Raw genomic sequence first — 56,280 nt, 5'->3', positions numbered from 1 at the left:
GTCTATCTTCCAGATATTGCAGGTAAAAGACTTAACCAGTCCACCTGATTGCATACATTCTCACTAATTCCGCGCAATACTTGGACACTTTTCGGACACCACTAGAACGCTTCCGTGTAGTCAGCGACCACACTAGGGCGAGCTAAATAAGACTGCTCCGTCACCTTCGTGGAGGCATGACCCAAATATCTCGACGCGGCCATGACCCCATGAGACTCCTCAATCCGAGTCGCTACCGTCTTCCGAAAATCATGCGCATGAATATCCAAATCACCACGCGCCTTCTTCAAGTCGCCAGACACGTTAGGGACAGTGCGATAGGTACCGTTCCTCGTTGGAAACACAATCTCTCCCATAAACGGCCGATACTCCTTCCCCCACTGAACCTTCAGCGCCTGGAGCGCACACTGCTTGACGGGAATCGTCCGCCGCGACTTTTCGGTCTTAGGGTGCGAATTACGTCCGCCCTTGTTGTCAACTGTGCCAGCAACCGTGACAGTGCCGTTCTCGAAATCAATATCCTGCCACCGAAGCGCCAACACTTCACCAATCCTCATGCCACTACCGCGCAGCACGTCCACGATCTCCACTAGGGACTCACCACGTTTCGTGCCGGAAGAATTGCCACCACACCACTTCTCTATCGCAGAACGGTATTGGCTAATTTCCTCATCGCTTAAAGCCCGTACTTCTTTTCTGGAAGTCTTCTTCAGCTTCGTATCCCGAACCGGATTCCGCGCTACCACACCCCAACGCACCGCCATGCCGCACGCGCTCCCCAACGCAGCCCGAGCGGTCTTAGCAGTCCCTGGCGTCAATGATTCGAGGAAGGTTTGCACCCTTTGGGTAGTCAGCTCGTTCAGACGAAGCTCCCCGATGTTGGGGTTGATGTGCATATCCACACATTTTCTGTAAGTGGTCTTTGAAGACTCCGTGACGTCATGCTGCGCCAGCCAAATGTCCATCAGTGTGGAAACTTTGGAAGCACTGCGCAACTCGTCACTATCGTTCCCCTGAAGCCTTTCGGAGCAGCGCTTTTCTAGGGCAGTTCGGGCAGCAGTAGCGCTTCTTCCCGTGGCCCGAACCCTAACCGTTTGACCATTCAAAAGTCTTAGACGAGTTGATACTTGGAACTTCTTCTCCCCAAGTTTTCTAGGCTCCGAAATCTCACCGTGCGTTCCTGGAGGGGTGGCCGGCCTACCGCGAGCCAATTCCGAATACCCATTCTCTCAGTACAGAACGAGCGAGCTCTATGTGTTTGCCGATAGAGTCGAAGTATTTCTTAAGTTCTGCTTGTGCAGCGGTTGGAACGTCGTTGTCAGTGGAGTCTAAAGCTACATCAGCCCTGTTGTACGAATCAACGAAACCTTTAAGGGCCAAATAGACCGCCTCCTCGTCTCTAGCCAGATCTTGCTTCAGGCTCAGATAGAAAGCATCGTCCTCAGAAATGGGCCTTGTAATCATTCGGGTCAGGTCTTGTTGAAAAATGTCGGCTATAGCCATCGCTTCGAGGGCTTTGGCGCTCTGCTCCCCAGACTCAATCCTCCGCAGTGTTGTTGAGTGCATTGTTACTCCCCAAGTGTCCTTGAGTAGGTCAATTAACGCTTGGCGCGAGATTGAACGAGCTTTCCTAAGTGCACTTAAATTCGAGCCGAAATAGTCTTCCTGAATTTCTTCGCCACCACTCACTAGCTGCACCTTTCCAAAATTGTTCCATATGTGTTGTTCAGTGCGTACATATTGTATACACTAGGTGTTGCACGCAGAGAACAGACTGTTCCGAATGGTGCAACACATTACACACTGGAAAGGATACCCATGTCCCCGGCAACAACCACACTTAGGGCAGCGGCCGATCTGCTCGGCATCTCTAAAAGCAGTGCGTACACCGCAGCCCGTAACGGGACTTTCCCGACAAAAGTTATCCAAATTGGTGGACGCTATGTCGTTCCGACGAACCCCCTTCTAGAGCTCTTGGAACTCGACGAATTGCCGAAGGAGGTGGCGTAGGTGCGGAAACAGTATCTTCCCCAGGACTCGCTGGCGTATCTCGCTGATAGTGTGCTCGCTTCGCTCGACGCCGCTAACGAGGAAATCCAGGACATCAACGGCACCTGCCCGGAGTTCGACGAGCTACCCGACAACCTGCAGAACGCGATCTACATCCTCGACGGAATCCGCGACACTGTCCGCAAGGAAGCCATGCACCATAACGTGCACCGCGCCACTCATTACAGCAATGGGCTCCCCGTTCGCCTGCACTACAAGGGCGAAGTCGTGACCGACCCGGAGGGCATGAGTTACCGCCCGGACAACATCACCACGATGCACCCGAACGGCACCCCAGACGCTGTAATTCCGCCCCAAGACAACGCCGCATAAGGAGAAGAAATTGACCACCCCTAATAAGAAAACCCCCGCTGGTGCTGGGAACACCAACGAGGGAGCAAGCGAGACTGGTGCAGACTCGACTACTCATAAGCATAGCAGCCGCGAGCTTCGCCGAACCATTGCCAAGGTTCAGGCCGCTATCTCCAACAACAATCGCATCCTTCGCCAAATCAACGAGGAATCACTCAACGCGAGCCCGGCGGAGTTCCAGGAGCTCGACGCGGGTTTCGGAAAAGTTCAGAGGACTAACACCGTGCTGACTAAGCAGCTCCGCTCCCTCGTTGAGGAACACCACCAGGTGGTGCAACAGGAGCGTGACGCCGCCAAGCAGCATGAGGAAGAAAAAGCCCGCCATAATGCCCGCAGGCGCGAAGAAATCACTCGCATCACGGGGCATTCTGATTGGTCCCCTATGGACCTGAAATACATGCTCGTCGAACGCTACCGCGAAGGCGGCGACTACATGACCGTCCTCGACGCCATGAAGGCCATTGACGACCTCGACCTCCAGCGCGCCGGCCTTAACTCTTGGGGAGAAGGTGACGAGTGATGCAAGAACGCTACTCCGTTAACTACTACAGCCCAGGAATCAACATCGTTCGCAATCGCGACGAGTATGTGGACGCAGGACTCCAAGATTACGCCCACGTTCACGTGGTGAAGGAAACCCGCTTAGACGGGCGTTACCGCTGGGAGGCAGACGGAAACAGTTTTGAGAACTTCTATTCCGTTATGTTCAGTCGCTCTGATTGGAAGGTCTGTTCTGTCATCACTGACCACCGAGCCGGCCGGTCTGACGGTGCTCTCGTCCCGGGCGATAGGGAGTTCCAAGACATTGCCGCCGAAGTGACCGAGTTCTTCACTCGTATGAGCACCACCACCATCGACGGATCGGAGGCCCGCAAATGACGGTTAATGCGGACGCTCTTCTTTCAGTAGCGGATCTCATTCTTGTTGCTGACGCTGAAGACCTACTCCAACACCTCGACCTTCCCAACACCCTCGCAGCATAAGGAGCACCAGCATGGCGCGCCGAACCAAGACGAAGTACATCCCCGAGATGAACATCACCAAGGAGACCTATAACGGCAAAGAAACCATCGAACAATACTGCACAATGCGCAGCGACCACGGATATTCCGACATGGAGATGAATCCGCTCTACCTCGAATCGAACCTCCAATCCCATCTCTTCGACATCCTGGCCGAGCACATCGACCAATACGACTTCAACATTCACCTAATCGCTGAAGTCATGGCGAACGCTGCAATCGAAGCGCTTCGGAATACGGACTTAAACAAGTTCCCGTATGACCCTCACTACTACTAACCCCTATTAGCCCTACTGGCAGGCACCAGCGTTCGAGCCGCTGGAGGGCACCAGCCCCACAACACGGGGAAAACAACAACCAAACAAGTAGAGCTGGCAGACATTTCATACCCACCCCGACCCGAAGGAAAACGATAAGTGCCAAGCGCTGTAAATTCCTACCAACGATTCCTCGAAGCCGCCGATGTGGCAGGACTTCACTACCGCGAACTTGAATCCGGTAAACGCGCCCAGGTGCAAACCCCAGGCCATAGTGACCAAGACCGAGGGACGAGCATCACCTATAACGGAGATCAGTTACTTGTTCATTGCCACAATGGCGACACTGGCACTGTCCTCGACACTCTTGGTCTCTCACTGTCCGACCTATACGACGAGCCAAGCGGCGCCCGCTATGACTACGGCGACGGCCGGCTCGTCCACCGATCGCCTGAAAAGTACTTCCGCCAAACTGGCAACACTAAGGGCACTAACCTTTACGGATTGCAGTCCCTATCCCTCCCCGGCCCCGTCTACGTAGTAGAAGGCGAAAAGGACGTTAACACGGCCAATAACGTGTGGGGCGCTGCTGCAGTATCCCAAGCCCAAGGAGCAAGCACCGGCCCCGATAAAGCCGACTGGGCGCCGCTTAAAGGCCGAGACGTAGTTATCGTCGCCGACGATGATAAACCGGGCGAGAAGCGCGCTGACAAGGTCTTTACATACCTCACCGGCCTCAACGCACGACCCGAATCGGTACGCATCGTAAAAGCCGCTGCAGGAAAAGACCTCTCCGACCATATCGCAGCCGGACTCAACGCCACCGACCTTAAATCAGTAGGTGACAAGGTTGGGCGCCGCCGCGTGAAATTGATTAAGGCAAGCAGCGTTAAGACCGAAAAAGTCGATTGGCTCATTAAAGAATGGATTCCAGCCGGAATGCTCACTCTCCTTGCAGGGCGTGAAGGTATCGGTAAGTCCACCATCGCGTGCGGTTGGGTAGCTGAGTTCAGTAACCAGGGCATGAAATGCGCCTACCTCAACTCCGAGGATTCCCGCTCGTTTACGGTTAGGCCCCGCCTGCAGGCTGCAGGGGCGAACCTCGACAACATCTTCTTTATCGACGTAGAAACCGAAACAGGCAACGAAGGGCATCTCCGCCTACCTCAAGACACTGAGATTCTGTTTCGTGAACTCGTAGACCAGGGCGTGAAGTTCGTAGTCCTCGACGCGGCTAAAAGCTCAATGGACCCGAAGCTCGACGGTTATAAGGACGATCATGTTCGCCAGTTTCTTGAACCACTGGCAGCAGCCGCCGATAAGTACAACATCACCATTGTTGGGCTGGCTCACTTCGGTAAGAAGGAAGGCAAAGACACCGGCCGGCTTCTCCTTGGCTCCATCGCATGGAGTCAGATAGCCCGAAGTGTGTTGTCTGCAGCCGTAGACGAGGACGGCCGCTTAATCGTGACCAACACGAAAGCCAACCTAGCTAGGGGCATCGTTTCTCGCGAAGCCCGCATTGTTCCGCGCCCCGTAGCTATCGACGATGGCACTCTCACAGAGTTAGGCGCCATTGAATGGGGACAATTCACAGACACGCCGGCTACGGAGCTTCTCGAAGCTCAAAGTGATGAGATGCAGGACGAGCGAAGTGAGATTGAAGCGATTGTCCTCGACTATCTCGAAGCATGTGGTGGAAGCGCCCCGGCTGGAGAAGTTCTGAAGGTGACGAGGGCTGCAGGACTCAACGATAACGCGGTCAAAAAGGCCCGGAAGAAGATCGGAGTGAAGACCGAAAGGCAAGGTTTCGGCAAAGGCGCCAAGTGGGTTTGGGCCATAGATGCCGCCATAGGTGCCATAGATTCCCACGCACGAGAACGGGAATCTATGGAATCTATGCGGGAATCTATGACGAGTTCAACCCCAACCTCCGAACTTGAATCCACGAAAACCGGTAGGGCCATTCGGGCCAACACTCCCCTAGGGGTAAATAACAGTGGCCCAACTGGCGATATGCAGGGAAAACACGATGGCCCAACTGGGCAGAAATCACAGTCGGGCCACGGGCCACACACTGGCCCAACTGGACAACTTTTCACCCTCAACACGTCCACCACACCACAACCCAACGACCTAGAGGACGCTGTCCTCAACGCCCTCGACACCACCCGGGGCCAAACCACCAAGCAAATTCAAAAGCACCTTACCAAGCAACAACTCGACCAGGCCGATGATTTCTACACCGTCATCGAACGCCTGCAAATGAAGGGGCTAATTCGAATTAACGAGCGCGGACTTTTCGTGCGCAAGGAGACTGCATGAGGGCTCGATTCAAAGCTCCTAGCCATCAATGGCGCTCCGGCGAGCTTACCGTCACTCCTGTACGGGCCCGTCAACGACATCGCAGTTTGCGCATCACCCTCACATCACGCGACGGAGAAACTATAGTCTTTGAGGTTCAGGACAGAGATATTTACCGACTTGCAAACAGTATCACTAGCCAGATTGAAGCTTGTAGAACCACGGGCGTCGTGGATTCATGATGGTACAGATAGCAGCCGCTTCAAGTGTTCTATTTCTTAGTTACGAAAACGTACGAATGGCCAGTGGAAGCGCGGATAGTTAGGCCAGAACCCCAACCTAAAATTCGAAGCTCAAAGAATCCCTACCCCGCAACTATGCCCTCAACACACGTTGGGGGCATATGTAGTTTTAACAGTCAGACATTCCCGCCCTGTGGGGCATTCCGCGCAGGAGAACCCGGGCGCGAAGCGTGCCACTCACGCACCTCACCCGCATCCCACAAAGGGGTACGGCCATCAAGGCGGGCCACTGGCCCAGGAGAGGGGTTCAGTGCGCTGCGGCTGCGGTAGCTGCGCCACGTCGTAGCAGTAATGCCACAGTGCTCAGCACACTGGTGAACCGTCCACAACTCCCGCCCGGTGTCCGCGTCAGTGATGTGCAGTCTCATTTCCTCCACACTTTCTTGAAGGTTGCGTAGCCGAGTACCGCTACCGCCAAGACAGTGAGGATCGTGCTGGATGTAGTGAAGCCGTTGATGATGTTGATGATGATGGATATGGCCAGTAAGGCCAGGGCGATGAGGTAGAGGGTTCGTGTGGTCATGTTGTTGTCCTTTCGTTTAGTGTTGGAGGGGTAGCCCCCAGGGTTCTGAGTAGTTACAGTATTCAGAACCCTAGGTGGCTACTTTGTGCGGCGCGCTGTATGGCCGCCTAAGCAATTAAGGGGTACTACCACCCCAGCGGGAAAATAAAACGCCTTAAACGGCGATATTGAACAGGCAAAACACCGCCCAACATACAAAGATAGGCCACCCGATATATACCGAGCGGCCCCCTTTTTACGCCTAGTTACGCGCCTTAGTCTTTGACCAGCGAGGCCTTCATGCGGGCGTAGTCCTCAGTAGCCTTGTTGGACCGGTAATTTAGCGCTTTCAGAAGCACAGAATTACTAAGAATCCAATCCTGAGCTTCCTTAGGGAGACTGTAAAAAGCCGCAGACCCAATACTTAAAACAATGGCATATGCCTGAAGCAGGTCATCGGAACTGCTCGTTGCAGCAGGTGCAACTGGCGCTGCGGACGCTACAGCCGGGGAACCGCCACCAATCGCTGCAGCAACAGCCACAGCAGCCACAGACTTCTTAAACCTAGACATGATTTTCCTTTCAGGGAAGAAAGTTTAACGACATTAAGCACACAGCTTGTAGCCGCTACTTAGTCAGTTAATCGCCAAAGAAAATCTGCCCGTTACCTATACCGATATTTTCATTTCACACCCCCAATACCGCCGTCACCTTAACCGGGAACAGCGCCGCGCTTTGATTGCAGAGTCACTCAAAGCAGATCCGCAGTTGTCGAACCGGGAACATGCTCGACGAACTGGGACGAGTGATAAGACAGCAGGGGATGTACGCAGTGGCTTGGAGGCAGGTGCGAATAATTACGCAGCTGAGCCTTCCCCTGTGGTTGGAGTGGATGGTAAGACCTACCCTTCGTCTCAGCCACGCCGGGAACCTGTGGAACAGCAACCCCAGTCTCGAACTCCCCACGGCAGATTAAAGCCCCACATTTAATGGGTGTCCACCAATCATTGGTTACTACATATTATTTTCCCTATAGGAGCGTTAGAAAAATGTTACTAACCAGCAGTGTCCATATACCGGGAGGATGGACCTTGCCCATGCGGGGGAGGCACCCCCCACCCCTAGGTGATGGTGGTCACATGTTGTTTAGAGAGTATTTTTATTTCTTTGTGTGAAGCATTGAATGAATCGCTATTGACTCTTTTATGTTTAGTTGTGCTGGCTGCTCTTTAGGTGGGGAAGTTTCCATATTTCCAGGTTCGGAAGTATGCGCTTTGCGAATCCATCTACTCGACTTCCCTTAATCCAGAATCCTGGACTAACTCCACTCAGCGCGCCTCAATGGTCGCCCTGCATAAGTCCGTAAACTTTATGCACCATCTGACATAATCTATATTATCGGACAACATATAATTCAAGGTTGTGCATACACCTTCACTACCTGCATAAATGCCTGTATAGAAGGCGTATTACATTGCTTATTATCGTTGTCCGGTTCTTACTGTCTCGTTCCCTTCAATGTTGCTAGACTGCACCGTATGGAAGAATACACACCAACGTGGCTAGAAGCTATGACCACTGACAGTGCACGCGCAATAGCGAAGTTGACAGGTTTGTCGCATACCACCATCACCCGGGCATCTAAGACTGCCACTCCCCCTCCTGGCGTAGTGGTGGCAGTTGCAAGAGCTTATGGCCACAACCCCGTTGTGGCGCTATCCAAGACGGGGCTGCTCACTCCCGATGAGGCACGGCCCTGCAGTCACGAGCATGAGCTGAGAGGATTTTCAAAGAAGGTGCTGCTGCAGGAGCTTTTGCGCCGCGAGGCTGCTCAGCCAAAGGATCTTTAAGTGGACATTTTTTGGACACTTTGAAGAAAGTATTTAAGTTCCGACGCGTTAAAAAGGCTCCCTGACCTTTATTTCTTTGAGCTGGAGACGAGACTTGAACTCGCAACCTACGCATTACAAGTGCGTTGCGCTACCAATTGCGCCACTCCAGCACCGCGGGAGATATCCCGCTCGTTGCATAGTACCCGAGCACCAACGCTAAAGGGAAAGCCGGTCCCCCATCTATGCATTGACAGGGTACAGGGGCTAAAGTTCAGGCAGAATCTATCCCACTTTCTCAGCGCTTTTTCGAGGGTTATTTCCGTGTCATTTTTGTCCGCTATGCGGGAGCGCCTGCGCGCTTCCTCGGGCCAAGTAGCCATCATCGACGCGGCTAAAGCCGCACCGCCGCCATCGCCACTCGCCCCGATCGATCTCCATGATGCCGCTCAAGTCACCGGCGTCATGGAGATCGCCGCCCGCATTGGTGAAATCCTCATCGGCGCCGGTACGGCTAACTCGGATGCCCGCGCCCAGGTACACCTGGCGGCATCTTCCTATGGCTTGCACTACTGCCACGTGGATATCTTGATGAATACCATCACCATCCACACCACCATCGGCACCGGCGAGCAGCGCCAAAACCTGCACGTCTTCCGTGTGGTGCCGAGCATTGGCGTGGATTTTTCCAAGCTCTCGGCCGTCGATAAGCTCATTCGCTCTATCCACTCCGGCCAGATGCCACCGGCCATGGCGGAGCAGCGCCTCGACGAGATTGACCGCATGCCCGCCCCTTATAAGCCGGCCACGGTCATGCTCGGCTGGGGCGCGATGGGTGGCCTGATTTCCATGATGCTCGGCGGCGATCTGCTCGTCGGCGTGGTGGCCTTTGTGGTTTCCGCCTTCATCATGGGTCTGAACGCTTGGTTGGCCAACTATCGCTTGCCGCCCTTCTATCAGAATGTGGTCGGTGGCTTCTTCGCTGTCTTCCCTGCCGCCATTTTGTACAACGTGGCGGCCTCGTTCGGCATTAATTTCTCGCCGGCACAGATCATCGCCTCCGGCATCATCGTGCTGGTAGCGGGTCTAACCTTGGTGCAATCGCTGGTCGACGGCATCACGCGCGCCCCCGTAACCTCCTCCGCCCGCTTCTTTGAGGCGCTGCTATCTACCGGCGCCATCATCGCTGGCGTGGGCGTGGGCATCCAGCTGGCTGATTCGCTGGGCTTTAACCTGCCGCCGCTGGCCACGCTGGCCCCGCCGGTCTACCACGAGATTCCGCTGCTGGTGGTGCTCGGTGGCACCGGCTCCGCCGCCTTTGCGCTAGCCTGCGGGGCTGCCTGGATCGAGATCACCATGTCGGGGCTTACCGCCGCGGCCGGCATGATCTTCTATTACTTCGTGGTGGTGCCGTTTGGCATCGGCCCGGTGATTGCCTCGGGCCTGTCCGCTGTGGTCGTCGGCCTGGCCGGCGGCTTGATGTCGCGCCGTTGGGGCATCCCGCCGCTTATCACCATGATCGTGGGCTATACGCCGATGCTCCCCGGCCTCATGCTCTACCGCGGCATGTACGCCTCGCTCAATGAGCAGATGATTACCGGCTTTACCAACATGGCAATGGCCCTGGCCATCTCCGGCGCCCTGGCCGCCGGCGTAGTACTGGGCGAGCGCGTGGCCCGCCGCCTGCGCCGCCCGCAGTACTTCCGCCCCTACTCCGCTTTCAAGCGCATCGGCCGCTTCTCCTTCCACAAGGCCACGCACTTGGCCCGCAAGGCCCCGCGAATCCCGCGTGTGCCGATGTCCCCATTTGCCCCGCGCGTCAATCGCCCGGAGTTACCACCCAAGCTCGGGCCGAAGCCGCCGCAGCAGCACCCGCGCCACGAGGCCCAAAACCACGGGCCGCATACCCGCTCCGCCGCGGACCTGTGGCCGGAGGATTCTCAGTGGCCGGCGCAGCCGCAGCAGCACGAGAAGACCACCTATACCGTGCCGGGCACCGAAACGTTTCGTGCCCAGAAACCGGAGCAGCCGGGCACCGAATCCGGACCCGAGCGGCCCTAAACGCCGCCGGTAGCGTACAATATTTGCTCTGATAGCTTTTCTTGCAAGCGCTTAAGTAGTTTCCACAACGTTCAGGAGGACACGTCGTGCCACCCAAGGTCCAAGACACCCACCCACAGGCTGACCAGAATCACGCCCTTGAGGAGGAGACCTCCCGCGCAGCCCGCCGCATCGTGGCCACCTACGCCCAGGACTTCCTCGACGGCGTGACCCTGATGTCCATGCTGGGCGTGGAGCCCAAGGGCTTGGTACACAAGAAGGTTCTGGCGGAGCAGGCCGATGCCGCCCCGAAGAAGTCGACCAAGAAATCCAGCAAGAAGTCCACGAAGAAGTCGACCAAAAAGTCCACCAAGAAATCGACAAAGAAGTCGACCAAGAAGGCCACGAAGAAAGCGACGAAGAAGGCCTCTAAGAAGGCAACAAAGAAGTCTGCTAAGAAGTCTTAAGTTATTCTTGCACCATGAGTGAGCATGGCAATGACTTCGTGGTGGTGGCCAACCGTCTGCCGGTTGATCTAGAAACCCGGCCCGATGGCAGCCATACGTGGAAACCCTCGCCAGGCGGGCTGGTCACCGCCTTGTCCCCGGTCCTTGAGTCCCATCAGGGCTGCTGGGTGGGGTGGCCCGGCGTGACTGACACCGCACCTGAGCCCTTCCGCACCGATGCCGGCGTGCTGCTGCATCCGGTCAAGCTCACCGAGTCCGATTTCGAGGGCTTTTATGAGGGCTTTTCCAATGCCACCCTGTGGCCGCTCTACCACGATCTCATCGTCACCCCTACCTACGACCGCGATTGGTGGCACGCCTATCGCGAGGTCAACCTGCGCTTTGCAGATGAGGTAGCCGAGGTCGCCGCCGAGGGTGCCACCGTGTGGGTCCAGGACTACCAGCTACAACTTTTGCCCGGCATCCTGCGCCAAAAGCGCCCCGATCTCACCATCGGGTTCTTCTTGCACATCCCCTTCCCTTCTGCCGATCTCTTCCGTCAGCTGCCCTGGCGAGAGGAACTCGTGCGCGGGCTGCTCGGCGCGGATCTCATTGGCTTCCACTTGGAGGCCAATGCCCGCAACTTCCTGGAACTCGCCCGCCGCCACGGCCTCGACGTAGAAGGCGAGGCCAGCACCCGCGAGGTCACCGCGCATATTCACCTGCCGCAGGGCCGCACCATCGGCGTGGGTGCTTTCCCTATTTCTATCGCCGCGAAGGATTTTGCCGCGTTCACTGCGGAGGATAAGGGGGACGTCGCCAAGCTGCGCGAAGAGCTGGGCTCGCCCCAGCGCATCATCCTGGGCGTGGATCGCCTCGATTACACCAAGGGCATCCTGCAGCGGCTGACTGCTTTTGAGGAGCTGCTGGAGTCCGGAGCACTCGACCCGGAAGAAGTAGCAATGGTGCAGCTGGCCACGCCGTCGCGCGAGCGACTTGATCATTACAAGGCCACCCGCTCCAAGGTGGAAGAGGCCGTCGGCCGCATCAACGGGCGCTTTGCGCGCGTGGGCCACCCAGTGGTGCACTATCAGCACCGGGGCGTAGCCAAAAGCTTGCTGCGCAGCTATTACCGGATGGCCGATGTCATGCTGGTCACCCCCTTCAAGGATGGCATGAATCTGGTGGCCAAGGAATACGTGGCCTGCCACGACGATGGTTCGGGCGCGCTAGTGCTCTCTGAGTTTGCCGGGGCTGCCGATGAGCTCAGCCAGGCCTACCTGTGCAACCCCTTCGATATCGAGTCCGTCAAGGCCGCCTTGCTCAATGCGCTCACCGCGCTTGACGATGCCCCCTCTGCCATGTCCCAGCGCATGCTCGCCATGCACCAGCAGGTCACTGAGCACGACGTACAGCTATGGTCCCAGTCCTTCCTGAGCTGCCTGCGCCATGCCGACGCCGAGGAGGCTGGCGCATGATTCCTCGCTGTGCCCGCCTCATTACTCCGCTCGCCGCTGCGTGCGCCGCCACGCTGCTAGTTGCCTGCGGCTCCGGCGAAGAAGAGCCCCAGGCCCCTGGTGATGAGCAGATCCTGGATAAACAGTGGCAGGTAGTCTCCATCAACACCACCCCGGATGCTGCCTCTACCATCCCGGAATCCATCCCGCAGGCACCCACGTTGAGCTTTGGTGAATCTACGCTGGTAGGCACCACCGGCTGCACCCAAATGGTGGGAAAGGTGACCTATTCCGCCGATGAGGAGCGCCAAAATATCCAGGATGGCAACCGCCTGCACTTTGATGAGGTGGATTATGACGAGACCGCCCAGGATTGCCATGGCGCGTCCGTGTGGGCCGATAACCTGCTGCGCAACTTGATATCCGCTGGCCGCGATTTCCACTACACCGTCAATAGCAATAACCAGCTGGTCTTAGAGCTGGTTACAGACGAGGTAGACTCGCCGTCTATCAAATTGGTTTCCCTCGGCAATTAAATACGTAGGCTGGAAGCCATGACGCTTTCCACCACCATCAAGGCCCTTGCCGCCGCCGAGCACCTCGCGGTGGTCTCGGATTTTGACGGCACGCTCTCCCCCTTTGCCACGGCCATCTATGACGTCGAGATGAACCAAGACTCCCTGCGCGCCTTGGATAAACTTGCTCATCTGCCGCATACCACCGCGGCCGTGCTGTCCGGCCGCCACCTCGCAGGCCTGCAGCGCGTGTGTCCACTGCGCGAGCCCGTGCTTTTTGGCGGCTCCCACGGTGCCGAATCCTCTTGGGAAGAAACGGATCTAACTCCCGCGATGCGCGAGCATCTGACCGCCAAGGAAACCGAGATCCGCGCAATTATGGAGCGCTTCCCAGGCGCGGATATCGAGGTCAAGCCGTTCCAGCGCGTACTGCACCTGCGGGCGCTCGAGGAATCCGATCCTGAGGCGGCCGCCCAGGCTTATGAAGCCGGTCTCGCACTCGATCCGGGCGGCTTCCCACGCACGGCCGGTAAGTCCGTCGTGGAGTTTTCTGCCACTCAGGCCACCAAGGGCACGTGGTTAGACGAGCTACGCGAGCGTACCGGCGCCACCGCCATGGTCTTTTTGGGCGATGATGTCACCGACGAGGACGGTTTCCGCGCCCTCCATCAGCCGCCGGACGTCGGTGTCAAGGTAGGCGAGGGCGATACGGCGGCCGTAGTGCAGCTTGCCGACGTCGACGCCGTCGCCCACTTCCTCACTGAGCTTGCCACCGCCCGCGCGGCCCATATAGGTCACTCCCGCGGCGACGACGCCTAGCCGGTAAACCCCGGCCTGCCCCGACTTAACGCGGTGGTGCCACGGTCCGCCCCGCCGCGAAATTCGTCCGCAGTACCCGCCGCGACACCGCCGGCACGGCCGCCGCCGCATTATCCGCGGCGGCGATGAGGTTAGAGAGCATGTGGCCGGCGGCGGCGCCTTTGGCCTTATTGGGCTGGATGATGGTCGTCAAGCCAAGGCGCTGCGCCGCATCGATGCCGTCGAAGCCGGTGACGGAAAGCTCACTGGGAATATCAATGCCCCGTTCGCGCGCATAGGTCATCACGCCCAGCGCCATGGAGTCGGTGGTACACAGGACTGCGGTGAGCTCAGGGTGGGCGTCGAGAAGCAACTGCGCGGCCGCCCGCGTGGTTTGCGCATCATTGATGTGCTGGGTGACCACGGGCACGGTTTCCGGCGCGATCCCCGCCTGCGCAAAGACGTCCATAGCGCCCATGACGCGCGCGTGCTGCACGTGCATATCGGCCTCTTGCAACTCCTCCCAGGAAATGGGGCCATCGTGGCGCTCGCGTTTGAGGCGAATGGCCAGCACGCCAATCTTGCGGTGGCCGGCCTCCACCAGCGCGCGGGCGGCCGGAGCAATCGCGGCTCGGTCATCGATCCCTACAAAAGGCAGGCCCGAATCCGTCGGTTGATCGCAGACCACCACCGGCAGGCCGCGCCCGCGCGCCGCCTCCAGGTAGGCATCCCCAGCCGCCACGGAATAAACCACAAAGCCATCCACGGCAGCCGAGCCGACCAGGCTGGTCGCTTCCGCTTCCCCCTCCGGGCCGGCCGGGATGAGGGTAAGCATGCTTTGCGCGCCGGCCGAGGCCTCCGCCATGCCGGCCAAGAAATCCACCGAGGCCATGTCTTCGAAGGCATAGGACAGGTGCTCAGTCAGCAGCACGCCCACCGCGCCCGCACGGCGGGTGCGCAGGCTACGAGCCGTGGGGTCCGGCCCGGGGTACCCTCGCGCTTTCGCCGCTGCCAGAATGCGCTCGCGCGTTGCGGCCGAGAGCTGGTCCGGCCGGCTATAGGCATTGGACACCGTCGTGCGCGAAACACCCAGTTCGGCGGCCAGCGAGGCCAGCGTCTTGCGGGTGGGGCTGCGTTTCACCATGGCCGTAAGCTTACCCCCCCGGCCGCGTTTTCAATACATATTCAATTGACAACAATTACCATCAACAGCACACTGGGAGCTATGCATAACTCACTTCGCGCAACCGCCACCCTCCTCGCGGCCGGCGGCCTCCTCCTCACCGCCACCGCTTGCTCCTCCTCTGACTCTCAAGACTCGGCCGCCGAGCCCGGCGCTCAGAAGAAAATCTCTATCGTCGCTTCCACTTCTATCTGGGCCGATGTTGCCCAAGCCGTGGCCGATACCGCCTCCGGCGTGGACATTGAGGTCAAACCCATCGTGGAGGGCAATGGCGTCGATCCCCACCACTTCGAGCCTTCCGCGGCCGATATCGCCAAGGCCGAAGACGCGGACCTGCTCGTAGTCAACGGCGGCGGCTACGATTCTTGGATTTACCAGGCCGTCTCCGAGCAAGACAACATCATCTCCGCCCTGCCGCTGACCGACCACGGCAAGCTGGCCGATGACCCCAATGTCATGACCATCGACGCCGCCAAGGCCACCGCCAAGAAGGACCCAAAGAAGGTCACCAATATCGAAGGCAACGAGCACATCTGGTACGACCCGGCTGCGCTCGACGAGGTCGCCGGTAATATCGCGGACCAGATCAATGAGCTCAATACCGATGCGCACGCCAGCACCGAGCGCGTGGACTCCCACGTCAACCGCCTGCGCGACAAGCTCAAGGAGCTACCGGGCGATCTCTCCTACGCCCAGACCGAGCCGATTGCGGACTACATCATGAAGTACACCTCCGGCAAGGACGTCACCCCAGAGGGCTACCGCAAGGCCACCATTTCTGAGGGCGAGCCCACCGCGGCCGACCTTGCCGCCTTCACCAAGGCCATCAAGGACCACAAGGTGGACCTTCTCATCTTTAACCCGCAGACCGAAACCGATACCGCCGGCCGTATCAAGTCCGCCGCGGAGGATGCGGATGTCAATATCGTCGAAATCGGCGAGACCCCGCCGGATGGCAAGGAGTTCTGGACCTACTATGACGAGGTCACCGACTCCCTGGGGAAGCTCTAGTGCTCATCCAATTTCATGACGCAGCGGTTGCCCCGCTGTGGTCCAGCCTTAACCTCGCCGTTGACCGCGGCGAGTTTATCGCCGTTTTGGGCCCCAATGGCGTGGGCAAATCCACCCTGCTCGGCACTATCTTGGGCACCCGCAAACTCACGGCCGGCAGCGTCGACGTGGACTGCCGCGTCGGATTCATCCCGCAGCAGCGCATGTTCCCGGCCGACCTGCCCCTGCGCGCCCGCGACTTAGTATCGCTCTCCCTTGCGCACGGCGCTTTCCGACGCCGCCGCCCTCCCCGCCACCGCGTCGACGAGCTCCTCGCCGAGGTAGGTGCCACCGGCCTGCGCGACCGCCGCGTAGGACAGCTATCCGGCGGCCAGCAGCAACTTATCCGCCAGGCCCAAGCGCTGGCCAATGACCCAGAGCTCATCCTTGCCGATGAGCCGCTGCTCTCGCTCGATCCGGCGCGCCAGCAAGACACCGTGGAGAAGCTAGATGCGCTACGCCGCGAGCGCGGCACCTCCATCATCTTTGTCACCCATGGCATCAATCCGGTACTCGGAGTGACCGATAAGGTGCTCTACCTTGCTCCCGGCGGCCATACCTTCGGCGCGGTAGATGAGGTCATGCGCTCCGATGTCCTTTCCGAGCTCTACGGTTCCAAAGTCAACGTCTTAAACGTCGATGGGAGGCTTATCGTTGTCTAGCTTCATAGAAGACACCCAGTACCTGCTGAGCGTTGATTTTGTACAGTCCTCGCTCATCGCCTCCGCGCTGCTGGGCATTCTTTCTGGCGTGATGACCTCGCTCATCGTGCTGCGCCAGATGTCCTTTTCCGTCCACGCGACTTCCGAGCTCGCGCTCATGGGTGCCTCCGCCGCACTACTTTTCGGTCTCAACTTAGGCTTTGGCGCGGTCGCCGGGGCCATCGTGGCCGCCATCATCCTCGCCGTACTGGGCTTTAAGGGCCAGCAAGACAGCGCCATCGGCGTGGTCATGAGCTTTGGCCTAGGACTGTCGGTGCTATTTCTGCACCTCTATCCGGGCAACGCGAATACCGCGATGACGCTGCTGACCGGCCAGATCGTCGGCGTATCTTCGGCCTCGGTATGGCTTTTGGCCGCAACCACCGTAGTCATCCTCTCCGCCGTAGCCATCCTGTGGCGCCCCATGCTCTTCGCTTCGGCCGACCCAGTTATGGCCCAGGCGGCCGGCGTGCCGACCCGTTTCATCTCGGTCGCCTTCGCCGTACTCGTGGGCCTAGCGGCCGCGCAGTCGGTACAAATCGTTGGTTCACTGCTCGTCATGGCGCTGCTTATCACCCCCGGCGCAGCGGCCGTGCAGATTACTTCCTCGCCCCTGCGCGCGGTCATGTGGGCCACCATTTTCGCCGAGGTGTCGGCCGTAGGCGGCTTCATCTTATCGCTCGCGCCTGGTCTTCCGGTCTCGGTCTTCGTCACCACCATTTCCTTTGTCATCTATCTGGTGTGCCGGCTCATCGGCTGGCGGCGCAATAAAAGCGCAGTGCGCGACGAGGTCGCTGCCAAACGCTTCCACGCCGACTGCCACACCACGGCCGAGGAGCACCACGCCGACTAAACTGGGCGGCTATGCACGTACACCGCCGCACCGCGGATGTGGATTGCCGCACCCGCCGCTTCCTCGTCATCACGCCGGATAATCCCGGCCCGCATCCGGACCTGCTGCTCTTCTTCCACGGCTCGTTGCAATCCGGCAACGTGATGCGCCGCTTTACCAATGGCACCTTCGACGAGCTTGCCGATGCCACCAACACCATCCTCGTCTACCCCGACGGCGTGGATCGCCATTTCAATGATTGCCGCAGCATCCTACCGGTCACCGCCCGCACGGAGAACGTTGATGACATCGCCTTCGCCACGTATCTCGTTGAAGCTATGCAGCGCGAGTTCGGCACCGCGCGCACCTTTGCTTGCGGCTATTCCAATGGCGGTCAGATGGTGCTCCGCCTGCTTTTCGACGCTCCCTTTACCCTCACCCGCGCCTGCATCTTCGCCTCCACCTTGGGCGAGGGCGATAACCACGCGCCCAGCAACCCGGATGGCTACCGGCCCACGCCGCTGCTGTTTTTCCACGGCACCGCGGACCCATATGCGCCTTATGAAGGCGGTGTGGCCGGGCTGGACGCCGAGCGCACCCGCGGCCGCGTGCTCTCCGCGCCTGCCACCGCGGAATACTTTGCGTTGGCCAATGGCTGCCAGCCACCGCGCGACTACCACCCCGCCCCGGATGTCACCGCCACCGAATACGCCGGCGATTTTCCCGTCGAACTATGGACCATGGAGGGCCTTGGCCACGTGATTCCCTCTAGCATGAGAACCGACCCGCGCATAGGCCCCAATACAGATTCCTTCCGCGCTGTGGATAAGGTCCGCGACTTTTTCGGACTCGGCACCGCGCAGTCCTAGTTATCCACAGCGGCGCGCCTTATCCCTCGCCTCTGGTCGCGTCCCGCACCTAATGTGTGGAGCCATGAACGCGCTGCACACTTTCTTGACAGGCCTAGCCGCCGGCATGGACATCATCGCCGACTGCCACGGCCTAACTCAGCGCGCGCTAATCGAGGCCGGCTGCCCCGACACCACCGCCACCCGCCTGCTCGCCCTCGCCGATACCTACTTCGGCCCGACCGCGTTTAGCCGCCTCCAGCGCGAATCCATCGCCGCCGCTCGCACCAATGGGCACAGCCTTACCGCGCTGCTGGCCATCGAGCGCTACGCCACTCGGCTGAGAAATAAGCGTCAGGCCTGGGCGCTGCGGCGGGAACTGTGCGGGATGAAGGGGGATGCCTCGGACGTCGAAAAGCGGGGGCGTAAACGCGTGCGCGAGATTAAAGGCCCGCCGCAGCGCACACCCGGTGTCAAGCTCTACCGCCGCGCCGAGGGCCCCTGGACTATGACGATTACCGGCAAATCCGCCGATATTGCGGATATGCATGCCGCGCTGGATAAAGATGCCCCGCTAGATTCGGTGCGCAAGATTTTCCAGGGCAAGACCGCCGCCTCCGGTGCGTCCGTGACCACCAATGTGGTGCTGCGCTTGGACGAGCTCGACCGCGTTGTCGACACCGCAGGCGATGACGTCACCCTGCAACTAACCAACGGCGCCCGGATGACCGGCGCAGACCTCGTGCGCCGCGCATTTACCGAGCATGGCTATGTCACCCTCATCCATCCCGTTAAAGGCCCGGTGAATCTGTATCGCACGGAGCGGCTCGCCTCACCCAAGCAGCGCACCATGGCGGCCGCGGAAAATCCCACTTGTCCTTGGCCCCAGTGCAATTATCCCGCCGACGAATGCCAAGTCCACCACCTCACCGCCTGGCGCCACGGCGGCGAGACAAACCCCGAAAACCTCACCATCGCCTGCCCGTACCACAACGGCGTCAACGACGATGACCCCAACGCCCCGCCAGTTCGCGGCCGCTTGGCCCGGGTGAATGGCACCATTAGGTGGCTGCCGCCCTGGGCAGAAGGCGGCTAGAAACTCTCGCTAGAGACTACTGGGCCGCGCGGCGCTGGCGTGCGAATTCGGAAAGCACAGAACCGGCCGCGACGGAAGCATTGAGGGACTCGACCCAATCCGTCATAGGGATGGACATGATGACGTCGCAGTTTTCCCGCACGAGGCGAGAAATCCCCTTGCCCTCGGAACCGATGACGATGACCACGGGGTCCGTCGCGCCGTTATATGTATCCAGCGTGTGCTCGCCGCCGGCATCTAGGCCGACGACCTGGTAGCCGCTCTTTTGGAATTGCTGTACGGTGCGGGTGATATTCGTCGCGCGGGCGACCGGCAGGCGCGCCGCCGTGCCGGCCGAGGTACGCCACGCCACGGCAGTCACGGATGCGGAGCGGCGCTCTGGGATGATGACGCCGTCGCCACCAAAAGCTGCCACAGAGCGAATCACCGCGCCGAGGTTGCGCGGGTCGGTGATGTTATCCAAGATGACGAACATGCCCGGACGGGCACTTTCGGCCGCACGGGAGATGAGCTCGTCGACATCGGCGTATTTATACGGCGGGATCTGCAGCCCGATGCCCTGGTGCATGCCGTTGCCGGTCATGCGGTCCATCTCGTGGCGCTGCACCTCGATGATGGGGATATTGCGGGTATTGCACATGGCCACGGCCTCAGACAGGCGCTTATCGTTGCGGGTACCGGCCACGATATAGAGCGTGGTGGCCGGAACCTTGGCATGCAGACACTCGATGACCGGGTTGCGGCCCACGACCATCTCGGCGGTCTCCTTCTGGTGACGGCCGGAGTTGCGGCGGTCGCGCTCCAGCTTGGCCTTGTGCTTGGCGTGGTAAATGCGGTCCTCTGCCTTGGGTGTCGGGCCCTTGCCGGCCAAGCCCTTGCGGCGCTGGCCGCCGGAGCCCTTGGTTGCGCCCTTCTTATTGGTCTTGCGGATTCCCGCGCCACCGCGGCCGTGGGTACGTGCCATAGTTTATTGTCCTTTCGGAGTGCTTAACGCTGCGCCAGCGACCAGGTCGGGCCGTCTGGGGTATCGGTGATGGTGATGCCGGCGGCCGCGAGGCGGTCACGGACGGCGTCGGCAGTAGCGAAGTCCTTGTCCGCACGCGCCTGGGTGCGCCGCTCCAGTTCAGCCTGCACCAGCGCATCCAACGCGGCATCCGCCCCGCTAGCTTGCGCTCCATCTTCCCACTCCAGCGGGTCAAAGCCAAGTACGTGTGCCATCGCCCGTACCTGGCCGGCCAGCGTGCGCGCCCCGGCCTCATCGCCGGCGGCAAGGGCCTTATTGCCGGCGCGAACGGTGGTGTGGATTTCCGCCAGCGCCTTGGGCACCGCGATATCATCATTCATCGCGTCTTCAAAGCCCTGCGTCCACTCGCCCAGCTCCAGGTCATCGAAGTGAGCGAGGAAGTCCTCGATGCGGCGGTAGCCTGCGGCGGCCTCGGTCAGCGCGGCCTCGGAATACTCCAGCACGGAGCGGTAATGCGCCGAGCCCAGGTAGTAGCGCAGCTCCACCGGACGCACCAGCTCGAGCATATTCGGAATAGAGAGCACGTTGCCCAGCGATTTCGACATCTTCTCGCCCGACATCGTCACCCAGTGGTTGTGCATCCAGTAGTTGGCAAACTTATCGCCGGCCGCGTGCGACTGAGCAATCTCGTTCTCGTGGTGCGGGAACTGCAGGTCCAGCCCGCCGCAGTGGATATCGAAATTGGAGCCCAGGTAATAGGTAGACATGGCCGAGCACTCCAGGTGCCAGCCCGGTCGGCCGTCGCCCCAGGGGGTGGGCCAGCTGGGTTCGCCCGGTTTCGCGGCCTTCCACAGGGCAAAGTCTTGGGCGCCGCGCTTGGCGGAATCTTCGCCCTCGCCCTGTTCCATTTCTTCTACCTTGTTGCCGGACAGCGAACCATAATCCGAGCCTTCGGCCTTGGTCCATGCGGCAACGTCAAAGTAGATGGAGCCGTTTGCGGGGTAGGCAAAGCCGGCGTCGATAAGCCGCTGCATATAGTCGACCATCTGGGTGACAAAGCCGGTCGCGCGCGGCTCTACCGAAGGCGGAAGCACGCCCAGGGTGTTATAGGCCTTGGTGAACTCGCGCTCATACGTGGATACCCACTCCCACCAGGGGCGATTATTCTCGGCCGCCTTGGTGAGGATCTTGTCATCGATATCGGTGACGTTGCGCACCAAGGCTACGTCATAGCCCTGGGCGAGCAGCCAGCGGCGCAGGATGTCGAAAGCGACGCCGGAGCGCAGGTGCCCGATGTGCGGCTGGGCCTGCGGGGTGGCGCCGCACAGGTAAATCGAGGCATGGCCGGGGCGGATCGGCTCGAAATCGCGTTGGCTGCGGGTGGCTGTGTCATAAATGCGCAAAGTACTCACGCCACTTAGTCTAATTGACGCGTGCGCGGGGTTAGTGCGGTGGGCTAGGCGCGCCAGACGACGGCCGTAGCAACCGCCGCACGCCCCTCCTTACGGCCGGTGAACCCCAGGTGGTCCGTCGTGGTAGCAGATACGGACACGGGGGCACCGAGGATTTCGCTCAGCACGGCCTCGGCCTCTTCGCGGCGCGGACCCATCTTGGGGGTCTGGCCGATGAGCTGGGCGGCGGCGTTGCCGATGATAAAGCCCTCAGATTCGAGGAGCTGGCGGCATTCGCGCAGCAACTTCGCGCCGGAAACGCCATCGTATTCGGGGCGGCCGACGCCCACGAAGGAGCCGAGGTCACCGAGGTGGGAGGCGGATAAAAGGGCGTCGACAAGCGCGTGCGCTACAACATCCCCATCGGAGTGGCCCTCGCACCCGTCAACGCTTTCGAAGAGCAGGCCGGCGATCCAGCAATCCTTGCCGGCCTCGATTTGGTGGGCGTCGGTGGCAATTCCAACGCGCGGGATAATCGGATTAGTCATGGGTCTCCTCGGTCAGGGCGTGGGCCAGGGTGAGATCGATGGGCGTGGTGATCTTGAAAGCCAGGGTATCGCCCGGCACGGTTGCCACGCGCTCGCCGTGCCATTCCATGAGGCTGGCGTCATCCGTGGCGGTAAATTCGGGCTGCTGGGCCCAATAATCGAGGTTGGCCTGGCGCAGCGCGGACAGGCGGAAGGCCTGCGGGGTTTGCACTGCGCGCAGGCGGGAGCGATCGGGGGTGCTCAACACGGCCTCATCCGCGACTTCCTTGATGGTATCGGCCACCGGAACCACCGGCACGGCCGCGGGAGCGCCTTCCAGCACCCGCTTGGCGACGCCCCGCACCATCGCCGGCGGCGTCAACGCACGGGCCGAATCGTGGATGAGCACCACGGCATCCTCGTCCGGGATTGCTTGCAGGCCGGCCCACACGGAATCGGCGCGCTCGCTGCCACCGTGAACGAGGCGAATCGGGGCGGCGCTTGCAGCGTCAGTAGCACCAACGGCGTCGATGCGGCCGATAATACGCGCGGCCTCAGCCTCCATGTCCGGGCTGACCAGGACGATAATTTCATCGACTACCCCGGAGGCCAGCAATGCTCGCACGGAGCGTTCCAGGAGGGTGCGACCGCGCAACTCGACATAAGCTTTGGGCACCTCGGCGCCGAGGCGGGTTCCCTGGCCTGCGGCCGCGATGAGCGCGATGACGCGCTGTTTAGTCTTCGTCGTCGAAGGAGAGGTCATCGAGATCGATGTCGTTGTCGATATCGGTGGTGATGGACTTATCATCTACCAATCCGGCGGCGCGGTGGCGCTCGATGGTGGCATCGATTTCTTCCATCATGGTGTCGGCCTTCTTCTCATCGACCGGCTTGGCCAGTGCGAGCTCACCTACCAGGATGGTGCGGGCCTTGCCAAGCATGCGCTTCTCGCCGGCCGAAAGGCCGCGATCCTGGTCGCGGCGCCACAGGTCACGCACAACCTCGGCGACCTTATTGATATCGCCGGAAGCCAGGCGCTCCTGGTTAGCCTTATAACGGCGGGACCAGTTGCCGGCCTCTTCGACGTCCTCGTCACGCAGCACGGAAAAGACCTTTTCTAGGCCTTCCTTGCCCACGACGTCGCGTACGCCGACGTTATCGGCGTTCTTGATGGGCACGCGGACGACCAGGTCGGACTGGTTGATGTGCAGCACCAGGTATTCGAGCGTCTCGCCACCCATTTCGCGGGTCTCGATATCCTCGATGACGGCCGCACCGTGGTGCGGGTAGACGACGACCTCGCCGACCTTATACTCCATTGCCACTCCTTGTGTTCCCGATTTATCCCGGTTGACTAAGGCCGCTATTTTATCACGCACGGCCGCCCCGACTGCGGATACCCCCGTATACCCCCACGGTCTACCCGCCCGATTTGGGACAACTGTGTACTTTATCGCGAAAGGGACTAGGCTAAAGCGTTGACAAGCCCTGTGATCGCAATTGATGGAGGATGCTCAACGTGCAGTCCCTGAAGTCCGCCGCCCGCCGCGGTGCCATTATTTCCGTTACCGCCGTCTCCGCTCTGGCGTTGGCTTCTTGCTCGGCGGGTCATGTCACCCAGACCGCTGAAAAAGTGGCTGCGGTCGATGGCGCTTCTGCAAGCACGGAAGATAATAAGGCTGCAGTTCGCGATGTCACCATCCTGGTAGAGCCGGACGGCACTGCTGCACTGAAGTTCAGCGCCATTAACCAGGGCTACGACACCGATGTCATTTCCTTGGAGTCCGTGAAGGTCGATGGCCAGCGCGTTGAGATGAAGCAGCCACAGCCGCTGCACCGCGATGAGTCCATCATCGCTGATTCTCAGAAGAACCTGGAAGCTAACCCCCAGCAGGATTCCGAAACCGTCCAGTACATCGCCACCAAGTTGAAGAATGATGACTTCGGCTACGCCGGTGACCGCCCGGTTACCTTCGAGTTCTCCAATGGCTCCATCGACGTAAACGCCACCATCGCTGCCACCCAGATGCAGTCCGGCGAGTTCGACCGCGACGTCGAGTCCTCCGAGGGCTACTCCTCCGAGGCTCCGGAGAACTAAGCCATACCACTTTCCTGCCCCGCTCCCAGCCCGCTTCGGGCTGGGAGCGTCTGTGTGTTTTAGGCTAGAAGCCATGGCCAAGAAAACCCGCCCCATCCATACCTGTTCCGAATGCGGCTACGTCTCGCCCAAATGGCTCGGGCGATGCCCGGACTGCGGTGCGTGGGGCACGCTGGAGGAAAAGGCACCGGTGGTGGCGGTGCCAGGGGCGTCGGCAAGCAAGGGCGTAGCCCCGTCGAGTCCGGCACAGCCGATTACCAAGATTGGGGCGCAGGCAACAAAGACGGTGCGCACCGGTATCGGCGAGTTGGATCGCGTGCTGGGAAGCGGCATCGTGCCGGGCTCGGTGGTGCTTATGGCCGGCGAGCCCGGCGTGGGCAAATCCACGCTACTGCTGGAAGTAGCCTCGCGGTGGGCACAGCTCGGCCGCACCGTGCTCTACGCGACGGCCGAGGAATCCGCCGGCCAGGTCCGCTCCCGCGCCGAGCGCACCGGCGCCTTGCAGGAAACTTTGTATTTGGCGGCCGAGTCCAACTTGGATGGGGTCTTCGGGCACGTCGATAAGCTGCAGCCTAGCCTCATCATCGTCGATTCGGTACAGACCATGCATGCCGTAGGTGTGGAGGGTGTATCCGGTGGCGTGGCACAATCGCGCGCGGTAACGGCCGCGCTGACGTCATTGGCGAAATCCACGGGCATTCCGGTGCTACTGGTCGGCCACGTCACGAAGGACGGCAACGTGGCCGGGCCACGCGTGCTGGAGCACCTTGTCGACGTCGTCTTAAACTTCGAGGGCGACCGCCAATCCAGCCTGCGCATGCTGCGCGGCATCAAAAATCGCTTTGGTGCCACCGACGAGGTGGGCTGCTTCGAGCAGACCTCCGGCGGCATTCGGGAGGTAGCGGATCCCTCCGGGCTATTCCTCTCGCACCGCGGTTCTACGCCGGATGGCTCGGCCGTGACGGTCGCGATGGACGGGGTGCGGCCGATTCTGGCGGAAGTGCAGGCGCTGACGGTGGACCCGGTGGCGAAAAACCCGCGGCGGGTGGTTACCGGGCTAGATTCCAACCGCGTGCCGATGGTGCTCGCGGTGCTCCAGGCCCGCGCCGGCCAGCGCACCAATGATAAAGATGCCTACGTCGCCACGGTCGGCGGCATGCGCATTACGGAAACCGCGACGGATTTGGCGGTGGCGTTGGCGACGTGGTCCTCGTTGCACGAGCAACCGCTGCCGGCCAAGACGGTTGTCATTGGCGAGGTGGGCCTGGCCGGCGAGTTGCGTCCAGTGCCCAATGTGGAGCGGCGCTTAATGGAGGCCGCGCGGCTGGGTTATAAGAACGCGATTGTCCCACGCGGGGAAATCGAGCCAGTAGACGGCATTCGCGTCCACCAAGCTGGGACGCTAGGGCAGGCCATCGCTGCGGTGGCGGGCTAGCGCCTAGCGCAGCGTGAAGTCCTGCGGCGGGGAGGAGTTATCGCCGATGATGGTGTGGGCGAAGTAGGCGCCTGGCTCAGCCGCGGGGCGATTGGTGCATTCGCCCGGCTTGGAGGCTTGGCGGGACCATTCGGCCTCGAATTTTACGTCCTTGCCGGCCGGGAAAGTCTGCGAGCCGGTCTGCACGGAAGCATAGCAATCCGTATCGGACCACACGCGCTCGTTATCGGCCATCTTGTAGACCTCGAAGCGCAGCAGGTTCTTGTCTAGGTCGATTTTGCAGTCTGCGGCCGTGGGGTTGGTGACTGTCATGAAGAACTTCGGCAGTTCGCCCTCCGGCACGGAGTAATTCAACATGGAGGTGCGCACCTGGAGGTCTGCCAGGTCGCAGGTCTTTTTTGCGGCTTCGGAGCTCGCGGCCGCGGAGCTGGACGGCTCGCTTTCGGCAGACACGCTTTCCGACGCCCCCTCGGCCGACGCCTCCGCGGAGGTCGCGGAGGTTTCTGGGGCGGCAGAAGATGCGGTCTGCTCCGGCGTAGGCGCGGGTGCGGCGGTATCGGCCGGCTCATCGCTGCTGCCCCCGAAGGCAGCCACAGCCGCCCAGATCAGCACCACGACCAGCACGAGTACGATAATGAGCGCCGCTACTCGTCGGCGCTTGTAGATCTCTTCAGGTAGGGGCTTTTTCTGCGTCACGCTGTCAATTTTAAGCGGTCGGTGCGGGCCGGTGCGCTAAGCCGGCGCCGCGTGTCAGGCTGCTACTTCACGCCGAGGGTCTGCAGGGTTTCCACGCTGGAGTCCTCCAGCAGGTAGCGCGCGCCAATAACGCCCAGGGCGCCCTCGTCCAATAGGCGACGCACGTTGGGAACACTGGCGACTAGTTGGGCGACGGTCTGGCGGGTGTGTTCCCGCTCGACGTCGTCAGTCGTGGCATTCGGGCCCGCCACCAAGGCGGAGGCGGCGACTTTCTCAATAATGGGTCGCTGCAGGCCGGTGGGTAGCTCGCCGCCAGCCACGAAGCCGGTAGCCGCGCCCACCGCGCCACAAGATTGATGGCCGAGGACCACCAGCAGGTTGGGTTTGAGGGCGGCAAGGGCGTAGTCGAGGGAGGCTAGGACGGCGTCGTCAAGAATGTGGCCGGCGGTGCGAATGACAAAGGCATCGCCGAAACCGATATTGAAAACGTGCTCGATAGGGGCGCGAGAATCGGAACAGGAAATGACCACCACGCGGGGATCTTGACCATGGGTCAGGCCCTCGCGGTTATAAATCTCGCGCACGTCGACGGTCTCGCCGTCCAGCACGCGCTGATTTCCCGCCTGGAGGGCTTCCCATACGGCCTGCGGTTCGTGGGCAACATTACGTAAAGGCATAGACCACATTCTAATGCCCTAGACTATCTCCCACGATGGATTCGCAAGCTCTTCTTTCCTGGTTCGATGCCAATGAACGCGACCTGCCGTGGCGCCGGCCTGGCACGAGCGCGTGGGGTGTGCTGCTCAGCGAGGTCATGAGCCAGCAAACCCCGGTCGCGCGCGTGGCTCCGGTGTGGGAGGAATGGATGCGGCGCTGGCCCACCCCGGCGGACTTTGCCCAGGCCACCCGGGCGGAGGTACTGCGCGCCTGGGGAAAGCTGGGCTATCCGCGGCGTGCGCTGCGCCTGTGGGAGTGCGCGGCGGCCATTGGCGAGGGTGAAGTACCGGCGGACGTCGATAAGCTGCTGCGCCTGCCGGGCATCGGTGACTACACCGCGCGGGCCGTGGCGTGCTTTCACTTTGGGATAAACGTGCCGGTGGTCGATACCAATGTGCGCCGGGTGTATGCGCGCGCGGAGGACGGTAGGTTCTTGGCGCCGCAACCGTCGAAGCGGGAATTAGCGGCCGTGGCGGAGCTGTTGCCGGCCGAGAATGGGCCGCGCTTTTCGGCCGCGCTCATGGAATTGGGAGCGCTGGTGTGCACGGCGAAGAATCCCGCCTGCGAGCAGTGCCCGCTGCGCGCGAGCTGTGCGTGGCAGCTCGCTGGCCGGCCGCAGCCCAGTGCAGAGGAGCAGGCACGGGCGAAAAAGCGCGTGCAGAAATTCGTCGGCACGGACCGACAGGTGCGCGGCAAGATTCTGGACGTGCTGCGCGCGGCGGAGCGGCCAGTACCGCAGTCCGAGATTGACGTGGTCTGGCCCGATGCGGCACAGCGCTCCCGGGCGTTGGCTTCGCTGCTTGCCGACGGCCTCGCCGAGCAAAACGACGCTGGCCTGTTCCACCTACCCATTTAGGCGACTAATAATGGTCGGCTATAATCGCAGGTCGCGATCCAGGGCGTGTGATCTGGTTAACGCCATCGGCCGCGGAAATTGAATCCGCCCGGCAGGTTCACCCACATGCCGCCGCGGGAATTAAAGGTGACCGGCCCTACCTTGGTAGACATCGACGCGCCGGATCCAGAGACGTTGATCCAGCTATTCTTGCCGGTCTTTTTTCGTGAACGATACTGAAGTCCCATAAGCATTTATTTTAGCAATTTCACTTCCACCGTTCCTACTACCCAGTAGGTTTTGGATGTGGAAAAGATGTGCATCAGACTTTTAGCCGTTTGTTCGCTCTTTCTCGGTTCCCTGCTAGTTCCACCTGCAGCGCAGGCTGCGGTAACCTCAGCGCGGCCATCGCCGCACGTACTCGACGGAGTCGGCCGCGGACAGGTATTCACCTATGACACCACCACGGATAGCGGTCAGCCGATTCAGGCCTCGGCAACGTTGTATGAGCCAAATGCGCCGTGGCGCGGTAAAGGCGAACGCCCCACCATCATCTTTGCGCCCGGCACCCGCGGCGCCGGCGACCAGTGCGCACTATCGCGGGCAGGCATGGGGCTAGGCTCGGTAGGGCTCAGCAAGGTCGGCTCCCCCACCATCAATGCCAACTACGAATACGGCTTTTACATGGGTGCGCTCCACCATGGTGCGCGGGTGATCGTCGCGGATCTCATCGGCTTAGGCATGCCAGGGCACCACACCTATGTCAATCACATTGAGGAAGCGCACGCCATGCTCGATGCCGCCCGTTCCGGATTGGAGCTAGCCCACGCTCCGAAAGACGCCCCTATCGGCTTTGCGGGCTACTCGCAAGGCGGCGGCGCCTCGCTAGCCGCAGCGGAGTTCGCCGATTCTTATGCACCTGAGCTCAACGTGGTCGGCACCTACTCCGGCGCCCCGCCGGCTGACCTACCCAAGGTAATGAAAGCTATCGACGGTTCTTCCATCGTCCACGTGCTGGGATACGCCATCAATGGCTTTGCCGAGCGCGACCCGCAGTTCCGCGACGCAGTACTAGAAGAGCTCAACCCTCGCGGCATCGACTTCTTGCGCTCGGCGGCCACCAGTTGTACGGGTGACTCCATCCTCATGTGGGGTTTCAGCAATACCCGCCAGCTCACTCGCGCCGGGGAATCGCTGTCTGAGCTAGTAGAGCGCAAGCCCATTATCAAAGAAACCTTGCTGCGGCAGAACCAGCGCAAGCACCCGCTGAAGGGCTCGGCGATGATCGCTAGCTCGCCACATGATGGCCTCATTCCACACCAGCAGGTCCGCGCAGCCGCCGGGGCATATTGCCAGATGGGTGGAACCGTGGACTTCATAGCCGCGCCCGGCACCGCGACAATTCCAGGTGCAGGCGCCGACCACGCTTTACCGCTCTACATCAACGTCCCGGTGGGCTTGAAGTACCTCTTTGATCGCTTCGACGGGAAACCGGCGCCGTCCAATTGTGCTGGCTAGAGATCCCGAGCATAAGAAAACTGCACGCAACGAAAAACCACCCAGCCTCGCAGAAAGCGAGAAGCTGGGTGTCTTATTTATTTTCCGGCTTACATCGGCTGGCCGGCGCCTGCTGGCGGCGGGTTATGGCCATCGTCATCGGAGTCGGTGTCGGACTCTAGGTCGGTGCCGGCGGCGGTGGAACCGCCGTCGCCTGGGACATCTGGGGTGATGGTGTCAGGCTCACTGGAGTCGGTGGACTCTGTGTCGTTGTCGCGCACCTCGGTATCGTCCAGCTGAGGCTCCTCAGTCTCTTCCGGCAGAGGCTTCGGGCGCGGGCTGAAGGTGAACGTCGCGCGCGTATTGTCCTTGGACTCGCCGTCCCAGCCCTCGACGTCGACGGTGATGATCTCACCGGCGCCGATTTCGCCGAAGAGGATCTTTTCGGAGAGCTGATCCTCGATCTCGCGCTGGATGGTGCGACGCAGCGGACGAGCACCCAATACTGGGTCGAAGCCACGCTTGGCCAGGAGGTTCTTGGCCTTGTCCGTAAGCTCGATGCCCATATCGCGCTCCTCCAGCTGCTTGGCCACGCGGCCGATGAGCAGCTCGACCATTTCCACAATCTGCTCCTGAGTGAGCTGGTGGAAAACAACGATGTCATCGATACGGTTCAAGAACTCCGGGCGGAAGTGCTTCTTCAGCTCGTCGTTGACCTTCTGCTTCATCCGATCGTACTGAGCATCCGCATCATTTTCGGAAGAGCCAGTAAAGCCCAAGCCCACCGGCTTCGAGATGTCCTGGGTACCCAAGTTCGACGTGAAGATGAGAACGGTGTTCTTGAAGTCAACAACGCGACCCTGGCCGTCGGTAAGCCGGCCATCCTCTAGCACCTGCAACAAGGTGTTGTAGATCTCCTTGTGGGCCTTCTCAATCTCATCAAAAAGCACGACGGAGAATGGCTTGCGGCGAACCTTCTCGGTAAGCTGGCCGCCCTCTTCGTAGCCGACGTATCCCGGAGGGGCACCGAAGAGACGAGAAGCGGTGAAGCGGTCGTGGAATTCGCCCATATCGATCTGGATGAGGTCATCATCCGAACCGAAGAGGAAGTTAGCCAGGGACTTCGACAGCTCGGTCTTACCCACACCGGACGGGCCGGCGAAGATGAAGGAGCCGGATGGACGGCGCGGGTCCTTGAGGCCTGCACGCGTGCGACGGATGGCGCGGGAGACGGACTTGACCGCCTCGTCCTGGCCAATGATGCGCTTGTGCAGCTCTTCTTCCATGTTGAGCAGACGGTTGGATTCCTTCTCCGTCAGCTTCAGGACAGGGATGCCGGTCCAGTGCGCCAGCACCTCTGCGATCTGGTCCTCGCCAACCTCGGCGATTTCCTCGAGGTCACCGGAACGCCACTGCTTTTCCTTCTCAGCGCGCTCCTCGCCCAGCTTGCGCTCCTTATCGCGCAGGCCAGCTGCCTTTTCGAAGTCTTGGGCATCGATGGCCGCTTCCTTTTCTTTGCGGACCTCCGCGATGCGGTCATCGACCTCGCGTAGGCCCTTTGGCGCGGTCATGCGCTTGATGCGCATACGCGCACCAGCCTCATCAAGAAGGTCGACGGCCTTATCCGGCAAGAAGCGGTCATTGATGTAGCGATCCGAGAGGGAAGCTGCAGCGTGCAGCGCCTCATCGGTATAAGACACGCGGTGGTGAGCCTCGTACTTATCGCGCAGGCCCTTCAGAATCAAGAAGGTGTCATCCAGGGAAGGCTCGTCTACCTTAACCGGCTGGAAACGACGCTCGAGGGCGGCGTCCTTTTCGATGTGTTTGCGGTACTCATCCAAGGTGGTAGCACCGATGGTCTGCAGCTCGCCACGGGCCAGCTTTGGCTTGAGCAAGGAAGCTGCATCGATAGCACCTTCAGCAGCACCAGCACCGACCAAGGTGTGGATCTCATCGATAAACAAGATGATATCGCCGCGCTGGTTAATCTCCTTGAGGACCTTCTTCAGGCGTTCCTCGAAGTCACCGCGGTAACGAGAGCCGGCCACCAGGGAGCCTAGGTCAAGCGAGTAGAGCTGCTTGTCCTTGAGGGTTTCCGGGACCTTGCCGTTGACGATGTCGAGCGCCAAGCCCTCGACCACGGCGGTCTTACCAACGCCCGGCTCACCGATGAGCACCGGATTATTCTTCGTGCGGCGAGAGAGCACTTGCATAATGCGCTCTACCTCGGACTCGCGGCCAACGACAGGATCAAGCTTGCCGTCCTTGGCAGCCTGGGTGAGGTTGCGGCCGAATTGATCAAGCACCAGGGAATTGGAACGCTCACCGGAACCACCGGAGCCGCCACGAGCGCCGGCGCCAGCACCTGCACCGACTGGACCGGAGCCTTGGCCATTGGAGGAGCCGCCCTCCTGCTGGCCGCCTTCGTAGCCGGACAGCAACTGGATAACCTGCTGGCGCACGCGTGGCAGGTCGGCGCCGAGCTTGGTCAGCACCTGCGCGGCGACGCCATCGCCCTCGCGAATGAGACCCAGCAGCAAGAACTCAGTACCGATGTACTTGTGTCCCATCTGCAGGCCCTCACGCAGGGAGAGCTCAAGAACCTTCTTGGCACGTGGAGTAAAGGGGATGTGGCCGGTGTGTGGCTGGCTACCCTGGCCGATGATTTCCTCGACCTCACGGCGGACATCCTCCAGGGAAATACCCATGGATTCCAGTGCCTTGGCAGCGACGCCTTCGCCTTCATGGATAAGGCCGAGCAAGATGTGCTCGGTGCCGATGTAATTGTGGTTAAGCATGCGTGCTTCTTCCTGCGCCAAAACGATGACGCGGCGAGCACGATCGGTAAACCTCTCGAACATGATTCCCCTATACTTTCGCTTCTAATGTGTCACCCACTCTAACGCGGCAATCCGCCGATCATTTCCGGTTTTACTCCCAGATGCCCGCAATACCGCGATAATTCCCCATCTTCGCAGCTCACACGGGTGTACGCCGGTAGCGAACAGGGGCACGGGCATGTAATCTGGAATCGTTTTATTGTTCCCCGCCCCTCTTCCGCACTGTTTAAGGAAATCTCCACCGTGCCGCAACTTCCTGAGTTCTTCGCCACCCAACACAACCTGCACGAATTGGCAGTAGTGGATGAAGCTCCTTCCTCTACACTCTTTGCCGTGGAAGACGGGGCCACGCACCAGCCGCTGAGCGTGGAGATTTTCGCCCCAGGAATCACCGGCATGGTGGAAAAGTCCACCGCGTTACATGGATTGCATCACCCGGCTATCGCACCGCTGGTAGGCACGGGCACTACCGCAGACGGGCAAGAGTTTATTGTGCGCGAGGGGTTTGTCGGCACCCAGCTTTCGCAAATACCCAATAATCTCAGCCGCACGGACGCGGCGGAGATCTTTGGCCCCCTGGCCGGTGCGGTGGACTTTTTGATCTCTCGCAAGCAGGCAGACTTTGCGGTCCATGGGCTAAGGGAGGCCCGGGTGGGCGTCGACAAGCAACGGCAGATTTCGGTACTGGCCGCGGCCGGCCCGTCTCCCGAGGAGCACGGCGAAGCGGTAGAGGCATTCGAGCAACTCGTCGCGCGCAAGTGCCCGGACTATAAGGCCACCGGCACGGCGGATAGCGCCAAGGATGTGGTGGCGCATCTGCGCCCGCAGGGAGAGTTCGATACCGCGCAGATCCCGCGCGTGCAAGCCCCCGAACCGCGCCCCCAGCAGCAATTCGCCCCGCCGCAGCCACAGCCACAGCCGCAGCCGCAGCAGCAGGCGATGGCCCAGCCCATGGGGCAGCAACCCATGGGGCAACAGCCCATGGCGCCAGCGCCGCAGAAGAAGGGCAAGGGCGGTCTCATTGCGTTGATTAGCGTGTTGGCGGTGGCCGCGATTGCTGCCGCGGCGGCGCTGTGGTTCTTCTTGTCCTACCCCAGCTGGAATGACAAAGAACAAAACCTGGCGGATGCGTACCCGAACCTGGTGAGCTCCCGTAGTGGCCAGGAGGGCTTCGATGGGGCAAAGTGTTCCTCGCGTGAGCCGGAGTCTGGCCAGGAGGCCAAGATTTCCTGCGTGGGCGATGGGTTTAGCTATATCGTGACCTACTACCCCAGCATAGAAGAGCGCGATGCCATGCTTCCCGACGCCGAGCCGGTGGAGCTTTCCAATGACCAGTGCACCATCCAAAGCTATGAGACCACCGCGGATGTTCCTACCTACGTCATGGCCGTTGAAGGCACCCAATCCGCGTTCCTCGTGTGGGGCGATAAGGCTGAAAACGAGCGGCTGAACCTGCCGCTGTGCGCCTCTTAAATCGCACTCTCAGAGTTTCCGGCCCGCCGCGCATAGCGTGTGCGGGCCTTATGCCTGTCCTAGTGGCTACTCCGTCGACGGCACGCGCTTGAGGAAGGGGGCCAGCACAATAACCACCAGCGAGAGCACGCCTGCAAAAAGGAATGCCCAGTGCGCACCGTGAGCGGTGGCAGCAGCATCATTCATGCCTTGTGCCAGGCCAGCCTTGGTGCCACGGCTAAGGAACGTCATCAAAAAGGCAGTGCCGGCCGCGCCCGCCAGCTGCTGCAAAGTATTAAGGATGGCGGAGCCGTGTGAGTAGAGCTCATCCGGCAGGGAGGCCAGGGACGTCGTCATCAGTGGCGTCATCATGAGCGCAATGCCGAGGGCGAATAGGACGTGCATAGCAATGACCATCCACACAGCGCTGTCCTCAGTGAGCAGGGTCATCAGCCACGTACCCGCGGCAAGGAGAAGGGCACCTGGAATCATCAGCGGACGGGGCCCGTGGACATCATAGAGGCGGCCTACCATCGGGGAGATGCCGCCTTGCAGCAAGCCGCCGGGCATGACGACGAGCCCGGTGACCAGGGAACTTACCGCCAAAGAGGTCTGCAGGTAGATGGGCAGGACATTGACCACGCCAAGCAATAGCCCGAACATCAAAAGCATGCCGAGTACCGCCACGGTGAAGTTCGGAACCTTAAATGGTCGCATATCCAGCAGGGCGCGATTGTCTTTAGCCAGGCGCACTTGCCGGAGGGTAAAAAGCGCCAAGGCCACTAGTCCTATGGCGAGGACGAGGATGTCTATGAGGCCTTCGCCCTCCAGAATATTTTCTAGGGACGATACGGCATATACCAACCCGCCAAAGGCAAGGACGGACAAAATAACTGAGGGGAAATCCAGCGGGGTATCGCGTTTATCGCCCACGTTGACTAGGCGGAGGTAGCCGGCGACGCCGATGAGGCCGAGCAGCGGAACCATGGTCCAGAAGATGACGTGCCAGGTGAACATGCTAAGAACCAGACCACCCACCGTAGGTCCGAGCGCCGGGGCCACGGAAATGACCACGGAGATAATGCCCATGACGCTGCCGCGACGCTGCGGCGGGACGAGGGTCATCGCCACCGTCATCAAGGTGGGGATCATCAACGCAGTACCCGCCGCTTGGAAAACGCGCCCCACCAGCAAGATGCCGAAGGCTGGGGCGAGTGCCGCAAAGACTGTACCGGCAAGGAATACACCCGCGGAGGCGAGAAAGATCTGGCGGGTGGTGAATTTATCCATGAGAAAGCCGGTGGTCGGGATGACCACGCCCATGGTGAGCAGGAAACCGGTAAGCAACCACTGGGCGGAGGTAGCCGGGATGTCAAAGTCCGCCATGATGGCAGGCAATGCCACCGAAAGGGCGGTCTCGTTCAGGATCATCACCATCGCACCAAGGACGAGGATGGTGAGGTTGATTTTTACCTCTGCGGAAATGTGCGGATCTGGTTTCTGAGACACCCAGATAGGATACTGAGGCCGCCGATATGGGGAAAGTCGGGGAGTATAATTTTAATGTCTTCCTCCGCGCGGTCAGACCGCGCCACCCGAATATATAGAGAGGCCATCCCAGTGCGTTTTCTCCAGGATTCCCGCCCGCCGTACGAATTGACCTATTCCGATGTGTTCATGGTGCCCAGCCACTCCGAGGTGGGCTCGCGCCAGTCGGTGGATCTCACCACTGAGGACGGCACTGGCAATACCATCCCGCTCATCGTGGCCAATATGACCGCCGTGGCCGGTCGCCGCATGGCCGAGACCATCGCGCGCCGCGGCGGGCTCACTATCCTGCCACAGGACCTATCCCTGGATGCGGCCGCAGAGACCATCGCCTCCGTGAAAGCGGCTGACTTGGTCTATGACACCCCCATTATCGTGAAGCCGCACCATACCGTGGGCTATACCAGCAACCTTTTGCACAAGCGCGCTCATGGCGCGGCCATCGTGGTCGACGGGGACATGCCCATCGGCATTATCACACCGAAGGATCTGCGCGGGCAGGATAATTTCACCGCCGTCGGCCAATTGATGACCACGGATCTGGTAACGCTGCCGGTGGGCATTGACCCACAGGAGGCCTTCACCAAGCTGCGCAAAACCTCGCGGAAGTTGGCACCGGTGGTCAACCCGGATGGCACCCTGGCCGGAATCCTCACCAGGAAGGGGGCGGTGAGGGCGAAGATGTATAAGCCGGGCGTCGACAAGCAGGGCCGGTTACACATTGGTGCGGCCGTGGGCATCAACGGCGATGTGGAAGGCCGCGCCCGTGCCCTAGCGCAGGCGGGAGCCGACGTCCTAGTCATTGATACCGCACACGGGCACCAAGACAGCATGCTCAGCGCGCTGCGCAAGGTAAAAGCGCTGGACTTGGGGCTTCCCATTGCTGCCGGCAATATCGTCACAGCGGAGGGCGTGCGCGAACTGGTGGCCGCCGGCGCGGACATCATCAAGGTCGGCGTGGGCCCAGGCGCGATGTGCACCACCCGCATGCAAACGGGTGTGGGCCGCCCGCAATTCTCGGCCGTCCTGGAGTGCGCTGCGGCAGCCCGCGAGGTTGGCGCCCACGTCTGGGCCGATGGCGGCGTGCGCGACCCGCGCGATGTCGCTCTTGCTCTGGCCGCCGGTGCCTCCAATGTCATGATCGGCTCCTGGTTCGCCGGAACCTTTGAATCCCCAGGTGACCTGCACAAGGACGCCGATGGCGCCTTCTACAAGGAATCCTTTGGCATGGCTTCGCGCCGGGCAGTGCGCGGCCGCAACTCCGATACGGAGGCCTTCGAGCGCGCCCGCCGCGAGATGTTTGAAGAGGGGATTTCTACCTCTCGTATCTACCTCGACCCCGAGCACGGCGGCGTGGAGCATCTAGTGGACCGAATCATTTCTGGCGTCCGTTCCTCGTGCACTTACGCCGGCGCCAATTCCTTGGCTAGCTTCCACGAACGCGCCACTGTGGGCGTGCAGTCCGCCGCCGGGTTCGCGGAGGGGCAGCCGCGCGCCACGAACCGTTAATAGGCTGCATGCTACGTTGACAGATATGCTAACTCGCTATGACCAAGCGGCCTCCCGCGCGGCCGCACAGGTTATGGGGCGCTACTCCACCAGCTTCTCGCTGGCCACGCGGCTCTTGCGCGGGCGGGTGCGCGCCGATATCCGCCACTTATACGCGGTGGTGCGCATTGCCGATGAGCTTGTCGACGGCGCCGCTGCCCAAGCCCACACCGACCCCGCCGCCGCATTGGATGCCTACGAGAAAACCATCCTGGCCGCACCGCAGCAGCGACTGCACACGGATCTCGTGGTCCACGCTTATGCCTTAACCGCGCGTCGCTGTGGCTTCCCCCGCGAGTACCTTGCTGCCTTCTTTCACTCCATGCGCGCGGATCTTAAACAACGCGAGTATTCTTCGGCCGAGCTGCAAGACTATATCTACGGCTCGGCGGAAGTCATTGGGCTTTTGTGCCTACAGATTTTCCTAGCCGAGGAAAGCGTTTCACCCGCCGACCGCACTGCCATGGAACGCGGCGCCCGCGCGCTAGGTTCGGCATTCCAGAAGATAAACTTCCTGCGTGATTTGGGCGAGGATAGCTCTACTTTGGGGCGCACCTATTTTCAGCAGGCCCCATCCGGCCGGATTGATGAGGCCACCAAGTCCGCGCTCATCACAGAGATCCGCCAGGAGCTTGCTACCGCCGCGCTCACCATCGACTTGCTACCTGCCTCCGCACGGGTTGGTGTGAGCGCGGCGGCGGATATCTTTGCCGAGCTGACCAATCGCCTCGCCGCAACCCCTGCTACGGACCTCGCCACCACGCGCGTATCCGTGCCCAACCACACCAAGGCTTGGTTAGCGGCCCGCGCAGTGCGCCGCCTCGGCCACAGCAAGCACGCCCCACACCCAGCCGAAGATTAAGGAGAATGTCATGCACGCCGTCGTCATCGGAGCCGGCATCGCTGGACTCGCCACCGCCGCCTTGCTCGGCCGCGAAGGATACGAGGTCACCGTGGTGGACTCGCTGGATGAGGTGGGAGGCCGCGCCGGCAGCTTTGCAGAAGACGGCTTTCGCTGGGATACGGGCCCGTCCTGGTATCTCATGCCCGAGGCTTTCGATCATTTCTTTGCGCTGTGCGGCACCTCTACCGAGGCGGAGCTAGATCTGGTGGACCTCTCCCCCGCCTACCGTGTTTTTCACGGGGATGCACCCGTAGACGTGCACTCCGGTATCGAGGAAGTCACCGCGCTGTTCGAGTCCTTGGAACCCGGCGCGGGAGACAAGGTCCGGCAGTACTTGGCGCAGGCCAGCGATACCTATGACATGGCACTCGAGCACTTCCTCTACACCACCTTCTCCGCGCCGCTCAATTTGGTGCACCGCGATATTCGCGCCCGGCTTTCTCGCCTCGTGGCTCTGCTTTCGGCAAACCTGCAGCAGCACGTGGGCCGTAGCTTTGCTGATGCCCGCCTGCGCCAGATTCTGAGTTATCCGGCGGTCTTTTTATCCTCCGAGCCGGCCGCCGCCCCAGCCCTATATTCCCTGATGAGCCACACCGACCTGGTGGAGGGGGTGCGCTACCCACAAGGTGGTTTCGCCGCCGTGGTCCAGGCCGTCTACCGACAAGCGAAGAAGTTTGGCGCCACCTTCCGTTTGGGCGAGGAGGTTACCTCCATCAAGGTATCTAATCGGCAGGTAACGGGCGTGCGCACGAACAAGGGCGCCATCCACGCCGATATCGTGGTCTCCGCAGCGGACTTGCACCACACCGAGACCCAGCTTTTGCCGCCGCAGCTGCGCACCTACCCGGAGCGTTACTGGGGTCGGCGCAATCCGGGCCTGGGTACCGTGCTCATCTTGGCCGGGGTGAAGGGCAAGCTGCCCGAGCTGGCACACCATACGTTGCTCTTTAGCAAGGACTGGGATCCGGATTTCCGCGCCGTCTATTCCGGCCCAGAGCCCTCCCGGCCGTTGGGGGCCTCCGAGTCCATCTACGTGTCCAAGACCTCCGCCACCGACCCAAGTGTCGCCCCCGAGGGCCACGAAAATCTCTTCATTCTGGTGCCGGTGCCGGCCGCGGAGGCGCCCGGGTTTGGCAATGCCTATCACGCTGAGGAGTCCGAGCGCGTTGCTGCGATTGCCGACGCCGCCCTCAACCGCATCGCGGCCACGGCCGGAGTGCCGGATTTGCGAGAGAGGGTCGTCGTCAAGCGCACGCTCGGCCCGGCCGATTTTGCCGAGCGCTACCATGCCTGGTCGGCCGGCTCCATCGGACCGGCACACACGCTGCGACAGTCGGCGTTTTTGCGCGGACGCAATGCCTCACGCAAGGTAAACGGCCTCTACTATGCGGGGGCTACCACCGTGCCGGGCGTCGGTGTGCCAATGTGCCTGATTTCGGCCGAGAACATCATTAAGCGCCTGCGGGGCGATAAATCCGCCGGCCCACTCGTGCGCTAAAAACTTAGATATCCAGGAGAACTACTCGCCCGCTGCCACTCGAATCCACGCATTTGGGCAAGCGGTTTTCCGGCTTTGCGTCATCTAAGAACTTTGGCGCGGATACATCGCACGCCCAACCTTCGAGCCTGAGGAAGCCGCGGGTATTTACTTCCTCCGGCTTAAAGTCGTGGTTCACGTAGCTATCTACGACCTGCATAGCTTTGGTGCAGTTCGTGCCATCGACTTGCACGTAGACGTTCTTTCGTCCCCATTTTGTATCCATCTGCCCACATATAGTGCCCATTTTGGCGTTGCCATTGGAATCGGGCTTAGGTGGGAAGGTATCGGAGTAGTACTGACCGTTGTCTTTTACGGTGAAATGATGTCCCTTCGCTGTGACCGTGAACTCATCCGAGTTTGGTGCCTCGAAGGTAACGCCTTCAATTTCTACCTTCTCCCCTGCCTTGAGCTGTTTCGACGGAGTCATATCACCTGGATCCACCGCGCCAGATGGGAAGAATCCCTCCCCCTTTTTGAAGCTGACCATATTAGCCTCCCACTGCGGCTGGTTTGGGTCTGGCATTAGGGGTGGATCTGCGAACTGCACGGTGCACCACGGGCCTGCGGAGAGCTCTTTAAAGGAGCACGAAACTTTTCCATCGGGACTTTTAACTCCCCACGCCTTCGACTGCGCGTATTCGGGGCCCTTCGCCAAAAAGTCCTCGGCCGAACGCATGGTCAGCCCCGAGGAATCCACCTTCTTTTCTGATTCGGTAGTTTCTTCCGCTGTGCTCTCTGGGGAGGAAGCTTCCGCCGAGCTAGTTGCGGTGCTTTCGGTCATCCGTGGACGGAATTGGGGCGCTTCCTCGTTACTGTCAGCAGAGGAACATGACGCAAGCCCAACGGCCAATACAGGTAGGGCAAGGATAGGGAGAATTCTTTTCATGCCTCGCATTTTTCCATGCGGTGAGAAACTGCGCTGGTCTTTTGCAGCAGGGGTGCAGGAACGAACATGAGCAGGAAATAGCAAAGCCGTCAGCCCGCGCGGGCTGACGGCCAAGCGATAGGACGCTAGGTGCTACTTCTGCTCGGGTTTGACCAGCGGGAAGAGCACGGTTTCGCGGATGCCCAGGCCAGTCAAGGCCATGAGTAGACGGTCCATGCCCATGCCCGTACCGGCTGTAGGCGGCATGCCCTGCTCCATAGCCGCGAGGAAGTCCTCATCCAGCACCATGGCCTCATCATCGCCACCGGCGGCCAGGCGGGCCTGATCCTCAAAGCGCTCGCGCTGGATAACCGGGTCCACGAGCTCGGAGTAGCCGGTTGCCAGCTCGAAACCGCGCACGTAGAGGTCCCACTTTTCGGTCACGCCCGGCTCGGAACGGTGCTGGCGGGTCAACGGGGAGGTCTCAACCGGGAAATTCTTGACAAAGATAGGGCCTTCGAGCTGGTCCTCGCACAGGACCTCCCAGATTTCCTCGACCAACTTGCCGTGGCCCCAGCCGCCGTCCTTAGGGACGTCGAGACCAATGACGTCTGCAATGCCCTTGAGCGTCTCGACGTCAGTATCGATGGTGACCTCCGGCTGGCCCGGGAACTTACGCTGCAGGGCCTCATTCAGGGAGGGGTACATCTCGATTTCCGGCCATTCTTCGCCACCGAAATCGAACTCGGTGCCATCGGCAAGGGTGACGGTGGTCGAGCCGAAGACATCGCGGGCAACAGCCTGGATGGACTCACGCGTCATGCGGGCACAATCGTTGTAATCGCCCCACGCAGCGTAGGTCTCCAGCATGGCGAACTCTGGCGAGTGGGAGCGGTCAACGCCCTCATTGCGGAAGTTGCGGTTGATTTCAAAGACGCGGTCAATGCCGCCCACGACCGCGCGCTTCAAGTACAACTCTGGAGCGATGCGCAGGTAGAGGTCAATATCCAGCGCATTGGAGTGGGTGATAAACGGGCGAGCGGCTGCGCCACCGTGCAGGGTCTGCAGCATCGGGGTCTCGATTTCTACAAAGTCCTGGCTTTCCAGGTAATTGCGCAGCGCGCGCATGACCTTGACGCGAATCATGGCGTTCTTGCGGGCATCTTCGCGGATAATGAGGTCGTTATAGCGCTGGCGCACGCGGGTATCTTCAGCCATATCGGCGAAGGACACCGGCAACGGGCGCAAGGACTTAGCGGCCATGGTCCATTCGGAGACCATGATGGACAGCTCGCCGCGGCGCGAAGAAATCACGCGGCCGCGCACGGAGATGAAATCGCCCAAGTCGACGTCGGACTTCCAGGCGTCGAGACGCTCTTTGCCTACCTCTGCGAGGGAAAGCATGGCCTGCACCTGGGTGCCATCGCCATCTTGCAAGGTGGCGAAGCACAGCTTGCCGGTATTGCGCATAAAAATAAGGCGACCGGCAATGGCATGGGTGACCTCGGTTTCCTCACCAGGGGCCAGGTAGGTTACGCCCTCTTCGTTGCCAGGCTCTTCGCCTTCAGCCACGACGCGGAAATCATGGCGCAAATCCTTTAAAGAGATGGTGCGCTCAACGGTTACCGGGTAGGCCTCTACGCCGGATTCCAGCAGGCGATCGCGCTTTTCGCGGCGGATGCGCAGCTGCTCAGGGACATCGTTTACTTCATTATTCTTCTGCTCGCTCACGTTAGCCAAGGGTAGTCGATCCCCACCGCAGCACGCGATTTAGCCCACGCCACCCTCTCCCGGGAAAGGATTTACGCATAATTCACTTCACTGTCACCTCGGGGTCAACACACAGTTACGAAGATGACCTTTTATATATGACTGTCCCCATATGTAATCAATATTTTTCGACATTTTTGGAGCACTACCCATGGCGCTTAAGGGCCGCAATCTTCTCTCTAGTCTCTTCACATCCTCTCGTTCCAGCCTGACTTGCACCTACAAGTGCGGTAATGCCTGCTTTGGAGAGTGCGAGAACAAGTCCGATAACCCGTACTTCGGTGACCAGTTCTCCCGTCGTACCGCCCTGCGCGCGGGCAGCCTGTCCGTCGTAACCGTCGGCGGCGGCGCCGCGCTGGCTGCCTGCTCTAGCCCAGACGATGCTTCTACTGAGGCGTCTTCTTCCGAGGGCAAGGGCGGCAAGACCTCTGAGGCGAACGTCGAGCTAACCTCCGCAGAGGGCATGAAGTTTGACCCAGTACAGCCGAATGAAAAGGACGAAGTAGTCATCCCGGATGGCTACGAGCAGTCCGTGCTCATCGCGTGGGGCGATCCGCTGTTTAAGGACGCGCCGGAATTCGATGACAAGAATCAGACCGCCGAGGCAGCAGAGAAGCAGTTCGGATTCAACAATGACTTCGCCGGCCTCATCGAGCACCCGGACGATGACAACCGCCTTATCTACGTTTGCTCCCACGAGTACACCACCGAGCCGCAGATGTTCCCCAACTACGATGCGGACAACCCCACCGAAGAGCAGGCCAAGATTGGCTGGGCTGGCCACGGCCACTCCATCGTGGAAGTATCCAAGGTAGGAAACACCGGTGAGCTCAAGCGCGAGTTTGGCCCGCTCAACCGCCGCATTACCGCCACCACCGAATTCACCTTGGTCGGCCCGGCTGCCGGTTCCGATTTTGTAAAGACCTCCGCCGATAAGACGGGCAAGAAGGTCAAGGGCACTCTGAGTAACTGCTCCGGTGGCATCACCCCGTGGAACACCATGCTCTCCGGCGAAGAGAACTTTGACCAGTACTTCGCTCACGCCAAGCTGGATGACAAGAAGGCGCAGGAGTCCCTAGAGCGCTTCGGCATGGAAGATGGCGAGTCCCAGCGCAAGTGGGAGCGCTTTGATAAGCGTTTCGACGTCTCCAAGGAGCCGAACGAGCCGAACCGCTTCGGCTGGATCGTCGAGATTAACCCACTAGATCCTAAGTCCACCCCGGTCAAGCACACCGCTCTGGGCCGATTCAAGCACGAGGCCGCCAACATCCACATCGCCTCCGATGGCACCGTGGTGTGCTACGCCGGCGATGACTCCCGCTTCGAGTACATCTACAAGTTCATCTCCACCAAGAAGTACAAAGAGGGCGACATCGAGCACAACCTCACCATCTTGGACCACGGCACCTTGTACGTAGCCAAGGTAGAGGGCAACTCCCCAGCCGACGAGATTGACGGCTCCGGCGTACTGCCCGAAGACGGTGCCTTCGACGGCGAGGGCAAGTGGATTAAGCTGCTGACCTCCGATACGGAAAACAATAAGTTCGAGTCCCACGTCGACGGCATGTCTGCAGAAGAGGTTGCGGTCTACACCCGTGAGGCCGCCGATAAGGTGGGCGCGACCAAGATGGACCGCCCTGAGGATATGCAGGTCCACCCAGACTCGGAGAAGGTCTACGTTGCCCTGACCAACAATAAGTACCGTGGCGCTACCGGCGAGAACGCCAAGAAGAACAAGGAAGAGCCTATGGAATGGGCTCCTATCAAGGAGAACAAGAACGGCCTGGTCATGGAGATTGAAGATGCCCACGCTGGCGAGAAGTTCACCTGGAACCTCTTCTTGGTCTGTGGCGATCCGAAGGAGGCTAATACCTACTTCGGTGGTTTTGACAAGGAGAAGGTCTCCCCGATTTCCTGCCCGGATAACCTGGCCTTCGATAGCCACGGCAATCTGTGGATCTCCACCGACGGTAACGCGTTGGAGTCCAACGATGGCCTCTACGCGGTGACCACCGAGGGCGATACCCGCGGTGAGCTGAAGTGCTTCCTTACCGTTCCGGCAGGTGCCGAGACCTGTGGCCCCATCGTCACCGATGAGCGCGTGATGGTCAACGTCCAGCACCCAGGTGAAACCGATGATGCCACCTTTGAAAAGCAGACCTCTCACTGGCCTGACGGTGGCAAGTCCACCCCACGCCCGGCAGTGGTTGTGGTGTGGAAGAAGGACGGCAATATCGGCGTCGATAAGAAGTAACCACCACCTGGTTTAAGTACCCACCACGCGGCCCTTGTTCCTGCTCGAGCAAGGGCCGCGCTTTCGTCTATCCACGGCGACTGAACCAAAAGTCTCCGGGTACCCTTCAAATATAAATCCACCCATCGGTCTCCCCCACAGGCAAACACATATGTGAGTTATGGCATACTATTCGCACGTGTGATGCACGCCACCTGCCCGTCTATGAGGAGACACACACTATGAACTCTCTTGTCCTCGCCGTCATCGGTATCGCGATGATGGTCGCCGGCTATCTGCTCTACTCCAAATTCCTAGGGCGAAGAATTTTCCGGCTATCCCCGAATTACTCCACCCCGGCCCACACCATGGAAGACGGCGTGGATTATGTCCCGACCAATAAATACGTCCTGTGGGGGCACCACTTCACTTCCGTAGCGGGTGCAGCACCGATCATCGGTCCTGCCGTAGCCGTTATCTGGGGCTGGGTACCGGCCTTTCTCTGGGTGACCATCGGCACCATCTTCTTCGCAGGTTTGCACGATCTCGGCGCTCTGTGGGCCTCCCAACGCCACAAGGGCCAATCCATTGGTACCTTGTCTGGGCGCTATATCGGCAAGCGCGGGCGCAACCTCTTCCTCATCGTCATTTTCCTGTTGCTTTTGATGGTGAATACTGCCTTCGCAGTGGTCATCTCCAACCTGTTGGTATCCACTCCCACGGCCGTCATTCCCACGTGGGGCGCCATCGCCGTCGCGCTACTTATCGGCCAAGCCATCTACCGCCTGAAGTGGAACCTACCGCTGGTATCTATCGTGGGTGTGATCGCGCTCTACGCGCTGATGATCATCGGTGACCGCGTTCCCGTGGTCTTGCCGGATACCGTCCTGGGGATTCCCGCCAATGGCGTGTGGATCATCTTGCTATTCATCTACGCCTTCATCGCTTCGATGCTGCCAGTATGGGTGTTGCTGCAGCCACGCGATTACATCAACGGCCTACAGCTTTTCGTAGGTTTGGCCATCTTGTACGGGTCTTTCCTTATCACTCGGCCCTCGATTATGGCGCCAGCGTTGCGCGATAACGTACCAGACGGCACCCCGGGCATCTTTCCGCTGCTCTTTGTCACTATCGCCTGCGGCGCCGTCTCCGGTTTCCACGGCGTGGTGGCCTCCGGCACCTCTTCCAAGCAGGTGGATAAAGAAACCGACGTGCGCTTTGTGGGCTACTTCGGCGCCGTGGGCGAGGGCCTGCTCGCACTGGGCACCATCATCGCTACTACCGCTGGCTTCAAGACCGCCGCGCAGTGGGAAGAAATCTACTCCGAGTGGAACGCCGGCGGCGTGGATGCCTTCGTGCAAGGCGGCGGCGCGCTCATGAATGAGGGCTTGGGTATTCCTACCTCGCTTTCCGGCACCATCTTGGCCACCATGGCCGTGCTTTTTGCGGCCACCACTATGGACTCGGGTGTGCGCCTGCAGCGTTTGGTGGTCCAAGAAATCGGCGAAATCATAGGCGTACGCATCAAGGCTTTGGCCGCCACCGTCATTGCGGTGAGCTTGGCCTTTGGGCTGACCTTCTCCGCCGGCGTGGATGGCTCGGGCGGCATGACCATCTGGCCGCTATTCGGCACCACCAACCAGCTCATGGCAGGACTCTCCTTGGCCATCGTGGTAGTCATCCTCACCCACTTACGTCGGCCGACGTGGCCAGTGGTCATCCCGCTCATCTTCGTTACCGCCATGTCCCTGTGGGCCGCGCTCCTGCAGCTAAAATCGCTATTTACTAGCCAGAACTGGCTGCTGTTCTGCATGGACGCCATCATCGTGGTGGCCACCATCTGGGTCATTGTGGAGGCCGTCGGTGCCATCTCTCGTGCCCGCAAGGAGGCTCCACTGGAGTGGTCCGATGCTGATCTTGACGCCCCGCTGCCCGAGCATGCTCGACAAGCTTAGGGCTTTCGGGGCCGGTCTCAACGAGTTCTACCAGGCCCCGTACCGCGCCAGTTTTGCCAGGGCTCAGCAGCAGGAAGACGATCTCTTCATGATGCTGGTGGCCTCGGAGGCTCTGGGCATTCCCAACCCGGCCAGTTACTACACCCTGGAGCTTTTGCCGTTGGTCTATGAGGATTTCCACGCCTGGCATACGCGCATGGGAATGGAAAGATCCCCGCTGGAGAATATTCAATGTTGTTAGAGACCGCCCCCATCATGTTCTTTGGCGGCAAGGGCGGGGTGGGCAAGACCACCTTGGCCACCGCCACCGCGCTGCGCCTGTCCCGTGATCACCGCGTCTGCTTGGTCTCTACGGACCCAGCGCACAACCTGGGGCACATCTTTGGCACCGCGCTTGGCGATGCCCCCGTGCCCCTCACCCCTTCCCTCTCCGCCATCGAGATCGACCCGGCGCGCGCCACGGAACAACATCTTGCGCAGGTAGGTTCTGCGATGCGCCGTTTCATGCCCGAGCATCTGCATGGCGAGGTCACAAAGCACCTGGACTTGGCCCGGCAATCGCCCGGCACGCAGGAGGCAGCACTATTGGAGCGTATCGCGGCGCTCGTCGGCGAAGAGTCCGACGTCGATTTCCTCATCTTCGATACCGCCCCGTCTGGGCATACCTCGCGGCTGATGGCTTTGCCAGAAATCATGGCCGCCTATACCGATGGGTTGCTTTCCCGGCGCGAGAAGTCCGATAAATTTGGCTCACTGGTACGCGGAATGTCGCCCGGCAACAGCGCGAATAATGACCCCGTGGACCGGCGCAATCAGGAAATTCGCGCCACTCTTTTCCAGCGGCGCGAGCGCTTTTCCCAGCTGCGCGCGGCGCTGACTTCACCGCGCACGGTCTTCCATATTGTCCTTACCGCCGAGCGCCTGCCCGTACTCGAGTCAGCCGAGTTCCACGCGGACCTCACCGGAAATGGCGTGCGCGTGGGGTCCATGCTGGTTAACCGCCGTACCCCTGCCAACCAGGGAGAATTCCTCGCCGCCCGTCGCGCGGCCGAAGATGAGGCGCTCGCACTTCTGCGCGCCAAGCTCCCGCAGACCCCAGTGCGCGAGGTTCCGTGGCTGCCGGAGGAAGTGGGGACTCCGGGGGCCGTCGAAAAGCTGGCGGAATTTCTCTAGCTCTTCTCCCAACCAGCCCCATCAGGATTTCTAGTCTGCTAAAACCGAAATATGACTTTGCTCACCAAGGAATACCTGTCCCAGTTGCGCAAGGAGGCTGCGGCCGATTCACGGCTGCGGCTGGCCCGCAACGCCATCACCAACGTTGGCGCGGCCAAGGCGGCGCTTGACCGCGACCGCATTACCGCCTTATACCCCACCACGGAAACCAAGCTGGATAGCTTGGATGTAACGGATCAAAAGCGTTCCGGCCGCTGCTGGATGTTCGCTGCGTTAAACGTCTTCCGCCACCGCGCTGCGCAGGAACTCAACGTAGATAATTTCGAGTTTTCCTTCACCTATCTGCAGTATTTTGACAAGCTGGAGCGGGCCAACCTGGTTCTCAATCAGCTGCTGGATAAAAAGGACGCTGGTTGGGATGAGCGCACCGTGGCCGCAGTGCTCGACCACGCTGGAGCCGACGGCGGCTGGTGGTGCTTCTTTAGCAACCTGGTGGCCAAGTACGGCGTGGTACCTGCCGAGGTCATGCCGGAGGTCCGCTCGTCTGGACATACCGCGGAAATGAACCGCGATCTCGCCACGGTGGTGCGTCGCGCCGCCGCGCTAGATGGCCCGCGCGAGGACATCCTTGCTCAGGCACGCAAAGATTTCCACCGCATCCTGGCCATCCACCTGGGCACCCCGCCCGAGGAATTTACCTGGGCGTATCGCACCAAGGACGAGCAATTCGTGCGCCTGCACTCCACCCCGCGCGAGTTTGCCAAGAAATACCTACCCCACCTCGACGAGTTCGTGGTGCTGGCTGATGACCCCCGTTCCACCAACCCCAAGCATCGCGTATTTAGCAGCGCTGATGAAAGCAATGTGCTGGGTGGCGCGCCACAAGAGTACTTAAACGTCACCGTGGAAGAGCTCAAGGAGACCGCCAAGCGCAGCCTAGCCGCCGGCGAGCCGGTGTGGTTTAGCTGCGACGTCAACCGTCAATTCTCTTTCCTCAACGGCGTATGGGACGAGGGACTGGTGGATACCGATGGCCTCTACGGCATCGATTCCACCATGACTAAGGAGGAGCGTTTTACCTCCGGCGAGACCGCGCCTACCCACGCGATGGCGCTCACCGGTGTGGATGGGGACCGAGCTTGGCGCGTGGAGAACTCTTGGGGCTCCAAGCCACCACGCAAGGAAGACGGCGAGGATGTGCCCGGCAAGGGCTTTGCCACCATGTCCGATGCCTGGTTTGACCAGAACGTCTTCCACATCGCCGTGCGCAAGGAGCACCTGAGCGATGAGCTTTCTCAGGCGCTAGATACCAAACCGATTGAGCTTCCCCTCTGGGACCGGATGAACTAAGGAGAATCGAGAAATGACCGAGATTAACCCGAACGAGGTTCATGCCGCCAATGCTGAGCTCGCCAGTGATGCCACGCTGCGCTTGGTACGCAATGGGGTGGCTCAGGAAGGCGTCGATAAGCTCAGCCTCGACCGCGAGGTACTGCACACCCTTAACCGGGTGACCAGCCATAAGCTAGATTCCTGGGGCGTGGCCGACCAGAAGGCTTCGGGCCGCTGCTGGATTTTTGCCGGCCTGAATTCCCTGCGCGGTGGGCTGATGGACAAGGCCAAGCTTAAAGATTTTGAGCTTTCCCAGACCTATATTTACTTCTTTGACAAGCTCGAGAAGGCCAATTGGTTCCTTAGCGCCATGGCTGAGCTGAAGGACCGCGATATTACGGACCGCACCGTAACCAAGCTCATGGATGATCCGATCGATGACGGCGGCCAGTGGTCCATGTTTGTCGCACTGGTGGAAAAATACGGTGTAGTACCGCAGTACGCCATGCCGGAAACCGCTTCTTCGGAGGCCACGGTGATGTTGAACCATAACCTGCAGACCGTGCTGCGCCGCGCCGCGCACCGGATCCGCAGGGGCGAAGAGGGCGCGCACAAGCAGGCGCTTGCCGACGTCTACCGTATCCTCACCGCCGACCTGGGCCTGCCGCCGGAGGACTTTGTCTGGCAATATCGCGATAAGGATGATGAGTTCCACCGCGCGGGCACCTTTACCCCGCAGGAGTTTGCCAAGGAATACCTGCCCGCAGACCTCAGTGAGTACGTGTGCGTGGTCAATGATCCCCGCAATGCCTACGGCAAGCTCTACACCGTGGAATACCTGGGCAATGTGGCCGGCGAGCGCGTAACCTATCTGAACGCGCCGGTGGAGGTGCTGCGCGATGCCGCGCGTGACTCCATCAACGATGGCCAGCCGGTGTGGTTCGGCTGCGATACTGACCAGCAATCCGATGATGAGCACGGCGTGTGGGCCAAGCAGCTGCACGATTATGAGGCCTTCTACGGCGTGGAGATGGATCTGGACAAGGCACAGCGTTTGCGCCTGCACGAGTCCATGATGACCCACGCGATGGTATTTACCGGCGCCGATATCGCCGAAGGCGGCGCAGTACAAAGCTGGCGCGTGGAGAATTCCTGGGGTCCAAAGAAGGCCGATAAGGGCTTTTGGACCATGGCCGATGACTGGTTCGATGAGTTCGTCTTCGAAATCGCCGTGCACCCTTCCCGACTGCCGGAGCAATACCAAGCGGCTTTGCAGTCCGAGTCCGTGACTACCCTGCCGGCCTGGGACCCGATGGGGGCCTTGGCGCGCTAGGTCTGCGGTGCGCCCAAGCGCCGCACATAGAGCATGCACACCAAGTCGCGGTCCTCGTTGACCGCGATGGTGCGCTCGCCTACCTGGCTAAAGCCGCGGGCGTCATAGAACTGATAAGTGCAGCCGTCATCGGTAAACAGGTAGATATTCTTCCCGGAATGGCGGGATTCGAAGGCCTCAAGTAGTGCCGTGCCCACGCCGCTCACGCCGGAATTGGGATCCGCGACGAGGAAACCGATTTCGCCATCAATGGGGTGCTTGCCCAAGTACTTGAGCAGCATGTCCTGATTGGCGGCATCGTAATCATCGCGGTGCCCGCCCGGGCGCAGATTATTAAAGATTTCCACCGCGCGGACAAATGCCTTGCGCCACCACGGATATGGCAACGCGGGCTTGCCCTTCATGGAGGCCAGCAGCACGCCGAGGAAGCGGTCGCCATCGTAAGCGGCCAAGATATCGGTGGCCTTGGCGCGCTCTAAATCCCAAAAATAGCGGCCATAGGCGCGCTCGAAGCGAGGATTTTTCACAAACCAGTGCAGATGCATGCCTTCAATGGCAAAGGAAATGGCCTGGGGTTCATCGCGCGGGTCTAGGTCGCGGATCTGGATATCGGTCATTAGTCCTCCGATAGCTGTTGGGAAGCGGCATCTTGTGCGCGCTGTTGCTCGCGTTGCTGTTCGCGTTCGAGCTCGGCCTTGGCTTCGTGTTCTTCAATATTATTAAAACCGATGCCCAGCGGCAGGCCCACATTATCGATGAGCCGGACGCCACCGATTGTCGCGGCAACAAGCAGGCGGGCATCACCTTCTACGGGAGGGGCCCCTAAATCTCGACCGCGCACCTCGAGATACTCGGGTTCAACCCCCGCGGCGCGAAGCACCTCCGCGGCAACCTCACGTACCTTCTGCGCACCGGCCTCGGCGGCGTGCGCGCCAGCGGTGAGCGCGGCAGATAGTGCCGCGGCCTGCTCGCGGGATTCGGCCGGCACGTGGGTATTGCGCAGGCTCATTACCACGCCGTCGGGCATGCGCACAGCGGGTACGCCTTGCACACGGACTCCTAGGTGGAAGTCCTGGACCGCATGGTGGATGGCAAGGAGAAGCTCGTAGTCCTTCTCGCCTAAAAGGACGTCGGTTGGCGCAAGCGTCAAAATGAGCGCGAGGTAAAGCGTGAGATCCCCGCTGAGATCCGGCTCGAGAGCGGTGGCGGCGTCGGCCGGTGCTACGGCGATGCGGCGTCCGTGTGGCCACAAGGACTCGGGCGAGTACTCCCACACGATGTCCACTCCTTCGGCCCGCAGAAGCTCAAGGTCCTCCTTCTGCGGGGACTGCAGGGCCACGACGGTAACGGCGCCCCGGATGCGCTTCGCCGCGCGCACCAGCGCGATATGACCGGCGTGCACACCGGTAGTCAGCGGCACGAAGGCGACCGGCCGGCCAGTCTTGTGAAAAGCACTACCGACCATGCGGATGCGCTCAATATCGTTGATGACGGTAGCGTTTCCCAGCTCCAGGCTCATCGGCTCTCCTCTTGTAGGGCCCACATTTCTAACTCTTCGCGGCCGTCCACCTCTCCTAGGCGGCGGGCAACTTCCACGTAGCTGCGCCGCAAGCCGGGGTCAGTGGCGCCGCGGTAGGCGGCGATAATTTCTTCGGTGTCCATGTCCTCACCCACCAGGGGTGGCTCTTCTGAGGGCGAGAGGAAATGAGCATCAACCGCCGCAGAGATATGCAAGCGCCGCAGCATTTCGGCGTAGTAGGCGCGGGCGGCAAAGGGGGCACGTTCGGCGTCGGAAAGCGCTACGGTCTCTGCGTAAAACTCGGCGATATTAAGTTCCACCACGGTCTCGCCCAACTCATCCAGGGTGGTCACCGCCCAGCGCTTAAGTGTAAATGGGGCGAGCGCCGCGACAACGCAGCCGTGGGTTTCCAGGGGATCCAATACCTGCACTCCGCGCGAAAGGCAGGTGTGGAAGACGATTAGTCCGCGATGGACGTGTGGCTCGAGTAACTCCACGGTAGCTTCCAGACGGGCATCGCCCACGGCGATAATGAGAGTCTCGAAGGAAGAAAGCTCGGCTGGATCCGAGAGCATCTGCACCTCATGGCCGGCGCGTTCCATGGCATTGGCCAAGGTAAAACCGGCCAAGCTACGGCCAAAGAGAGCTACCCGCATGCGTGGCGGGCGCATTTATTTATCCTTCTTATTCTTTGCCTGGGCCAGCAGCTCGGCCACGGAGACCGCGCCCTCGCGCTTATCGTCGCTGCGGCGGCGGCCACGCGACTCCGGCTCCTCAGCAGCCGCGCGATGATGCGAGCGGGCCGCCTTCTGGCGTACTGGCTCGGACTTTTCTGGGGCCACGTGCTGGCCGGAGCCCGGGTACTCCGCGCGCTCATCGCGCTGCGATGCCGGCTGCTGCGGGATGTCCTGGGTCTCGTCATTGGCCGTGGTCGCAGCCTCCGGCTTACGGTGGCTGCCGTGGTGCTCGCTGGAGGCGGAAGCGTGGGTGGTCTTCAGGGAGTCATCGCCACCGGTATCCCAGCGCACGGCCTGGAAACCGCCGGTATTAAAGGTAGAGGCGCCAGAAGACTTGCCGGAGGTACGCTGCGCGCGCGTCTTTTCACTAATGATGTCATTGAGTGGGTTGGACTCAGCGTGCGCCGCGGACGGCTGGTTCCCCAGGCGGCCGGCGATAGCATCGGCGGACGGGGCGCCGGAAGAAGACTGGGTGAAGTCCACGTTGCCTTCCTCCGCATCCGGGCGCGCGGCGGCCGCGGTCTGGGCCTCCAGCTGCATGATGCGGCGGGCTTCTGCGTGTAGGGCGGCCGGCTCATAGGTGAATTCGTGGCCGGAAAGATCCTCAATCTGCTTGCGGATGGACGCCAGCTCGGTGCGGATCTCATCGAGCAGTTCCTGGTCCGGTAGGGGCTGGCCATCGGCCGCGCGGGCTTGCTTCAGCTCGGCGCGGTGGGCGCGCTCCTGCAGTTCCAGCTTGGTCACGGATTCTTCGGCCTGGCGGCGGTAGCGCATCACTAGGAAGAAGCCGAGCACAGCGGCCCATAGGGCGGCGATGAGTGCAATCTTTAGCGCTGCGGCAGAGCCGGAAATCAGCATGACGATGCTGGCTAGGACGGCCAGCACCACGAGGACGATGAGCCCGATCTGGCCCAGATCCGGCTTGGACGTCTTGGCGGAAGTAGTGTGAGAAGAAGAGCGCGGCTCAGTCATGCTCACTAATGTACCGTTTGTACCCCATCTGGTGGGGGCGGGGTCTCACAGTGTCGCTCCAGCCGCAGGCCAGCAGCGCACATGGCAAGGCCACCGAGCGCCGAGGCAATGACCCCCACCAGGTCATCGGAGGCGGCCGCAAGCGTGCCGGCGTTGGGGATAACGTAGACGGCCACGCCTGCATAGATTCCCCCCACGATGGCTCCGGTCCACGCCGAGGCCTTGCCCACCAGCATGAACTGCGTGATGGTCATGGGATTAAGCTGCGAACTATCTAGGCCGATGCCATGCTCGTCCTCGGTGGCTTGGTCCACCTTCCAGGTCAGCACTAAGCAGATGACCGCCATGAGCCACAGCGTGGCCGAAACCGTCACTGGGATGTGCAGCATGGAGCCATAAAAGCGCGTAGTGAGGATGGCCGCGGCGGCGGCAAAGAAGACCCCGGTGCCAATGAGGGCACCCAACGAGGTCCGTTTCATAGCTCCTCCATCATGCCCAACCGGCGAATATCGGCGCGCTCCTTCGGGTCGAGTGCTGCCACCCGCTTGGCGACGCCCTCCCCACTCAACCTAGCACCACCATCGGCCGCCAACCAGGGAATCAGCACGAAGGCGCGCTCGTGGGCATAAGGATGCGGGACGGTGAGCTCCGGGTCATCGGAGGTGTATCCCTCGATGTCCACGATGTCTACGTCTAACGTGCGCGGGCCCCAGTGACGCAACCGCACCCGCTCCGCGGCCTCCTCGAGCTTCTGCCCGCGGCGCAGCAGTTCCTTGGGTGACTCGTCCACATCCACAATGAGCACGGCATTGAGGAATTCATCCTGGTCCGTTACTCCCCACGGCGGGGTGGCATAGACCGGCGAGGCGGCAACAATGTCGCCGGCGAATTCGTCGAATACCGTGCGCAATAGCTTCACGCGGTCATCCATATTGGATCCGATGGATAGCACCGCGCGCATTAGAGCGTCCTCGCGTGCTTGCGGGAGCGGCGGGCGACCACTGCGACATCGGCAAAAGTGCGCGGAATCGGTGCCTTCGGCTTATGAAGCGTGACCTCGACGGCGTGCAGGCCCTCGAAGATGGCCATGATGGTATCGGCCACCTCGCTAGCGACGGTCTCGATGAGGTCGCGGGCGGGGCCTTCGATGATGTTTGCAGCGACGTCGGCAAGCTCGGCGTAATTGATGGTCTTGGTCAGATCATCGGTAGCGGCGGCCTCGGCGAAATCGGACCAACAGGTGATATCCACGATGAAAGGCTGGCCGGTACGCTTTTCTTCCTCAAAGACGCCGTGGTAGCCAAAGCATTCCAGGCCGGTGAGTTCAATGCGGTCTGCCATGATTTACTCCTCAGGTTTACGTGATAGAGCCGTGGACTTCATAATTCCATTGCTATCAGCGCCATTGCTATAGCTGCCGCTGGCGTTGACCCCGCCTGTGTAGTCATTGCCGGCGTTCCAAGCGGCCGCCACATCCACGGCGTCGCGGGAGACGGCAACCTCATGCACGCGCACACCCCACGCCCCCATCTGGGCGGAAATGGCGGTTACGGCCGCGGTAGCGGGATCGGCCAGCAGCGGGCTGGACTCCACGCCGCGATCCTCCCGAATGGCGGCCAGGAAGCGTTTACGGGATGCTCCTACCAGGAGGGGGAATTCGCCGCCGAGGAACTCCGGCAGGGCCTTGAGCAACGCCCAATTATCCTGCGGGGTTTTGGCAAAGCCCAAGCCCGGATCGAGCACGATATTATCGCGGCGCACGCCGGCGTCTAGCGCGTTATTCGCCAGGCGTTCTAGGGTTTCTCGCACATCGCGCACCACATCGCCGCCGTGATCCGCGCTGCCGGCCGCGGAGCCGAATGCGCCCTCCTGCAGCGTACGCCAGTGCATGAGGCACACGGGCACGCCGGCCTCGGCCATCGCGCGATACATCTCAGGATCCGCCAGGCCACCAGAGACATCATTAATCATGTCCACTCCGGCCGCTGTCGCCGCACGTGCCACCGAGGCGCGCATCGTATCCACGGAGGTGCGGATGCCGAGCTTGCTCAAGGCCTGAATGACGGGCACCACGCGGCGCTCCTCGACGTCCGCCTCCACGCGGACCGCGCCCGGGCGGGTGGATTCGCCGCCGACGTCAATCATGTCAGCACCCTGTGCCACGAGCTCGCGGGCGTGATTAATGGCGGCATCAAAGTCCAACCACCGGCCGCCATCGGAAAAGGAATCCTCCGTAACGTTGACGATGCCCATCACTAGAGTGCGATTGCTCCTGGTGAGATCCGAAACCGAGGTTGCCTGCTGCATGGCGTGCTCCTTAAGGCTTTTAATGGTGAACCGAATTTAGCTACGAATCAGGCTGAGTACCTCTGCACGAGAGGCGGCATTATTTTTGAAGCCTCCGCGCACCGCGGAGGTGGTTGTCGTCGCACCGGGCTTGCGGATGCCGCGCATGGCCATGCACAAATGCTCGCACTCGATGACCACGATGACGGACTGCGCGCCAAGGACCTCCACCAGGGCATCCGCGACCTGCTGGGTCAGGCGCTCTTGGACCTGGGGGCGCTTGGCGTACATATCCGCTAGGCGGGCGAGTTTGCTCAAGCCGGTGACGTGGCCGTCTTTACCTGGGATATAACCAATGTGCGCCACGCCGTAGAACGGCACTAAGTGGTGCTCGCAGGTGGAATAGATAGGGATATCGCGCACCAGGACCAGTTCTTGGTGGTCCTCGGCGAAGGTCTTGTGCAGGACCTCGGTTGGGTCTTCGTGCAGACCGGCAAAGACCTCGCGGTA

The 56,280-nt window shown here is 60.7% G+C and carries 57 protein-coding genes and 1 tRNA gene (1 of these 58 cut by a window edge); 31 read left to right on the top strand and 27 right to left on the bottom strand.

The features are described 5' to 3' along the window. Positions 1-101: 101 nt before the first annotated feature. On the bottom strand, positions 102-965 hold the full coding sequence (locus tag WMQ00_RS06425) for a site-specific integrase (protein WP_340418546.1): 864 nt from the start codon (positions 963-965) through the stop codon (positions 102-104). A 232-nt stretch (positions 966-1,197) separates the two neighbouring features. After that, positions 1,198-1,689: a helix-turn-helix domain-containing protein gene (locus WMQ00_RS06420; RefSeq protein WP_293820359.1), complete on the bottom strand. Its 492-nt coding sequence runs from the start codon at positions 1,687-1,689 to the stop codon at positions 1,198-1,200. Between the two features lie 129 nt (positions 1,690-1,818). Here WMQ00_RS06420 and WMQ00_RS06415 point away from each other — a divergent pair, with 129 nt between their 5' ends. From WMQ00_RS06415 to WMQ00_RS06390, 6 genes are all read left to right on the top strand, one after another. Further along, positions 1,819-2,010 carry a helix-turn-helix transcriptional regulator gene (locus WMQ00_RS06415; RefSeq protein WP_340440792.1) on the top strand — a complete coding sequence of 64 codons (192 nt, stop codon included), beginning with the start codon at positions 1,819-1,821 and terminating at the stop codon, positions 2,008-2,010. Then, positions 2,011-2,382, top strand: a complete 372-nt coding sequence (locus WMQ00_RS06410) for a hypothetical protein (RefSeq protein ID WP_340440791.1) — start codon at positions 2,011-2,013, stop codon at positions 2,380-2,382. It begins immediately after the preceding gene. 10 nt (positions 2,383-2,392) lie between these two features. After that, the gene (locus WMQ00_RS06405; RefSeq protein WP_340418542.1) at positions 2,393-2,941 is read left to right on the top strand and encodes a hypothetical protein; all 549 of its coding nucleotides are present in this window, start codon (positions 2,393-2,395) and stop codon (positions 2,939-2,941) included. Continuing rightward, the gene (locus WMQ00_RS06400) at positions 2,941-3,300 is read left to right on the top strand and encodes a hypothetical protein (RefSeq protein ID WP_340418541.1); all 360 of its coding nucleotides are present in this window, start codon (positions 2,941-2,943) and stop codon (positions 3,298-3,300) included. Before WMQ00_RS06405 ends, WMQ00_RS06400 begins: the two co-directional genes overlap by 1 nt. 115 nt (positions 3,301-3,415) lie before the next feature. Beyond that, complete coding sequence (locus tag WMQ00_RS06395) at positions 3,416-3,721, top strand: hypothetical protein (RefSeq protein ID WP_340418538.1); 306 nt, start codon at positions 3,416-3,418, stop codon at positions 3,719-3,721. A gap of 138 nt (positions 3,722-3,859) precedes the next feature. Then, entirely contained in the window at positions 3,860-6,025 is a 2,166-nt protein-coding gene (locus tag WMQ00_RS06390; RefSeq protein ID WP_340440790.1) for an AAA family ATPase, read from the top strand. A gap of 645 nt (positions 6,026-6,670) precedes the next feature. Here WMQ00_RS06390 and WMQ00_RS06385 read toward each other — a convergent pair. Both WMQ00_RS06385 and WMQ00_RS06380 read right to left on the bottom strand, forming a co-directional pair. Next, complete coding sequence (locus tag WMQ00_RS06385; RefSeq protein WP_340440789.1) at positions 6,671-6,829, bottom strand: hypothetical protein; 159 nt, start codon at positions 6,827-6,829, stop codon at positions 6,671-6,673. 254 nt (positions 6,830-7,083) lie between these two features. After that, positions 7,084-7,380 carry a hypothetical protein gene (locus tag WMQ00_RS06380; protein WP_340418534.1) on the bottom strand — a complete coding sequence of 99 codons (297 nt, stop codon included), beginning with the start codon at positions 7,378-7,380 and terminating at the stop codon, positions 7,084-7,086. Positions 7,381-8,346: 966 nt separating this feature from the next. Here WMQ00_RS06380 and WMQ00_RS06375 point away from each other — a divergent pair. After that, complete coding sequence (locus WMQ00_RS06375; RefSeq protein WP_340418533.1) at positions 8,347-8,658, top strand: hypothetical protein; 312 nt, start codon at positions 8,347-8,349, stop codon at positions 8,656-8,658. 79 nt (positions 8,659-8,737) lie between these two features. On the opposite strand, the gene WMQ00_RS06370 is transcribed toward WMQ00_RS06375, so the two are convergent. Further along, positions 8,738-8,810: transfer RNA gene (locus WMQ00_RS06370), tRNA-Thr, on the bottom strand. A gap of 151 nt (positions 8,811-8,961) precedes the next feature. On the opposite strand from WMQ00_RS06370, the gene thrE reads away from it, so the two are divergent. The 5 genes from thrE to otsB all read left to right on the top strand — a co-directional run bounded on the left by thrE (position 8,962) and on the right by otsB (position 13,914). Beyond that, a complete protein-coding gene (gene thrE, locus WMQ00_RS06365; protein ID WP_340440788.1) occupies positions 8,962-10,698 on the top strand; it encodes a threonine/serine exporter ThrE in 1,737 nt (578 codons plus the stop codon). A gap of 86 nt (positions 10,699-10,784) precedes the next feature. Further along, positions 10,785-11,144, top strand: a complete 360-nt coding sequence (locus WMQ00_RS06360) for a hypothetical protein (RefSeq protein ID WP_023019892.1) — start codon at positions 10,785-10,787, stop codon at positions 11,142-11,144. A 14-nt stretch (positions 11,145-11,158) separates the two neighbouring features. Continuing rightward, positions 11,159-12,601 carry an alpha,alpha-trehalose-phosphate synthase (UDP-forming) gene (locus WMQ00_RS06355; RefSeq protein WP_200288653.1) on the top strand — a complete coding sequence of 481 codons (1,443 nt, stop codon included), beginning with the start codon at positions 11,159-11,161 and terminating at the stop codon, positions 12,599-12,601. After that, positions 12,598-13,116 carry an META domain-containing protein gene (locus tag WMQ00_RS06350; RefSeq protein WP_023019894.1) on the top strand — a complete coding sequence of 173 codons (519 nt, stop codon included), beginning with the start codon at positions 12,598-12,600 and terminating at the stop codon, positions 13,114-13,116. Before WMQ00_RS06355 ends, WMQ00_RS06350 begins: the two co-directional genes overlap by 4 nt. Positions 13,117-13,134: 18 nt before the next feature. Then, on the top strand, positions 13,135-13,914 hold the full coding sequence (gene otsB, locus WMQ00_RS06345) for a trehalose-phosphatase (protein WP_200288652.1): 780 nt from the start codon (positions 13,135-13,137) through the stop codon (positions 13,912-13,914). 25 nt (positions 13,915-13,939) lie between these two features. Here otsB and WMQ00_RS06340 read toward each other — a convergent pair whose 3' ends face one another. Next, positions 13,940-15,037, bottom strand: a complete 1,098-nt coding sequence (locus WMQ00_RS06340; RefSeq protein ID WP_239208065.1) for a LacI family DNA-binding transcriptional regulator — start codon at positions 15,035-15,037, stop codon at positions 13,940-13,942. Between the two features lie 81 nt (positions 15,038-15,118). On the opposite strand from WMQ00_RS06340, the gene WMQ00_RS06335 reads away from it, so the two are divergent. The 5 genes from WMQ00_RS06335 (at position 15,119) to WMQ00_RS06315 (ending at position 19,603) form a co-directional block, all read left to right on the top strand. After that, positions 15,119-16,087 carry a metal ABC transporter solute-binding protein, Zn/Mn family gene (locus WMQ00_RS06335; protein ID WP_023019897.1) on the top strand — a complete coding sequence of 323 codons (969 nt, stop codon included), beginning with the start codon at positions 15,119-15,121 and terminating at the stop codon, positions 16,085-16,087. Then, positions 16,087-16,788 (top strand): metal ABC transporter ATP-binding protein, encoded by a 702-nt coding sequence (locus WMQ00_RS06330; protein ID WP_023019898.1) that lies wholly within the window; start codon positions 16,087-16,089, stop codon positions 16,786-16,788. The genes WMQ00_RS06335 and WMQ00_RS06330 overlap by 1 nt, the downstream gene beginning before the upstream one ends. Then, positions 16,766-17,680, top strand: coding sequence for a metal ABC transporter permease (locus tag WMQ00_RS06325; RefSeq protein ID WP_239205497.1), 915 nt, complete (start codon positions 16,766-16,768; stop codon positions 17,678-17,680). Before WMQ00_RS06330 ends, WMQ00_RS06325 begins: the two co-directional genes overlap by 23 nt. Before the next feature lie 11 nt (positions 17,681-17,691). Then, complete coding sequence (locus WMQ00_RS06320; RefSeq protein WP_239208066.1) at positions 17,692-18,528, top strand: alpha/beta hydrolase family esterase; 837 nt, start codon at positions 17,692-17,694, stop codon at positions 18,526-18,528. A 64-nt stretch (positions 18,529-18,592) separates the two neighbouring features. Continuing rightward, positions 18,593-19,603 (top strand): HNH endonuclease signature motif containing protein, encoded by a 1,011-nt coding sequence (locus WMQ00_RS06315; RefSeq protein ID WP_340440787.1) that lies wholly within the window; start codon positions 18,593-18,595, stop codon positions 19,601-19,603. Between the two features lie 16 nt (positions 19,604-19,619). On the opposite strand, the gene rlmB is transcribed toward WMQ00_RS06315, so the two are convergent. The 5 genes from rlmB to WMQ00_RS06290 are packed head-to-tail and all read right to left on the bottom strand — an operon-like array spanning position 19,620 to position 23,804. Then, entirely contained in the window at positions 19,620-20,567 is a 948-nt protein-coding gene (rlmB, locus tag WMQ00_RS06310) for a 23S rRNA (guanosine(2251)-2'-O)-methyltransferase RlmB (protein WP_023019902.1), read from the bottom strand. A 23-nt stretch (positions 20,568-20,590) separates the two neighbouring features. Then, positions 20,591-21,979 (bottom strand): cysteine--tRNA ligase, encoded by a 1,389-nt coding sequence (gene cysS, locus WMQ00_RS06305; protein WP_340440786.1) that lies wholly within the window; start codon positions 21,977-21,979, stop codon positions 20,591-20,593. Between the two features lie 44 nt (positions 21,980-22,023). Then, a complete protein-coding gene (ispF, locus tag WMQ00_RS06300) occupies positions 22,024-22,506 on the bottom strand; it encodes a 2-C-methyl-D-erythritol 2,4-cyclodiphosphate synthase (RefSeq protein WP_200288645.1) in 483 nt (160 codons plus the stop codon). Then, positions 22,499-23,248, bottom strand: a complete 750-nt coding sequence (gene ispD / locus WMQ00_RS06295) for a 2-C-methyl-D-erythritol 4-phosphate cytidylyltransferase (protein WP_317001516.1) — start codon at positions 23,246-23,248, stop codon at positions 22,499-22,501. Before ispD ends, ispF begins: the two co-directional genes overlap by 8 nt. Next, entirely contained in the window at positions 23,220-23,804 is a 585-nt protein-coding gene (locus WMQ00_RS06290) for a CarD family transcriptional regulator (protein WP_005325718.1), read from the bottom strand. Before WMQ00_RS06290 ends, ispD begins: the two co-directional genes overlap by 29 nt. A 191-nt stretch (positions 23,805-23,995) precedes the next feature. On the opposite strand from WMQ00_RS06290, the gene WMQ00_RS06285 reads away from it, so the two are divergent. Together WMQ00_RS06285 and radA are read left to right on the top strand one after the other, a co-directional pair. After that, on the top strand, positions 23,996-24,583 hold the full coding sequence (locus WMQ00_RS06285) for a hypothetical protein (protein ID WP_200288644.1): 588 nt from the start codon (positions 23,996-23,998) through the stop codon (positions 24,581-24,583). A gap of 73 nt (positions 24,584-24,656) precedes the next feature. Beyond that, positions 24,657-26,018, top strand: a complete 1,362-nt coding sequence (gene radA, locus WMQ00_RS06280) for a DNA repair protein RadA (RefSeq protein ID WP_259825268.1) — start codon at positions 24,657-24,659, stop codon at positions 26,016-26,018. 3 nt (positions 26,019-26,021) lie between these two features. On the opposite strand, the gene WMQ00_RS06275 is transcribed toward radA, so the two are convergent. Together WMQ00_RS06275 and WMQ00_RS06270 are read right to left on the bottom strand one after the other, a co-directional pair. Further along, positions 26,022-26,714 carry a hypothetical protein gene (locus tag WMQ00_RS06275; RefSeq protein WP_023019908.1) on the bottom strand — a complete coding sequence of 231 codons (693 nt, stop codon included), beginning with the start codon at positions 26,712-26,714 and terminating at the stop codon, positions 26,022-26,024. Positions 26,715-26,776: 62 nt separating this feature from the next. After that, positions 26,777-27,391, bottom strand: a complete 615-nt coding sequence (locus tag WMQ00_RS06270; protein WP_250410798.1) for a carbonic anhydrase — start codon at positions 27,389-27,391, stop codon at positions 26,777-26,779. Between the two features lie 35 nt (positions 27,392-27,426). Between WMQ00_RS06270 and WMQ00_RS06265 the strand changes: the two genes are divergently transcribed. Further along, the gene (locus WMQ00_RS06265) at positions 27,427-28,287 is read left to right on the top strand and encodes an A/G-specific adenine glycosylase (RefSeq protein WP_340440785.1); all 861 of its coding nucleotides are present in this window, start codon (positions 27,427-27,429) and stop codon (positions 28,285-28,287) included. Between the two features lie 56 nt (positions 28,288-28,343). Here the strand turns inward: WMQ00_RS06265 and WMQ00_RS06260 are convergent, their stop codons facing one another. Next, positions 28,344-28,514, bottom strand: coding sequence for a DUF4236 domain-containing protein (locus WMQ00_RS06260; protein WP_080970400.1), 171 nt, complete (start codon positions 28,512-28,514; stop codon positions 28,344-28,346). Between the two features lie 67 nt (positions 28,515-28,581). Here WMQ00_RS06260 and WMQ00_RS06255 point away from each other — a divergent pair, with 67 nt between their 5' ends. After that, complete coding sequence (locus WMQ00_RS06255) at positions 28,582-29,784, top strand: lipase family protein (RefSeq protein WP_340440784.1); 1,203 nt, start codon at positions 28,582-28,584, stop codon at positions 29,782-29,784. Between the two features lie 89 nt (positions 29,785-29,873). Here the strand turns inward: WMQ00_RS06255 and WMQ00_RS06250 are convergent, their stop codons facing one another. Continuing rightward, a complete protein-coding gene (locus WMQ00_RS06250; RefSeq protein ID WP_340440783.1) occupies positions 29,874-32,624 on the bottom strand; it encodes an ATP-dependent Clp protease ATP-binding subunit in 2,751 nt (916 codons plus the stop codon). A 222-nt stretch (positions 32,625-32,846) separates the two neighbouring features. On the opposite strand from WMQ00_RS06250, the gene WMQ00_RS06245 reads away from it, so the two are divergent. Beyond that, positions 32,847-34,076: a serine/threonine protein kinase gene (locus tag WMQ00_RS06245; protein ID WP_200288640.1), complete on the top strand. Its 1,230-nt coding sequence runs from the start codon at positions 32,847-32,849 to the stop codon at positions 34,074-34,076. A gap of 66 nt (positions 34,077-34,142) precedes the next feature. Here the strand turns inward: WMQ00_RS06245 and WMQ00_RS06240 are convergent, their stop codons facing one another. Next, complete coding sequence (locus WMQ00_RS06240) at positions 34,143-35,564, bottom strand: MDR family MFS transporter (protein WP_239208073.1); 1,422 nt, start codon at positions 35,562-35,564, stop codon at positions 34,143-34,145. 111 nt (positions 35,565-35,675) lie between these two features. Here WMQ00_RS06240 and WMQ00_RS06235 point away from each other — a divergent pair, with 111 nt between their 5' ends. From WMQ00_RS06235 to crtI, 3 genes are read left to right on the top strand one after another with little or no spacing between them, the layout of a single operon-like run. Then, a complete protein-coding gene (locus WMQ00_RS06235) occupies positions 35,676-37,112 on the top strand; it encodes a GuaB1 family IMP dehydrogenase-related protein (RefSeq protein WP_301716381.1) in 1,437 nt (478 codons plus the stop codon). A 25-nt stretch (positions 37,113-37,137) separates the two neighbouring features. Beyond that, positions 37,138-38,013, top strand: a complete 876-nt coding sequence (locus WMQ00_RS06230) for a phytoene/squalene synthase family protein (RefSeq protein ID WP_308766987.1) — start codon at positions 37,138-37,140, stop codon at positions 38,011-38,013. A 10-nt stretch (positions 38,014-38,023) separates the two neighbouring features. Then, positions 38,024-39,553 (top strand): phytoene desaturase family protein, encoded by a 1,530-nt coding sequence (gene crtI / locus WMQ00_RS06225; protein WP_340440782.1) that lies wholly within the window; start codon positions 38,024-38,026, stop codon positions 39,551-39,553. A gap of 4 nt (positions 39,554-39,557) precedes the next feature. On the opposite strand, the gene WMQ00_RS06220 is transcribed toward crtI, so the two are convergent. Further along, the gene (locus WMQ00_RS06220; RefSeq protein ID WP_051138303.1) at positions 39,558-40,376 is read right to left on the bottom strand and encodes a hypothetical protein; all 819 of its coding nucleotides are present in this window, start codon (positions 40,374-40,376) and stop codon (positions 39,558-39,560) included. 237 nt (positions 40,377-40,613) lie between these two features. Continuing rightward, positions 40,614-42,191 (bottom strand): lysine--tRNA ligase, encoded by a 1,578-nt coding sequence (gene lysS / locus WMQ00_RS06215; RefSeq protein WP_086588204.1) that lies wholly within the window; start codon positions 42,189-42,191, stop codon positions 40,614-40,616. 190 nt (positions 42,192-42,381) lie between these two features. Between lysS and WMQ00_RS06210 the strand changes: the two genes are divergently transcribed. From WMQ00_RS06210 to WMQ00_RS06185, 6 genes are all read left to right on the top strand, one after another. Beyond that, the gene (locus tag WMQ00_RS06210; protein ID WP_340440781.1) at positions 42,382-44,484 is read left to right on the top strand and encodes a PhoX family protein; all 2,103 of its coding nucleotides are present in this window, start codon (positions 42,382-42,384) and stop codon (positions 44,482-44,484) included. 221 nt (positions 44,485-44,705) lie between these two features. Then, a complete protein-coding gene (locus WMQ00_RS06205) occupies positions 44,706-46,418 on the top strand; it encodes a carbon starvation CstA family protein (protein WP_340440780.1) in 1,713 nt (570 codons plus the stop codon). Beyond that, entirely contained in the window at positions 46,402-46,659 is a 258-nt protein-coding gene (locus WMQ00_RS06200) for a cory-CC-star protein (protein ID WP_034655984.1), read from the top strand. The genes WMQ00_RS06205 and WMQ00_RS06200 overlap by 17 nt, the downstream gene beginning before the upstream one ends. Continuing rightward, entirely contained in the window at positions 46,650-47,591 is a 942-nt protein-coding gene (locus WMQ00_RS06195) for an ArsA family ATPase (RefSeq protein WP_340440779.1), read from the top strand. The genes WMQ00_RS06200 and WMQ00_RS06195 overlap by 10 nt, the downstream gene beginning before the upstream one ends. 51 nt (positions 47,592-47,642) lie before the next feature. Further along, entirely contained in the window at positions 47,643-48,941 is a 1,299-nt protein-coding gene (locus tag WMQ00_RS06190; protein ID WP_340440778.1) for a C1 family peptidase, read from the top strand. 13 nt (positions 48,942-48,954) lie between these two features. Next, positions 48,955-50,256 carry a C1 family peptidase gene (locus WMQ00_RS06185; protein ID WP_340440777.1) on the top strand — a complete coding sequence of 434 codons (1,302 nt, stop codon included), beginning with the start codon at positions 48,955-48,957 and terminating at the stop codon, positions 50,254-50,256. Here the strand turns inward: WMQ00_RS06185 and WMQ00_RS06180 are convergent. The 9 genes in view from WMQ00_RS06180 to folE are tightly spaced (at most 36 nt apart) and all read right to left on the bottom strand, a layout consistent with a single transcriptional unit that may run on beyond the window. After that, positions 50,253-50,873, bottom strand: a complete 621-nt coding sequence (locus WMQ00_RS06180) for a GNAT family N-acetyltransferase (RefSeq protein ID WP_340440776.1) — start codon at positions 50,871-50,873, stop codon at positions 50,253-50,255. The two genes, WMQ00_RS06185 and WMQ00_RS06180, sit on opposite strands and share 4 nt — an antisense overlap. Then, complete coding sequence (locus WMQ00_RS06175) at positions 50,873-51,775, bottom strand: pantoate--beta-alanine ligase (RefSeq protein ID WP_239208082.1); 903 nt, start codon at positions 51,773-51,775, stop codon at positions 50,873-50,875. The genes WMQ00_RS06180 and WMQ00_RS06175 overlap by 1 nt, the downstream gene beginning before the upstream one ends. Further along, complete coding sequence (locus WMQ00_RS06170; protein ID WP_239205455.1) at positions 51,772-52,446, bottom strand: 6PGD fold domain-containing protein; 675 nt, start codon at positions 52,444-52,446, stop codon at positions 51,772-51,774. The genes WMQ00_RS06175 and WMQ00_RS06170 overlap by 4 nt, the downstream gene beginning before the upstream one ends. Continuing rightward, a complete protein-coding gene (locus WMQ00_RS06165; RefSeq protein ID WP_239208083.1) occupies positions 52,447-53,484 on the bottom strand; it encodes a cytochrome P450 in 1,038 nt (345 codons plus the stop codon). A gap of 5 nt (positions 53,485-53,489) precedes the next feature. Then, the gene (locus WMQ00_RS06160; RefSeq protein ID WP_023019930.1) at positions 53,490-53,963 is read right to left on the bottom strand and encodes a DUF3180 domain-containing protein; all 474 of its coding nucleotides are present in this window, start codon (positions 53,961-53,963) and stop codon (positions 53,490-53,492) included. Next, positions 53,960-54,445, bottom strand: coding sequence for a 2-amino-4-hydroxy-6-hydroxymethyldihydropteridine diphosphokinase (gene folK / locus WMQ00_RS06155; RefSeq protein WP_340440775.1), 486 nt, complete (start codon positions 54,443-54,445; stop codon positions 53,960-53,962). The genes WMQ00_RS06160 and folK overlap by 4 nt, the downstream gene beginning before the upstream one ends. Next, entirely contained in the window at positions 54,445-54,825 is a 381-nt protein-coding gene (folB, locus tag WMQ00_RS06150; RefSeq protein WP_284835460.1) for a dihydroneopterin aldolase, read from the bottom strand. The genes folK and folB overlap by 1 nt, the downstream gene beginning before the upstream one ends. Positions 54,826-54,828: 3 nt before the next feature. Then, positions 54,829-55,791 carry a dihydropteroate synthase gene (folP, locus tag WMQ00_RS06145; protein ID WP_340440774.1) on the bottom strand — a complete coding sequence of 321 codons (963 nt, stop codon included), beginning with the start codon at positions 55,789-55,791 and terminating at the stop codon, positions 54,829-54,831. 36 nt (positions 55,792-55,827) lie between these two features. Then, positions 55,828-56,280 carry the 3' portion of a GTP cyclohydrolase I FolE gene (gene folE, locus WMQ00_RS06140; protein ID WP_023019934.1) on the bottom strand. The gene runs 141 nt beyond the window's last position, so the window shows 453 of its 594 coding nt (coding positions 142-594); the start codon falls outside the window, past its right edge; its stop codon occupies positions 55,828-55,830.

The sequence above is a fragment of the Corynebacterium sp. KPL2825 genome (assembly GCF_037908445.1).
Lineage (GTDB): Bacteria > Actinomycetota > Actinomycetes > Mycobacteriales > Mycobacteriaceae > Corynebacterium > Corynebacterium kefirresidentii.
The sequence above is the reverse complement of the archived record's forward strand: the minus strand, read 5'-3'. Positions and strand labels throughout refer to the sequence as shown.

Coding starts and splice junctions, on each gene's coding strand:
- WMQ00_RS06315 (WP_340440787.1), top strand. CDS start 18,593: ATGAACGCGCTGCACACTTTCTTGACAGGCCTAGCCGCCGGCATGGAC.
- WMQ00_RS06395 (WP_340418538.1), top strand. CDS start 3,416: ATGGCGCGCCGAACCAAGACGAAGTACATCCCCGAGATGAACATCACC.
- WMQ00_RS06325 (WP_239205497.1), top strand. CDS start 16,766: ATGGGAGGCTTATCGTTGTCTAGCTTCATAGAAGACACCCAGTACCTG.
- WMQ00_RS06350 (WP_023019894.1), top strand. CDS start 12,598: ATGATTCCTCGCTGTGCCCGCCTCATTACTCCGCTCGCCGCTGCGTGC.
- WMQ00_RS06335 (WP_023019897.1), top strand. CDS start 15,119: ATGCATAACTCACTTCGCGCAACCGCCACCCTCCTCGCGGCCGGCGGC.
- WMQ00_RS06255 (WP_340440784.1), top strand. CDS start 28,582: ATGTGCATCAGACTTTTAGCCGTTTGTTCGCTCTTTCTCGGTTCCCTG.
- folP (WP_340440774.1), bottom strand. CDS start 55,791: ATGCAGCAGGCAACCTCGGTTTCGGATCTCACCAGGAGCAATCGCACT.
- WMQ00_RS06185 (WP_340440777.1), top strand. CDS start 48,955: ATGACCGAGATTAACCCGAACGAGGTTCATGCCGCCAATGCTGAGCTC.
- WMQ00_RS06415 (WP_340440792.1), top strand. CDS start 1,819: ATGTCCCCGGCAACAACCACACTTAGGGCAGCGGCCGATCTGCTCGGC.
- WMQ00_RS06400 (WP_340418541.1), top strand. CDS start 2,941: ATGCAAGAACGCTACTCCGTTAACTACTACAGCCCAGGAATCAACATC.
- WMQ00_RS06425 (WP_340418546.1), bottom strand. CDS start 965: ATGGACATTTGGCTGGCGCAGCATGACGTCACGGAGTCTTCAAAGACC.
- WMQ00_RS06165 (WP_239208083.1), bottom strand. CDS start 53,484: ATGACTGAGCCGCGCTCTTCTTCTCACACTACTTCCGCCAAGACGTCC.
- WMQ00_RS06205 (WP_340440780.1), top strand. CDS start 44,706: ATGAACTCTCTTGTCCTCGCCGTCATCGGTATCGCGATGATGGTCGCC.
- radA (WP_259825268.1), top strand. CDS start 24,657: ATGGCCAAGAAAACCCGCCCCATCCATACCTGTTCCGAATGCGGCTAC.
- WMQ00_RS06290 (WP_005325718.1), bottom strand. CDS start 23,804: ATGGAGTATAAGGTCGGCGAGGTCGTCGTCTACCCGCACCACGGTGCG.
- WMQ00_RS06380 (WP_340418534.1), bottom strand. CDS start 7,380: ATGTCTAGGTTTAAGAAGTCTGTGGCTGCTGTGGCTGTTGCTGCAGCG.
- WMQ00_RS06375 (WP_340418533.1), top strand. CDS start 8,347: ATGGAAGAATACACACCAACGTGGCTAGAAGCTATGACCACTGACAGT.
- WMQ00_RS06180 (WP_340440776.1), bottom strand. CDS start 50,873: ATGACCGATATCCAGATCCGCGACCTAGACCCGCGCGATGAACCCCAG.
- ispD (WP_317001516.1), bottom strand. CDS start 23,248: ATGACCTCTCCTTCGACGACGAAGACTAAACAGCGCGTCATCGCGCTC.
- WMQ00_RS06200 (WP_034655984.1), top strand. CDS start 46,402: ATGCTCGACAAGCTTAGGGCTTTCGGGGCCGGTCTCAACGAGTTCTAC.
- WMQ00_RS06220 (WP_051138303.1), bottom strand. CDS start 40,376: ATGACCGAAAGCACCGCAACTAGCTCGGCGGAAGCTTCCTCCCCAGAG.
- WMQ00_RS06265 (WP_340440785.1), top strand. CDS start 27,427: ATGGATTCGCAAGCTCTTCTTTCCTGGTTCGATGCCAATGAACGCGAC.
- WMQ00_RS06285 (WP_200288644.1), top strand. CDS start 23,996: ATGCTCAACGTGCAGTCCCTGAAGTCCGCCGCCCGCCGCGGTGCCATT.
- WMQ00_RS06230 (WP_308766987.1), top strand. CDS start 37,138: ATGCTAACTCGCTATGACCAAGCGGCCTCCCGCGCGGCCGCACAGGTT.
- WMQ00_RS06190 (WP_340440778.1), top strand. CDS start 47,643: ATGACTTTGCTCACCAAGGAATACCTGTCCCAGTTGCGCAAGGAGGCT.
- WMQ00_RS06385 (WP_340440789.1), bottom strand. CDS start 6,829: ATGACCACACGAACCCTCTACCTCATCGCCCTGGCCTTACTGGCCATA.
- WMQ00_RS06270 (WP_250410798.1), bottom strand. CDS start 27,391: ATGCCTTTACGTAATGTTGCCCACGAACCGCAGGCCGTATGGGAAGCC.
- WMQ00_RS06250 (WP_340440783.1), bottom strand. CDS start 32,624: ATGTTCGAGAGGTTTACCGATCGTGCTCGCCGCGTCATCGTTTTGGCG.
- WMQ00_RS06170 (WP_239205455.1), bottom strand. CDS start 52,446: ATGCGCCCGCCACGCATGCGGGTAGCTCTCTTTGGCCGTAGCTTGGCC.
- WMQ00_RS06175 (WP_239208082.1), bottom strand. CDS start 51,775: ATGAGCCTGGAGCTGGGAAACGCTACCGTCATCAACGATATTGAGCGC.
- WMQ00_RS06260 (WP_080970400.1), bottom strand. CDS start 28,514: ATGGGACTTCAGTATCGTTCACGAAAAAAGACCGGCAAGAATAGCTGG.
- folK (WP_340440775.1), bottom strand. CDS start 54,445: ATGCGCGCGGTGCTATCCATCGGATCCAATATGGATGACCGCGTGAAG.
- rlmB (WP_023019902.1), bottom strand. CDS start 20,567: ATGGCACGTACCCACGGCCGCGGTGGCGCGGGAATCCGCAAGACCAAT.
- WMQ00_RS06160 (WP_023019930.1), bottom strand. CDS start 53,963: ATGAAACGGACCTCGTTGGGTGCCCTCATTGGCACCGGGGTCTTCTTT.
- ispF (WP_200288645.1), bottom strand. CDS start 22,506: ATGACTAATCCGATTATCCCGCGCGTTGGAATTGCCACCGACGCCCAC.
- folB (WP_284835460.1), bottom strand. CDS start 54,825: ATGGCAGACCGCATTGAACTCACCGGCCTGGAATGCTTTGGCTACCAC.
- WMQ00_RS06210 (WP_340440781.1), top strand. CDS start 42,382: ATGGCGCTTAAGGGCCGCAATCTTCTCTCTAGTCTCTTCACATCCTCT.
- WMQ00_RS06195 (WP_340440779.1), top strand. CDS start 46,650: ATGTTGTTAGAGACCGCCCCCATCATGTTCTTTGGCGGCAAGGGCGGG.
- WMQ00_RS06340 (WP_239208065.1), bottom strand. CDS start 15,037: ATGGTGAAACGCAGCCCCACCCGCAAGACGCTGGCCTCGCTGGCCGCC.
- crtI (WP_340440782.1), top strand. CDS start 38,024: ATGCACGCCGTCGTCATCGGAGCCGGCATCGCTGGACTCGCCACCGCC.
- otsB (WP_200288652.1), top strand. CDS start 13,135: ATGACGCTTTCCACCACCATCAAGGCCCTTGCCGCCGCCGAGCACCTC.
- WMQ00_RS06320 (WP_239208066.1), top strand. CDS start 17,692: ATGCACGTACACCGCCGCACCGCGGATGTGGATTGCCGCACCCGCCGC.
- WMQ00_RS06355 (WP_200288653.1), top strand. CDS start 11,159: ATGAGTGAGCATGGCAATGACTTCGTGGTGGTGGCCAACCGTCTGCCG.